This window comes from Burkholderia sp. 9779_493 (assembly GCF_015712215.1).
GTDB lineage: Bacteria > Pseudomonadota > Gammaproteobacteria > Burkholderiales > Burkholderiaceae > Burkholderia > Burkholderia cenocepacia.
Window position 1 is genome coordinate 1 of record NZ_JACCQA010000038.1, and the last position, 57,671, is coordinate 57,671.

The 57,671-nt window shown below is 68.8% G+C and carries 43 protein-coding genes and 2 pseudogenes (1 of these 45 running past the window's edge); 19 read left to right on the plus strand and 26 right to left on the minus strand.

Annotated features, from left to right (window positions below):
* Both H0X95_RS29280 and H0X95_RS29285 read right to left on the minus strand, forming a co-directional pair.
* On the minus strand, window positions 1-217 hold a 217-nt coding region (locus H0X95_RS29280; protein WP_196446307.1), incomplete at its 3' end, for a hypothetical protein.
* 296 nt (window positions 218-513) lie between these two features.
* The gene (locus H0X95_RS29285; RefSeq protein WP_196446308.1) at window positions 514-13,230 is read right to left on the minus strand and encodes an autotransporter-associated beta strand repeat-containing protein; all 12,717 of its coding nucleotides are present in this window, start codon (window positions 13,228-13,230) and stop codon (window positions 514-516) included.
* Window positions 13,231-13,967: 737 nt separating this feature from the next.
* Here H0X95_RS29285 and H0X95_RS29290 point away from each other — a divergent pair.
* Window positions 13,968-14,426 (plus strand): (2Fe-2S)-binding protein, encoded by a 459-nt coding sequence (locus H0X95_RS29290; protein WP_006498103.1) that lies wholly within the window; start codon window positions 13,968-13,970, stop codon window positions 14,424-14,426.
* Between the two features lie 21 nt (window positions 14,427-14,447).
* Window positions 14,448-16,940, plus strand: coding sequence for a xanthine dehydrogenase family protein molybdopterin-binding subunit (locus H0X95_RS29295; protein ID WP_059723819.1), 2,493 nt, complete (start codon window positions 14,448-14,450; stop codon window positions 16,938-16,940).
* A gap of 118 nt (window positions 16,941-17,058) precedes the next feature.
* Here the strand turns inward: H0X95_RS29295 and H0X95_RS29300 are convergent, their stop codons facing one another.
* Complete coding sequence (locus tag H0X95_RS29300) at window positions 17,059-18,084, minus strand: AraC family transcriptional regulator (protein ID WP_043205889.1); 1,026 nt, start codon at window positions 18,082-18,084, stop codon at window positions 17,059-17,061.
* A 350-nt stretch (window positions 18,085-18,434) separates the two neighbouring features.
* Here H0X95_RS29300 and H0X95_RS29305 point away from each other — a divergent pair, with 350 nt between their 5' ends.
* The 5 genes from H0X95_RS29305 (at window position 18,435) to H0X95_RS29325 (ending at window position 23,337) form a co-directional block, all read left to right on the plus strand.
* Window positions 18,435-19,682: a dienelactone hydrolase family protein gene (locus H0X95_RS29305; RefSeq protein WP_059723821.1), complete on the plus strand. Its 1,248-nt coding sequence runs from the start codon at window positions 18,435-18,437 to the stop codon at window positions 19,680-19,682.
* Window positions 19,683-19,722: 40 nt separating this feature from the next.
* Window positions 19,723-20,511, plus strand: a complete 789-nt coding sequence (locus tag H0X95_RS29310; RefSeq protein ID WP_006486288.1) for an SDR family oxidoreductase — start codon at window positions 19,723-19,725, stop codon at window positions 20,509-20,511.
* 67 nt (window positions 20,512-20,578) lie between these two features.
* Window positions 20,579-21,817, plus strand: coding sequence for a styrene monooxygenase/indole monooxygenase family protein (locus H0X95_RS29315; protein ID WP_059723823.1), 1,239 nt, complete (start codon window positions 20,579-20,581; stop codon window positions 21,815-21,817).
* A 5-nt stretch (window positions 21,818-21,822) separates the two neighbouring features.
* Window positions 21,823-22,350: a flavin reductase family protein gene (locus H0X95_RS29320; protein WP_006486282.1), complete on the plus strand. Its 528-nt coding sequence runs from the start codon at window positions 21,823-21,825 to the stop codon at window positions 22,348-22,350.
* A gap of 36 nt (window positions 22,351-22,386) precedes the next feature.
* Window positions 22,387-23,337, plus strand: a complete 951-nt coding sequence (locus H0X95_RS29325) for a SphA family protein (RefSeq protein WP_059723888.1) — start codon at window positions 22,387-22,389, stop codon at window positions 23,335-23,337.
* A 279-nt stretch (window positions 23,338-23,616) separates the two neighbouring features.
* On the opposite strand, the gene H0X95_RS29330 is transcribed toward H0X95_RS29325, so the two are convergent.
* From H0X95_RS29330 to H0X95_RS29400, 16 genes and pseudogenes are all read right to left on the minus strand, one after another.
* A complete protein-coding gene (locus tag H0X95_RS29330) occupies window positions 23,617-24,591 on the minus strand; it encodes a type II secretion system F family protein (RefSeq protein WP_006486292.1) in 975 nt (324 codons plus the stop codon).
* A gap of 36 nt (window positions 24,592-24,627) precedes the next feature.
* Window positions 24,628-25,215 (minus strand): annotated as a pseudogene (locus tag H0X95_RS36410) (type II secretion system F family protein); the annotation flags it as partial.
* A gap of 92 nt (window positions 25,216-25,307) precedes the next feature.
* A pseudogene (locus H0X95_RS36415) lies at window positions 25,308-25,605 on the minus strand (type II secretion system F family protein); the annotation flags it as partial.
* Between the two features lie 35 nt (window positions 25,606-25,640).
* A complete protein-coding gene (locus H0X95_RS29340) occupies window positions 25,641-27,008 on the minus strand; it encodes a CpaF family protein (RefSeq protein WP_006486287.1) in 1,368 nt (455 codons plus the stop codon).
* Between the two features lie 18 nt (window positions 27,009-27,026).
* Window positions 27,027-28,235, minus strand: a complete 1,209-nt coding sequence (locus H0X95_RS29345; protein WP_059723825.1) for an AAA family ATPase — start codon at window positions 28,233-28,235, stop codon at window positions 27,027-27,029.
* A 22-nt stretch (window positions 28,236-28,257) separates the two neighbouring features.
* Complete coding sequence (locus H0X95_RS29350; protein WP_006498094.1) at window positions 28,258-28,701, minus strand: TadE/TadG family type IV pilus assembly protein; 444 nt, start codon at window positions 28,699-28,701, stop codon at window positions 28,258-28,260.
* Window positions 28,698-29,234, minus strand: coding sequence for a TadE/TadG family type IV pilus assembly protein (locus H0X95_RS29355; RefSeq protein WP_034204008.1), 537 nt, complete (start codon window positions 29,232-29,234; stop codon window positions 28,698-28,700). Before H0X95_RS29355 ends, H0X95_RS29350 begins: the two co-directional genes overlap by 4 nt.
* Before the next feature lie 13 nt (window positions 29,235-29,247).
* Complete coding sequence (locus H0X95_RS29360; RefSeq protein WP_006498092.1) at window positions 29,248-30,519, minus strand: pilus assembly protein TadG-related protein; 1,272 nt, start codon at window positions 30,517-30,519, stop codon at window positions 29,248-29,250.
* 25 nt (window positions 30,520-30,544) lie between these two features.
* On the minus strand, window positions 30,545-30,841 hold the full coding sequence (locus H0X95_RS29365; RefSeq protein WP_006486293.1) for a hypothetical protein: 297 nt from the start codon (window positions 30,839-30,841) through the stop codon (window positions 30,545-30,547).
* Window positions 30,842-30,861: 20 nt separating this feature from the next.
* Window positions 30,862-32,796, minus strand: a complete 1,935-nt coding sequence (locus H0X95_RS29370) for a type II and III secretion system protein family protein (protein ID WP_059723827.1) — start codon at window positions 32,794-32,796, stop codon at window positions 30,862-30,864.
* Between the two features lie 104 nt (window positions 32,797-32,900).
* A complete protein-coding gene (cpaB, locus tag H0X95_RS29375) occupies window positions 32,901-33,740 on the minus strand; it encodes a Flp pilus assembly protein CpaB (RefSeq protein WP_034204006.1) in 840 nt (279 codons plus the stop codon).
* Window positions 33,741-33,775: 35 nt separating this feature from the next.
* Complete coding sequence (locus tag H0X95_RS29380) at window positions 33,776-35,176, minus strand: hypothetical protein (RefSeq protein ID WP_006498089.1); 1,401 nt, start codon at window positions 35,174-35,176, stop codon at window positions 33,776-33,778.
* 54 nt (window positions 35,177-35,230) lie between these two features.
* Window positions 35,231-35,770 carry an A24 family peptidase gene (locus H0X95_RS29385; RefSeq protein ID WP_059723828.1) on the minus strand — a complete coding sequence of 180 codons (540 nt, stop codon included), beginning with the start codon at window positions 35,768-35,770 and terminating at the stop codon, window positions 35,231-35,233.
* A gap of 28 nt (window positions 35,771-35,798) precedes the next feature.
* A complete protein-coding gene (locus H0X95_RS29390; RefSeq protein ID WP_006498088.1) occupies window positions 35,799-36,017 on the minus strand; it encodes a Flp family type IVb pilin in 219 nt (72 codons plus the stop codon).
* Between the two features lie 82 nt (window positions 36,018-36,099).
* On the minus strand, window positions 36,100-36,291 hold the full coding sequence (locus H0X95_RS29395; RefSeq protein ID WP_006483622.1) for a Flp family type IVb pilin: 192 nt from the start codon (window positions 36,289-36,291) through the stop codon (window positions 36,100-36,102).
* A gap of 140 nt (window positions 36,292-36,431) precedes the next feature.
* A complete protein-coding gene (locus tag H0X95_RS29400; RefSeq protein WP_006483618.1) occupies window positions 36,432-36,623 on the minus strand; it encodes a Flp family type IVb pilin in 192 nt (63 codons plus the stop codon).
* 1,052 nt (window positions 36,624-37,675) lie between these two features.
* On the opposite strand from H0X95_RS29400, the gene H0X95_RS29405 reads away from it, so the two are divergent.
* The 6 genes from H0X95_RS29405 (at window position 37,676) to H0X95_RS29430 (ending at window position 43,159) form a co-directional block, all read left to right on the plus strand.
* Window positions 37,676-38,914 (plus strand): glycosyltransferase family 87 protein, encoded by a 1,239-nt coding sequence (locus H0X95_RS29405; RefSeq protein WP_012493711.1) that lies wholly within the window; start codon window positions 37,676-37,678, stop codon window positions 38,912-38,914.
* Entirely contained in the window at window positions 38,911-40,290 is a 1,380-nt protein-coding gene (locus H0X95_RS29410; RefSeq protein WP_059723830.1) for a glycosyltransferase family 87 protein, read from the plus strand. Before H0X95_RS29405 ends, H0X95_RS29410 begins: the two co-directional genes overlap by 4 nt.
* Before the next feature lie 24 nt (window positions 40,291-40,314).
* Complete coding sequence (locus H0X95_RS29415; protein ID WP_006498084.1) at window positions 40,315-41,358, plus strand: glycosyltransferase family 2 protein; 1,044 nt, start codon at window positions 40,315-40,317, stop codon at window positions 41,356-41,358.
* 13 nt (window positions 41,359-41,371) lie between these two features.
* Complete coding sequence (locus H0X95_RS29420) at window positions 41,372-41,755, plus strand: GtrA family protein (protein ID WP_006498083.1); 384 nt, start codon at window positions 41,372-41,374, stop codon at window positions 41,753-41,755.
* A 295-nt stretch (window positions 41,756-42,050) separates the two neighbouring features.
* Window positions 42,051-42,554: an inclusion body family protein gene (locus tag H0X95_RS29425; RefSeq protein ID WP_006483191.1), complete on the plus strand. Its 504-nt coding sequence runs from the start codon at window positions 42,051-42,053 to the stop codon at window positions 42,552-42,554.
* A gap of 65 nt (window positions 42,555-42,619) precedes the next feature.
* Window positions 42,620-43,159: an AidA/PixA family protein gene (locus H0X95_RS29430; protein ID WP_058903896.1), complete on the plus strand. Its 540-nt coding sequence runs from the start codon at window positions 42,620-42,622 to the stop codon at window positions 43,157-43,159.
* A 72-nt stretch (window positions 43,160-43,231) separates the two neighbouring features.
* Here H0X95_RS29430 and H0X95_RS29435 read toward each other — a convergent pair whose 3' ends face one another.
* Both H0X95_RS29435 and H0X95_RS29440 read right to left on the minus strand, forming a co-directional pair.
* Window positions 43,232-44,173 (minus strand): ABC transporter substrate-binding protein, encoded by a 942-nt coding sequence (locus H0X95_RS29435; RefSeq protein WP_058903895.1) that lies wholly within the window; start codon window positions 44,171-44,173, stop codon window positions 43,232-43,234.
* Window positions 44,174-44,269: 96 nt separating this feature from the next.
* Window positions 44,270-45,391, minus strand: a complete 1,122-nt coding sequence (locus H0X95_RS29440) for a TauD/TfdA family dioxygenase (RefSeq protein WP_059723832.1) — start codon at window positions 45,389-45,391, stop codon at window positions 44,270-44,272.
* Between the two features lie 405 nt (window positions 45,392-45,796).
* On the opposite strand from H0X95_RS29440, the gene H0X95_RS29445 reads away from it, so the two are divergent.
* Both H0X95_RS29445 and H0X95_RS29450 read left to right on the plus strand, forming a co-directional pair.
* Window positions 45,797-47,239: an MFS transporter gene (locus H0X95_RS29445; RefSeq protein WP_059723833.1), complete on the plus strand. Its 1,443-nt coding sequence runs from the start codon at window positions 45,797-45,799 to the stop codon at window positions 47,237-47,239.
* 50 nt (window positions 47,240-47,289) lie between these two features.
* Window positions 47,290-48,558: an ATP-grasp domain-containing protein gene (locus H0X95_RS29450; RefSeq protein WP_048985972.1), complete on the plus strand. Its 1,269-nt coding sequence runs from the start codon at window positions 47,290-47,292 to the stop codon at window positions 48,556-48,558.
* 17 nt (window positions 48,559-48,575) lie between these two features.
* Here H0X95_RS29450 and H0X95_RS29455 read toward each other — a convergent pair whose 3' ends face one another.
* Window positions 48,576-49,451: a LysR family transcriptional regulator gene (locus tag H0X95_RS29455; protein WP_006491158.1), complete on the minus strand. Its 876-nt coding sequence runs from the start codon at window positions 49,449-49,451 to the stop codon at window positions 48,576-48,578.
* Window positions 49,452-49,617: 166 nt separating this feature from the next.
* On the opposite strand from H0X95_RS29455, the gene H0X95_RS29460 reads away from it, so the two are divergent.
* Window positions 49,618-50,562 carry a hypothetical protein gene (locus tag H0X95_RS29460; protein ID WP_059723835.1) on the plus strand — a complete coding sequence of 315 codons (945 nt, stop codon included), beginning with the start codon at window positions 49,618-49,620 and terminating at the stop codon, window positions 50,560-50,562.
* A 37-nt stretch (window positions 50,563-50,599) separates the two neighbouring features.
* Window positions 50,600-51,808, plus strand: a complete 1,209-nt coding sequence (locus H0X95_RS29465; protein ID WP_059723837.1) for an ATP-grasp domain-containing protein — start codon at window positions 50,600-50,602, stop codon at window positions 51,806-51,808.
* Here H0X95_RS29465 and H0X95_RS29470 read toward each other — a convergent pair.
* Window positions 51,792-52,988: an MFS transporter gene (locus H0X95_RS29470; protein ID WP_059723838.1), complete on the minus strand. Its 1,197-nt coding sequence runs from the start codon at window positions 52,986-52,988 to the stop codon at window positions 51,792-51,794. The two genes, H0X95_RS29465 and H0X95_RS29470, sit on opposite strands and share 17 nt — an antisense overlap.
* Window positions 52,989-53,083: 95 nt before the next feature.
* On the opposite strand from H0X95_RS29470, the gene H0X95_RS29475 reads away from it, so the two are divergent.
* Complete coding sequence (locus H0X95_RS29475; protein WP_059723840.1) at window positions 53,084-53,977, plus strand: LysR substrate-binding domain-containing protein; 894 nt, start codon at window positions 53,084-53,086, stop codon at window positions 53,975-53,977.
* Window positions 53,978-54,127: 150 nt separating this feature from the next.
* On the opposite strand, the gene H0X95_RS29480 is transcribed toward H0X95_RS29475, so the two are convergent.
* The 3 genes from H0X95_RS29480 to H0X95_RS29490 form a co-directional block, all read right to left on the minus strand.
* Window positions 54,128-54,361 carry a hypothetical protein gene (locus H0X95_RS29480; RefSeq protein ID WP_059723842.1) on the minus strand — a complete coding sequence of 78 codons (234 nt, stop codon included), beginning with the start codon at window positions 54,359-54,361 and terminating at the stop codon, window positions 54,128-54,130.
* 108 nt (window positions 54,362-54,469) lie between these two features.
* A complete protein-coding gene (locus H0X95_RS29485) occupies window positions 54,470-55,372 on the minus strand; it encodes an NAD(P)-dependent oxidoreductase (RefSeq protein WP_059723843.1) in 903 nt (300 codons plus the stop codon).
* 56 nt (window positions 55,373-55,428) lie between these two features.
* Complete coding sequence (locus H0X95_RS29490) at window positions 55,429-56,757, minus strand: MFS transporter (RefSeq protein ID WP_196446309.1); 1,329 nt, start codon at window positions 56,755-56,757, stop codon at window positions 55,429-55,431.
* Window positions 56,758-57,122: 365 nt separating this feature from the next.
* On the opposite strand from H0X95_RS29490, the gene H0X95_RS29495 reads away from it, so the two are divergent.
* Window positions 57,123-57,671 carry the 5' portion of a LysR family transcriptional regulator gene (locus H0X95_RS29495; RefSeq protein WP_006485547.1) on the plus strand. Its footprint extends 372 nt past the window's final position, so 549 of the gene's 921 nt are visible here — the first part of the coding sequence; it begins with the start codon at window positions 57,123-57,125; the stop codon falls past the right edge of the window.

Consider the following 57,671-nt stretch of genomic DNA (forward strand, 5'->3'; position numbering starts at 1 on the left):
CCGTCACCACCCCGTTCCCCCATCCCGCCACGGTGCCGACGAGTTCCCCGGGCGCGGGAGATCCGCCTGCGACGATCACGCCGTCGGATTTGCTGACACTTCCCAGCGGGGAAGCCAGCACCCCCGCCTGGGACACCGAGGCGGCCAGGCTGAACAAAGCCGCGACCGACAAGGCAATGCCTGTCAATTTCACGTTCGCTTTCGCTTTCGTTTTCATGAGAAACCTCATTTCGGTTGGACAACCGCGGAACAGCTCGAGCGATGACGCGTGGACCCTGCCGCCGCGAAGGGGGCGCGAATCGTTCGCGGATTGCCCGATATGGCAAAGCGTTGAAACAGGTCTAAACACGCCGATACAACGGGATACCGGACACCGCGTGACGCACTTCATGAGAATCGATCTGCATCACGAAACTTCTGCAAAACGAATCAACAATCTGACGATCATCGAACGATCGTCAAACGATCGGCCGCTCACGACGATTCCATCGCAAGCGGCCGCCGCCCCTCCCCTCAGAACTTCCACAACAGATTGCCGTACAGCGCGTGGTCGCTGATGCTGCCGCCGATCTGGCCGCTGTAAGACAGCCCGAGCGACAGGTTCTTCGTGATGGCCGCATCGACACCGACCTCGAGCACCGCGGCATCACGCGCGACCGGCACGCCGGTGACGCTGAACGGCGAGCCGCCGCTCGCGAACGACAGCCTCGACGCCGGCTGCGTATTGCCGAACGCGTGCCGCCAGCCGACGGTGCCGAACGCCGTGACCTTGCCCTTCGTCGTGACCGCGACGTCGGTCGAGGCCCGCACGCCGAGTGTCGAGAAGCCGAGGCCCGTCGTATCGGAATCGCCCTGCAGCGCCGCCGCGCCGCCGTTCTCCTTGAAGCCGTCGGTGTGCAGGCTGGCGTACGCGAGCCCGACGAACGGTTCGAGCGCGACGTTACGGAACGCCGTCGAGTAGCCGATCTCGGTGAACACCTGCGTCGCGTTCGCGTCGTAGCTGGCGGTATCGTGATCGGAGAAGCTGCCGAACGACGGATTGCGCTCGCTATGCACGCGGTACCACGACTGCGACACGCCACCGCGCACGTTCCACGCGTTGTACCGGCCGCTCGCGTACAGCGCGATCGTCTCGCCGTTGACCTTCGCCGACTCGTTCTGGTCAGTATTGAGCTGGCTGCGCGACGCACCGCCCGCAATACCGACGCGCCAGTGGCTGCTGACTTCCGCATCCGTGCCGACGACGAAGCCATACAGGTTGCGATCGATCGACGCGACGCCGTCGCCGTCGAACCGGCTATGCGAACCGTACAGCCGGCCCCACACCGCGGGCTTGTACGACTTGGCCGGCGTGCAGCCGTTCTCCGCGGCCATGCGCCGGTCGAGCGCCGCCGAATGATCGTCCGCCGACACCGGTGCCTCGCATCCGCACAGCGCCCCGCCCGGCTGCGAACCGAGCCGCGCACGATCGAGCACCGCATCACGCACGTAGCGGCTATCCGACAACAGCACGCTGCGCGTACTCGGATACAGATCGCCGGCCAGTTGCGTGAACGCGCGGTTCGCGGTCGGCGCATCCGACGTCAGCACCGTGTCGAACAGCGGGTTGCCGGCGCCGAGCGTGCCGACCGCACCCGCCACCGCTTGCCCGTCGGGTGTCGTCGCGACCGACGAGAACGGCGTACCGTTCGGCGTCAGCGACATCAGCACCTGCGCCGGGTTGTACGTGAGCGTCGGCGTGAGGAACGCATACGTCGAGTTCACCGCGCTGAACTGCCCTTGCACGCCCGCACCGGCATTCACGATGGTGTAGAGCTTGCCCGGCTGGTATTGCCCGGTGGCCGCGACGACCTGTACCGATCCACCGTTGAGCGTGGCGGAGCCGGTCACGTCGAGACCGCCGCTCTGTTGCGGCGTGGCGCCGACCTGCAGCGTCGAGCCCGGCTGGAAGGTCGCGTTGCCCGCGACCTTCAGCGGCTGCCCGAGCTGGAGGACCGATGCGGTGCCGCCGCCCGACACGACCAGGCCGCCGATCGTGCCCGTCCCGGTGACGGTCGCGCCGCTGCCGACGGTCACCGGCGAGCTGGCCAGCGAACCGGTGACCGCGAGCGTGCCGCCCGTCACGGTGGTCGGCCCGGACAGCGTGTTGGTCCCGCTCAGCACCTGTGCACCCGTGCCGGCCAGCGTCAGCGGGCCGGTACCCGACAGCGTGCCCGCGAACGAGCTGGTGCCGGCGGTATTGACGGTCAGCGGCGTCGCGCCGAGGTTCACGTTCGAACCCGTCGTGCCCGACAGCGTGCCGATCGACTGCGGTGCGGCCGAACCCGTGAGGTCCAGCGTCGCGCCGCTGCCCGCGAGAATCACCGGGCTCGTCGACGCGAGGCTGCCTGCGCCGGCAAGCGCGAGCATGCTGCCGCTGCCGATCGTCGTGCCGCCGGTGTACGTGTTGGCGCCCGTCAGCGTCTGCGTGCCGCCGCCCTGCACCGCGAAGCCGCCGGTGCCGGCGATCGTGCCGCCGAACGAACCGCCCGTCGGACCGGCCACGGTCAGCGTATTGCCGCCGAGATTCACGGTCGAACCGGCGGCGCCCGACAGCGCGCTCGCCGTCTGCGGTGTCGTGGCCGCGCTGACATCGAGCGTCGCGCCGTTGCCGGCCAACGTCAGCGCGCTGCCCGCCGACAGGCCGCCGCTGCCGGCGACCGCCAGCGTGCTGCCGTTGCCGATCGTCGTGCCGCCCGTGTACGCGTTCGCGCCGCTGAGGGTCGTCGTCGACGGGCCGCTCACCGCCAGGTTGCCGCCACCGGAGATCGGGCCGCTCAGGCCGAGGTTGTTGGCGCCGCCCACCGTCAGCGTCGAACCCGCGCCAAGATTCACCGCGTTGCCGAGCGTCGTGCCCGCGACGCTGGTGCCGAGCGTGCCGCCGTTGCCGCCGACGCTCAGCGTGCCGCTGCCGAGTGCGGTCGGCGTGCCGGCGACCAGCGTGCCGCCGCCGGTGACGTTCGTGCCACCGGTGTAGGTGTTGGCACCCGACAGCGTCGTCGTCGCCGGACCGTTGACCGCGAGCGTGCCGCCACCCGAGATCGCGCCGCCCAGGCCGAGGTTGTTCGCGCCGCCGACCGTCAGCGTCGATCCCGTACCGAGGTTCACCGTGTTGTTCAACGTCGTGCCCGGCGTGCCGGCAGCCAGCGTGCCGCCCGCACCGCTCGCATTCAGCACGCCGGTACCGAGCGCCGTGTTATTCCCCGCGACCAGCGTGCCGCCACCGGTGAGGTTCGTGCCGCCCGAATACGTGTTCGCGCCGGTCAGCGTTTCGGTGCCCGTGCCCGACAACGTGAGGCTGCCGCCCGTGCCGGCGATCGTGCCGCCGTACGTGCCGCTGCCCGACCCGCCGAGCGTCAGGGTGTTGCCGCCGAGGTTCACCGTCGAACCGGCGACACCCGACAACGCGGTCGTCGTTTGCGGCGTCGTCGCACCGCTGACGTCGAAGGTTGCGCCCGCACCGGCCAGGTTCAGCGGGCTGCTGCCGGACAGGCTGCCGCCCGCGCCGATCGCCAGCGTGCCGCTGTTGATCGTCGTCGCGCCGGTGTACGTGTTGGTGCCCGTCAGCGTCTGCGTGCCGCTGCCCGACAGCGTCAACCCGCCCGTGCCGGCGACGGTGCCGCCGTACGTGCCGTTACCGGCGCCGCCCAGCGTCAGCGTGTTGCTGCCCAGGTTCACGGTCGAACCCGACACGCCCGACACTACGCCCGTGGTCTGCGGCGTCGTCGCGGCGCTCAAGTCCAGCGTGGCGCCCGTACCCGACAGATCGACCGCGCTGCCCGCCGATAGGCTGCCGCCCGCGCCGACCGCCAGCGTGCTGCCGTTGCCGATCGTCGTGTTGCCGGTGTACGAGCTGGCGCCGGTCAGCGTCGTCGTCGACGGACCGTTCACCGCGAGATTGCCGCTGCCGACGATCGCGCCGCCCAGGCCCAGATTGTTCGCACCGCCCACCGTCAGCGTCGACCCCGCGCCGAGACCGATCGCGTTGGTCAGCGTCGTGCCGGCCACGCTCGTGCCGAGCGAACCGCCTGCGCCGGTCGTAGTCAGCGCGCCCGTGCCGAGCGCCGAACCGTTGCCCGCGAGCAGCGTGCCGCCGCCGCTCAGGGTCGTGCCGCCCGTGTACGTGTTCGTCCCGTTCAGCGTTTCGGTGCCCGTGCCCGACAGCGTCAGGCTGCCGCCCGTGCCGGCGATCGTGCCGCCGAACGTCCCGTTGGCGGAACCGCCGAGCGTCAGTGCATTGCCGCCGAGGTTCACCGTCGAGCCCGCTACGCCCGACAACGCGCCAGTCGACTGCGGCGTCGTGGCGGCGCTCAGATCGAGCGTCGCCCCTGCACCGGCCAGATCGACCGCACTGCCGCCCGACAGGCTGCCGCTCGCGCCAACCGCCAGCGTGCTGCCGTTGCCGATCGTCGTGTTGCCGGTGTACGAGCTGGCGCCGCTGAGGGTCGTCGTCGACGGGCCGCTCACCGCCAGGTTGCCGCCACCGGAGATCGGGCCGCTCAGGCCGAGGTTGTTGGCGCCGCCCACCGTCAGCGTCGAACCCGCGCCAAGATTCACCGCGTTGCCGAGCGTCGTGCCGGCCACGCTCGTGCCGAGCGTGCCGCCCGCGCCGCTCGTGTTCAGCGCGCCCGAGCCAAGCGCCGAACCGTTGCCCGCGATCAGCGTGCCGCCGCCCGTCAGGCTCGTGCCGCCCGTATACGTGTTCGTCCCGTTCAGCGTCTCGGTGCCCGTGCCGCCCAGTGTCAGGCTGCCGCCCGCACCCGCGATCGTGCCGTCGTAAGTACCACTACCCGAACCGCCGAGCGTCAGGTTGTTGCCGCCGAGGTTCACCGTCGAACCGGCGACACCCGACAGCGTGCCCGTCGTCTGCGGCGTGGTCGCGCCGCTCAGATCGAAGGTTGCGCCCGCACCCGTCAGGCTCACCGGCGTCGTCCCCGACAGGCTGCCGCCCGCGCCGATCGCCAGCGTGCCGCTGTTGATCGTGGTCGCGCCGGTGTACGTATTGCTGCCCGTCAGCGTTTCGGTGCCGGTACCCGACATCGTCACGCCACCGGTGCCGGCGATGTTGCCCGCGTAGGTGCCGCTGGCCGACCCGCCAAGCGTCAGGTTGTTGTTGCCCAGGTTCACCGTCGAGCCGGCCACGCCCGAGATCGCGCCGGTCGATTGCGGCGAGGCGGCGCCGCTCAGGTCGAGCGTCGCGCCGGCCGCCGTCAGGCTGACCGGGCTGCTCGACGACAGGCTGCCGTTGCCGCCGATCGCGAGCGTGCCGCTGTTGATCGTGGTCGCGCCGGTGTACGTGTTGTTGCCCGTCAGCGTTTCGGTGCCGGTGCCCGACAGCGTCAACCCGCCCGTGCCGCCGATCACGCCGCCATACGTGCCGCTGCCTGCGCCGCCGAGCGTCAACGTATTGCCGCCCAGGTTGACGTTCGTGCCCGTGCCGCCGGACAGCGCGCCGCTCGTCTGCGGCGACGTGGCCGCGCTCAGGTCGAGCGTGGCGCCGGTGCCGGACAGGTCGATCGCGCTGCCCGACGACAGGCTGCCGCCCGCGCCGACCGCCAGCGTGCTGCCGCCGCCGATCGTCGTGCTGCCGGTGTAGGTGTTCGCGCCCGACAGCGTCGTCGTCGACGGACCGTTCACCGCGAGGTTGCCGCCGCCCGAGATCGCGCCGCCGAGGCCGAGATCGTTCGCACCGCCGACCGTCAGCGTCGACCCCGCGCCGAGATTCACCGCGTTGCCGAGCGTCGTGCCCGGCGTGCTCGCGGCCAGCGTGCCGCCTGCACCGGTCGTGTTCAGCGCACCGGTGCCGAGCGCCGAGCCGCTGCCCGCGATCAACGTGCCGCCGCCGCTCAGCGTCGTGCCGCCCGTGTACGTGTTGTTGCCGGTCAACGTCTCGGTGCCGGTGCCCGACAACGTGAGGCTGCCGCCCGCGCCGGCGATCGTGCCGCCATACGTGCCGTTGCCCGTGCCGCCGAGCGTCAGGTTGTTGCCGCCGAGGTTCACCGTCGAACCGGCCACGCCCGACAGCGTGCCCGTGGTCTGCGGCGTGGTCGCGCCGCTGACGTCGAAGGTTGCGCCCGTACCGGTCAGGTTCACCGGGCTGCTCGCGGACAGGCTGCCGCCCGCGCCGATCGCGAGCGTGCCGCTGTTGATCGTCGTCGCGCCGGTGTACGTGTTGGTCCCCGTCAGCGTTTCGGTGCCGGTGCCGGACAGCGTCAACCCGCCCGTGCCGCCGACCGTTCCGCCGAACGTGCCGTTGCCCGACCCGCCGAGCGTCAGCGTGTTGCCGCCGAGGTTCACCGCCGAACCCGCCGCGCCCGACAGCGTGCCGGTCGTCTGCGGCGACGTGGCCGCGCTCACGTCCAGCGTCGAGCCCGCGCCGGCCAGATCGATCGCACTGCCCGATGACAGGCTGCCGCCCGCGCCGACCGCCAGTGTGCTGCCGCCGCCAATCGTCGTGTTGCCGGTGTACGAGCTGGCGCCGGTGAGCGTCGTCGTCGACGGGCCGTTCACCGCGAGATTGCCGCTGCCGCTGATCGCGCCGCCGAGGCCGAGATTGTTCGCACCGCCAACCGTCAGTGTCGACCCCGCGCCGAGATTCACCGCGTTGCCGAGCGTCGTGCCGGCCACGCTGGTGCCGAGCGTGCCGCCTGCGCCGCTCGTGTTCAGCGCGCCCGTGCCGAGCGCCGAACCGCTGCCCGCGATCAACGTGCCGCCGCCGTTCAGGGTCGTGCCGCCCGTGTACGTGTTGTTGCCCGTCAGCGTTTCGGTGCCGGTGCCCGACAGCGTCAGGCTGCCGCCCGCACCCGCGATCGTGCCGCCATACGTGCCGTTGCCCGCGCCGCCGAGCGTCAGGTTGTTGCCGCCGAGGTTCACCGTCGAACCCGCGACACCCGACAGCGTGCCCGTCGTCTGCGGCGTGGTCGCGCCGCTGACGTCGAAGGTTGCGCCCGCACCGGCCAGATTTACCGGGCTGCTCGCGGACAGGCCGCCGCCCGCGCCGATCGCGAGCGTGCCGCTGTTGATCGTCGTCGCGCCCGTGTACGTGTTGGTGCCGGTCAGCGTTTCCGTGCCGGTGCCTGCCATCGTCAACCCGCCAGTGCCGCCGATCGTGCCTGCATAGTTACCGTTGCCGGTACCGGCCAGCGTCAGCGTGTTGCCGCCGAGATTCACGTTCGTGCCCGCCACGCCGGACAGCATCCCGCTCGTTTGCGGCGTGGTCGCCGCGCTGATGTCGAGCGCCGCGCCCGTGCCCGCGAGATCGAGCGCGCTGCCTGCCGACAGGCTGCCGCCCGCGCCGACCGCCAGCGTGCTGCCGCCGCCGATCGTCGTGTTGCCGGTATAGGTGTTCACGCCGGTGAGCGTGGTCGTCGACGGGCCGCTGACCGACAGGCCGCCGCTGCCCGAGATCCCGCCGCCGAGCCCGAGATCGTTCGCCCCCCCAACGGTCAGCGTCGCCCCCGCGCCGAGATTCACCGCATTGCCAAGCGTCGTGCCGCCGACGCTCGTGCCGAGCGAGCCGCCCGCGCCCGTCACGTTCAGCGCGCCGGAACCGAGTGCGCTGCCGTTGCCTGCAATGAGCCCGCCGCCGCTCAGCGTCGTGCCGCCGCCGTACGTGTTCGTGCCGCCGAGCGTCGTGGTGCCCGCGCCGGTCTGCGCAAGCGCGCCGCCTCCGGAAATCGTGCCGCTCAGGCCGAGATCGTTCGCGCCGTTCAGCCCGAGCGTCGCGCCCGCGCCGAGCGTGACCGCGTTGCCGAGCGTCGTGCCGTTTACGCTCGCGCTCAGCGTGCCGTTGCCGGTCACGTTCAACGCGCCGGACCCGAGCGCCGTATTGCTGCCCACGCTCAGTCCGCCGCTGCTCAACGTCGTCCCGCCGCCGTAGGTGTTCGCGCCGCCGAGCGTGGTCGTGCCCGAGCCGGACTGCACGACGCCGCCTGCGCCGGAGATCGTGCCGCCCAGGCCGAAGTCGAACGCGCCACCGAGATTCAGCGTCGAACCGATGCCCAGATCGACGGCGTTCGCCAGCAGCAGGTTCGCCGTGCTTGCGCTGAGCGCGCCACCGCTGCCGGTGACGTTGAGCGAACCCGTGCCGAGCGCCGTGTTGTTGCCGACCGACAAGCCGCCGGCACCGAGCGTCGTGCCGCCCGTGTAGAGGTTCGCGCCGGTGAGCGTGGTCGTGCCGCTGCCGGTTTGCGCGAGGCTGCCGCCGCCGACGATGATGCCGCCGAGGCCCAGGTCGTTCGTGCCGCCGAGCGTCAGCGCCGAACCCGTGCCGAGATTGACGGCATTGTTCAGCGTCGTGCCGGCGACGCTCGCGGCCAGCGTGCCGCCTGCGCCGGCGAGGTTCAACGCGCCGGTACCGAGCGCCGCGCCGTTGCCGGCGACCAGCGTGCCGCCGCCCGTCAGGTTCGTGCCGCCCGTGTACGTGTTGATGCCGGTCAGCGTTTCGCTGCCCGTGCCCGACAGCGTCAGGCTGCCGCCTGCCCCCGCGATCGTGCCGCCGAACGTGCCGCTGCCGGCGCCGCCCAGCGTCAGGCCGTTGCCGCCGAGATTCACCGTCGAACCGGCTACGCCCGACAGCGCGCCGATCGCCTGCGGCAGCCCTGCGCCGCTCAGGTCGAAGGTTGCGCCGGCGCCGCCCAGATTCACTGCGCCGCCCGCGGCCAGGCTGCCGCCCGCGCCGATCGCGAGCGTGCCGCTGTTGATCGTCGTGCCGCCGCCGTACGTGTTCGCGCCGGTCAGCGTCTCCGTGCCGGTGCCGGCCATCGTCAGCCCGCCGGCACCGCCGATCGTGCCGCCGAACGTGCCGTTGCCGGAACCGCCGAGCGTCAGGGTGTTGCCGCCGAGATTCACCGCCGAGCCGGCCGCGCCGACCAGCCCGCCCGTCGTCTGCGGCGACGTGGCCGCGCTCAGGTCGAGCGTCGCGCCCGCGCCGGCCAGATCGAACACACTGCCGCCCGACAGCGCGCCGCCCGCGCCGACCGCGAGCGTGCTGCCGTTGCCGATCGTCGTGTTGCCGGTGTAGCTGCCCGCGCCCGTGAGCGTCGTGATCGACGGGCCGGTCACCGACAGATTGCCGCCGCCCGAAATCGCGCCGCCGAGGCCCAGATTGTTCGCACCGCCCACCGTCAGCGTCGCGCCCGCGCCCAGATTCACCGCGTTGCCGAGCACCGTGCCGCCGACGCTCGTGCCGAGCGAACCGCCCGCGCCCGTCACGTTCAGCGCGCCGGAACCGAGTGCGCTGCCGTTGCCGGCGATGAGCCCGCCGCCGCTCAGCGTCGTGCCGCCGGTGAACGTGTTCGCGCCGAGCAGCGTCGTCGTGCCGCTTCCGGTTTGCGCGAGCCCGCCGTCGCCGGCGATCACGCCGCCCAGGCTCAGGTCGGCCGCGCCGTTCAGGCCGAGCGTCGCGCCCGCGCCGAGATTCACCGCGTTGCCGAGCAAGGTACCGGCGACGTTCGTGGCGAGCGTGCCGCCCGTGCCCGCGACCGTCAGCGCGCCCGTGCCGAGCGCCGCGCCGTTGCCGGCGATCAGCCCGCCGCCGGTGAGCGTGGTGCCGCCCGAGAACGTGTTCGCGCCGAGCAGCGTCGTCGTGCCCGTGCCGGTTTGCGCGAGGCCGCCGTTCCCGGCGATCGTGCCGCTCAGGCCGAGATCGTTCGCGCCGTTCAGCCCCAGCGTGACGCCGGTGCCGAGGTTCACCGCGTTGCCGAGCGTCACGCCGGGCACGCTCGCGCCGAGCGAAGCCGAGCCGTTGACGTCGAGTGCGCCGAGACCGAGCGCAGTCCCGCTTCCGACCACCAGGCTGCCGCCCGTCAGCGCGGTGCCGCCCGCATACGTGTTGTTGCCGGTGAGCGCCTGCGAGCCGGTGCCGGCAAGCGTCAGCCCGCCCGCCCCGCCGATGTCGCCCGCGAAGACGCCGCTGCCGCTGCCGGCCAGCGTCAGGTTGTTCGCCCCGAGATCGATCGTCGAACCCGCGACACCCGACAGCGTGCCGATCGACTGCGGCGTGGTCGCGCCGCCGATGTTGAAGTGCGCACCGGCGCCCGTCAGGTTGACGGGGCTCGACGCGGCGAGGCTGCCGCCCGCGCCGATCGCGAGCGTGCCGCTGCCGATCGTGGTGCCGCCGGTGAACGTCTCGGCCGCGGTGAGCGTCGTCGTGCCCGGGCCGTTCACGGACAGGCCGCCGGCACCGGAGATGAGCCCGCTCAGGCCGAGATCGTTCGGGCCGCCAACCGTCAGCGCCGCGCCCGCGCCGAGCTGGATCGCGTTGCCGAGCACGGTGCCGCCGACGGTCGTGCCGAGCGAGCCGCCCGTGCCCGTCACGTTCAACGCCCCCGTGCCCAGTGCGGCGCCGTTGCCGGCGAGGAGTCCGCCGCCGCTCAGCGTCGTGCCGCCCGAGAACGTGTTCGCGCCGCTCAACGTCGTGATGCCCGAGCCGATTTGCGCGAGACCGCCACTCCCGGCGATCACGCCGTTCAGGCCCAGATCGTTCGCGCCGGTCAACGCGAGCGTCGCGCCTGCGCCGAGATTCACCGCGTTGCCCAGCGCGGTGCCGTTCACGCTCGCGCCGAGCGCACCGCCCGTACCGGCGACGTTCAGCGCGCCGCTGCCGAGCGCCGTATTGCTGCCGGCGAGCAGCGTGCCGGCGCTCAGCGTCGTGCCGCCGCCGAAGGTGTTCGCGCCGGACAGCGTCGTCGTCCCCGTGCCGCTCAGCACGAGACCGCCGGTGCCGCCGATCGCGCCGCTCAGGCCGAGGTCGTTCGCGCCGTTCAGCGTCAGCGATGCGCCGTTCAGGTTGATGCCGTTCGCGAGTGCCGCGCCGGCGGCCAGATCCGCGCTCAGCGAACCGCCGAGGCCGCTCACGTTCAACGCGCCGCCGATACCGAGCGCACTGCCGCCTTCGACGATCAGGCTGCCGCCGCCCGTCAGGCTCGCGCCGCCCGTGAACGTGTTCGCGCCGGACAGCGTCGTGGCGCCGGTGCCGCCGAGCGCCAGGCTGCCCGCGCCCGAGATCGCGCCGCTCAGGCCGAGATCGGCTGCGCCGTTCAGGCCGAGCGTCGCGCCCGCGCCCAGGTTGACCGCATTGCCGAGCACGGTGCCGCCGACGTTCGTCGCGAGCGTGCCGCCCGTGCCGGATACGTTCAGCGCGCCCGTGCCGAGCGCCGCGCCGTTGCCGGCGACGAGGCCGCCGCCGCTCAGCGTCGTGCCGCCCGTGAAGGTGTTCGTCCCGAGCAGCGTGGTCGTGCCGGCACCGGTTTGCGCCAGTTGGCCACTCCCGCCGATCACGCCGCCGAGGCTCAGGTCGACCGCGCCGTTCAGGCCGAGCGTCGCGCCCGCGCCAAGATTCACCGCATTGCCGAGCACGGTGCCGCCGACGTTCGTGGCGAGCGTGCCGCCCGTCCCGGATACGTTCAGCGCGCCTGTGCCGAGCGCCGCGCCATTGCCGGCGATCAACCCGCCACCGCTCAGCGCCGTGCCGCCCGAGAACGTGTTCGCGCCGAGCAGCGTCGTCGTGCCCGTGCCGCTTTGCGCAAGGCCGCCGTTACCGGCGATCGTGCCGCCGAGACTCAGGCCGTTCGCCCCGTTCAGGCCGAGCGTGGCGCCTGCATCGAGATTGACCGCATTGCCGAGCACCGTGCCGCCGACGTTCGTCGCGAGCGAGCCGCCCGTGCCGGTCACGTGCAGCGCGCCCGTGCCGAGCGCCGCGCCCGTGCCGGCGACGATCCCGCCGCCGCTCAGCGTCGTGCCGCCCGCGAACGTGTTCGGGCCGAGCAGCGTCGTGATGCCCGGGCCGGTTTGCGCCAGCCCGCCGTTGCCGGCGATCGCGCCGCTCAGCCCGAGACCGGCCGAGCCGTTCAGGCCCAGCGTGACGCCGGTATCGATATTGACCGCGTTGCCGAGCAGCGTGCCGCCGACGCTCGTGCCGAGCGTGCCGCCCGCGCCCGACACGTTCAGCGCGCCGCCGCCGAGCGCGTCGCTCGTGCCGACGAGCAGCCCGCCGCCGCCCGTCAGATTCGTTCCGCCGACGAATGTATTGACGCCGTTCAATGCCAGCGTGCCGGTGCCATGCGCGTTCAGCATGCCGACGCCGCCGATCGAGCCCGACAATGCAAGCCCGTTCGCACCGTCCACCGTCAGGCTGCCGTTCAGCGTCACGTTGTTGAGCAGATTCACGCCGGCCGCGCCGGCCTCGAGCGTGCCGCCGCCGGCGACGATCGTGCCGGTGCCCAGCGCACCCGCGCCGTGGACGATCGCGGTGCCGCCGGTCAGCGACGCGTTCCCCGCCGTCGATGCGCCGGTGATGTCCCACGTGCCGCCCTGCACGGCGAGGTTGTTGAAATTGCCGAACGTATCGATCGCGATGGCGCCGTTCGCCGCACCGCCGGCGGCCGGGTTCAGTTGCAGGTTCAGCGTGTTGTTGCCGCCCACGCCCGCATCGACGCCGAGCCCGACCGACGACCCGGTCTGCGCATTGAACGTGTTCGACGTGCCGAGCGCCGCGCCCAGCGACACGTTGCCCGTGACGGTGCCGGCGTTGGTGAACGTGTTCCCCGCGCCCGGTGTCCCGCTGGGTGCGAGCACCACCGAACCGTTGATCGCGCCGCCGCTCGCGTTGGTGAAGTTGACCTGTGCACCGCCCGACGTGGTCACGACCTGCGCGGTGGGCCCCGCGCTGAAGCCGAGCAGGCCGGTCGTTCCGATCGTGCCGGCGTTCGTGATGTTCGTCGTGCCGCCGATACCGTTGTAGACCGTCAGCGCGGGCCCGTTGAGCAGCGAGCTCGTCGAGCCCATCATCACGCCCGTGCTGGCGTTCGTGACGTTGACCGTGCTCGCCGACGCGATATTGCCGACGACCGTGCCGTTCGACACGAGGCTCAAGCCGGACAACGCGGGGTCGATCCTGCCGTTGTTGGTCAGCGTGACGCCGCTGCCCGTCAGCGACAGCGCGGTGCCGCCGATCAGCGGCACCACGGAGACGGTCGCGCCGGACCCGACGGTCAGGTTGAGATTGTTCGCGCCGTTCGAATAGGTGGTGGTGGCTCCGGTACAACTGACGGTCGTGGTTCCGACGCAGGCGGCCAGTGCATCGGCGGGAACGATCCCGGCGCCGACCAGCGCGACCAGCATGCCGGTCGGCACGAGGAGTTTCGGACGTGCTTCCGCGCGCTTTTTGTTCGAGCCCATGCGCATACGCATAATCACACCTTCCCATAAGAGAATCGACGACACCGGGCATTCCCTCGCCGCATTCAAAATGCCGGAGGTAAATACCGGAATACGCTATTCGATGTTTTTTGGAAAAACACCGTCCCGTCACCAGTCCGAAGCGGATGGCTGGATTAAAAACAAACGAGAATCAATCGGCGAGAATTATTGAATCGGCATATTTTACTTTTAAGCCCCCTTCGTCACCCGGTAAATTTTCCACTAATTAGAAACGATTGTTTTTCATCAAACCAGGGCATTGCCCCGGCGAGCGGCTTTCCTCGCACCTCTGTCTATACAGGCCAACGAGGCCTCCACGCCGAAATCCTGCAGTGACGGGGCCTCCCGCCCGACAATCAAACGCCGGCCCGGTGCCGTCGAACAACCGTGCGTCCCTTGCCCCGCCTGTCGTTTGGTCGGTGCCTGCCGTCCGATCCACGTGTCTCCCGGAGTGATCGCGAGTCAAATATAGGCTCGACTCGCAAACGTTTTCCATGGGGCCGACATTTTTTTGGCAAAACTCAACACTCTTTCATCTTCATTAACTACTTTGCATTCCGGATGAAAGAGATTCTTATTAAATTAATCACGCAAATTATTAAGAAAGGAAAAAAACTCAAATTCCCGGATGCCGACTTTTTACCGGATCTGCTTTAATTGATTCAGATCCGCCGCATTGTGTTTTTGGTCCGCGGGCGATAACGAGGTGTCCAAGGGAGAACTTCACGATGGTGACGTTGAATATCAACGACCGGCCGGCCGAGATCGACGCCGATCCGTCGACGCCGGTGCTCTGGGTGCTGCGCGACAACCTCGGGTTGACCGGCACCAAGTTCGGATGCGGCACCGGCGACTGCGGCGCCTGCACCGTGCATGTCGACGGCCGCCCGGCCCGAAGCTGCACGCTGGCGCTGTCGGCGGTCGGGAATGCGCGCATCACGACGTCCGAACATCTCGCCGACGATGCGGTCGGCAAGGCCGTCCTCGACGCGTGGCTCCGGCACGACGTCGCGCAATGCGGCTACTGCCAGAGCGGCCAGATGATGAGCGCGGCCGGCCTGCTACGCGGCAACAAGGCGCCGACCGACGCCGACATCGACCGCGCGATGGCCGGCAACCTGTGCCGTTGCGCGACTTACCAGCGCATCCGTGCCGCGATTCACGATGCGGCTCGCGCGCTTGCCTGAGCCTGCCGGGAGACTTTGACCATGCGTATCCGCACTTTCGGGCGTCCGGCAAGCGCCGACGCCCCCCACCGCGATGCATCCTCCGTCACCGGAGCCGATGCTCCGATGCCCGGCCGGCGCGGCTTCCTGAAGCTGACGATGGCGGCGAGCGGCTGCCTCGCGCTCGGCATCGCGCCGACGCGGGCGCGGGCCGAAGCCGGCAGAACCGTTCAGCCTTCGCCACCTCAAGCATTCCTGATCATTGCGCCGGACAACACCGTGACCGTCGCCGTCAACCGCACCGAGTCCGGCCAGGGCGTCAGCACCGCGCTGCCGATGGCGCTGGCCGACGAACTCGATGCCGACTGGCGCAACGTGCGCACCGTGCTCGCGCCGGCGGGCGAGCCGTACAAGGACCCGGTGACGGGTATCCAGATGACGGCCGGCTCGACGTCGGTCAATCACTCGTTCGCGCAGTACCGCGAACTCGGCGCCTCCGCTCGCGCGATGCTCGTCGCCGCGGCCGCGCAGCGCTGGAACGTCGATCCCGCCACCTGCCGGACGGCGAACGGTGTCGTGACGTCCGGCAACTACCGCGCGACCTACGGCGAACTCGCACCGGCCGCGATGGCGATGCCGGTACCGCAGCGGGTGTCGTTGAAGTCGCCGGACCAGTTCCGCATCATCGGCAAGCCGACGCCGCGCATCGACGCGCGCGGGATGCTCGACGGCACGCTCAAGTACGGGATGGATTGGCGTCTGCCGGACACGATGGTGGCCGTGGTCGCGCGCCCGCCGCGCTTCGGCGGCAAGGTCGCGAGCTACGATGCGGCCGCGGCCCGCGCCGTCAAGGGCGTGGTCGAGGTCGTCGAGATTCCGACCGATCGCGGCGGCACCGGCGTGGCCGTGATCGCGAACGGCTACTGGCCGGCCAAGCTCGGCCGCGATGCGCTGAAGATCACGTGGAAGGACGCCGGCTCGACCGTCACGTCATCCGAACAGATGCAGGCGTACAAGCAGCTCGCCGGCACGCCGGGCACCGTGGTGCGCACGGCCGACGCGGGCAGCGCGCCGCCGGCGGCCACGCGCATTCGGAAGGATTACGAATTTCCGTATCTCGCGCATGCGGCGATGGAGCCGCTCAGCTGCACGGTCGACGTCGGGCCGGCGAGCTGCGCGTGCGGGATCAAGATCTGGGGCGGCTCGTCGCTGCAGACGAGCGACCGCGCGGCGGTCGCGAAGGCGCTCGGCGTCGCGCCGGAGAAAGTCCAGATCTTCACGCTGACGTCGGGCGGCGACTATGGCCGGCGCTCGACGCCGACGTCGGACTACGTGGTCGAAGCCGCCCACGTGTCCGCCGCATACCTCGCGGCCGGCCATCTCGGCCCGGTCAAGACGATCTGGACGCGCGAGGATGATCTGCGCGGCGGCTATTACCGCCCGATGGTGCTGCATCGCGTCGACATCGGCGTGGACGGCAGCGGCGCGGTGCGCGACTGGCAGCATGTGGTCGTCGGCCAGTCGGTGCTGAAGGGCTCGCCGCTCGAGCGCACGACGATGCTCAAGCGCGGCACCGATCCCAACCTGACCGAAGGCGTCGCGAACAGCCCGTACGGCTTCCCGATGCAGGTATCGGTCCATCAGACCGACGCCGACGTGCCGGTCCAGACCTGGCGCTCGGGCGGCAACACGCATACGGCGTTCGTGATGGAAACGCTGGTCGACGAGCTCGCGCACTCGGCGCGGCAGGATCCGGTCGCGTACCGGATGGCGCGGCTGGCCGGCCCCGAGCACACCGCGCATCGCCAGGCGCTCGCGCTGGCCGTCGACAAGTCCGGCTACGGCATCCGCACGCTGCCGGCCGGGCGCGCGTGGGGGGTCGCGATGCACGAAACGGCCGGCTCGGTCGTCGCGTACGTGACGGAAGTGTCGATCGAAGCGCAACAACCGCGCGTGCATCGCGTGACGGCCGGCGTGTATGCGGGGCGCATCGTCAACCCGACCGGTGCGGAAGCGCAGATCCAGGGCGGCGCGCTGTTCGGTCTCGCGACGACGAAGCCGGGCTTCGCGATCGACGTCGACCATGGCGCGGTCCGCAACGCCGGGTTCGCCGACTATTCGCCGATACGCATGCAGGAAGCGCCGCCGGTGGATGTCTTCTTCGTTCCGTCGGACGCTCAGCCGACCGGGCTGAGCGACGCCGGCGTGCCGCCGATCGCGCCGGCGGTGGCCAACGGGGCGTTCGTGCTGACCGGCGAGCGGGTGCATGCGTTGCCGTTCGCGCCGATGCTGGTCGCGGCGGCCGCGCCCGCGATGCCGGCGGCCCCCGCGGCGGCGGCCGACGAGGATCCGTACGGCGACCTGCCGGCCGGCGGCTGCCGGTTGCCGCACAAGGTCAAGCCGGCCGCGTTGAAGCCCAAGGCCGATCAAAGCCACGCGGGCGTCGGCCAGGCGCCCGCGGTGCCGAAATTCCTGCGGCCGAAACGGCGCGCCGGAATTCCGTGCATCGAGGATCTGAAGAAAGGCACGGTGTGACGTAGACGTTCCGGCAAGCGGCCGCGCCCGGCGCCCCCGCCGGGCCGCCGGCCGCATTGCCCTTCGCCCTTCGCCCTTCGCCCTTCGCCACGGCGGGACAGCGCGCCCGCCGTCGCGTTCACCCCCGCACGCGCCGCATCCTGAGCGTCGCCGACGGCGATTCGCCGAACACCCGCTTGTACTCGATCGCGAAGCGCCCGAGGTGCGCGAAACCCCATTTCAGCGCGATATCGGTGACCGACGCGAGCCCCGGCGTGTCGTCGGCCAGCAGTTCCTCGCGGACATGTTGCAGCCGCAACTGCCGCACGAAGCCCATCGGCGTGATCCCGTGGCGATTGCGAAAGCCGGCGAACAGCGTGCTCGGGCTGACGCCGGCGAGATCGGCGAGCCGTTCGATCGTCAGCGGCTCGTCGAGATGCGCGCGAATGTATTCCTCGACGCGCCGCACATAGAACGGCGCGAGCGCAGTCGGCCGAGGCCGCGCACCGTCGCGTGCGCTGTTCGGGTGGCCGTGCAGCAGCAGGTTGAGCAGCGTCGATTCGAGCTGCTCGAACGCGAGCGGATGGCGCAACGGATGCGCGTCCGTCGCGATCGCGCCGGCGAGCACCGGCAGTAGTTGCGCGAGACAGGCGCCCTGCGGCGACGACAGGCTGAATTCCGGTTCGAATTCGACGCTCGCACGCCGGTCGTCGCCGAAATGCCGCTGCGCGTGACGCTCCATCACTTCGCGCTCGATGCGCAGGATTACCTGCGGGCACGCGTCGCCCCAGCGCATCTTCAACGGCAGCGTCGGCGAAAGCAGTGACGCGGTGCCCGGTGACGACACGAAGCGCGTCGCGCCGCATTCGATCTCGGCGTCGCCGCGCAGCGGAATCTGCAGCAGGAAGAAATGTTCGAGCGGCCCCGGCTCGATGCTGACGCCGCCACCGTAATCGAGCAGGTTCAACGACAGGTTGCCCCAGCGCGCATGGTGCATGCAGCTGTGCAGCGCGCGCGATTCGCCGGTCGGCGTAAGCCGGTGCGGCTTGAACACATCGGCCACGCGTGCGCGCACCTCGTCGACGTCGTTCGACTGCAGCAGCAGCGTGTCGTGATTGAAACAGGCGGCATCGGCCAGCCAGCCGGTTTCGAAAAATTGCGCCATCGAAGTTCTCCCGTCGTGCTCGATCGCACTCGCGCCGTGCATGCATTCCCGCTATCGGGGAATGCGTCGCACGATCCGGACAGCGCCCGGAGTATCCGGACAGTCCGTCCTACGAAACACGCAAGTCCCGCGCAAGCCACGCAAGAAGCGGACCGTTCGCGCATCGTAGAAAACTGTGCGGGCCTTCCGCATCCGCACATACCCGCACTCGGCCCCGGCCCGCCGGCCTGCGGCAGCCGCTGCCGCAGGTTTCCGGAATTCGCGGATACCGGCCGAAGAAAGCGGATAGAAACGCCCATTTCGGCCGCCAATACTGGGCCGTCACCGAAACCAACCGCATGGAGGGACCCATGAACGGACGTCACATCGAGATTCCATCGCCGGACGGCGGCGCGTTCCGCGCGTACCTGAGCACGCCGGCCGGCGGCACCGGGCCGGGCATCGTGCTCTGTCACGAGATCTTCGGCGCGAACGCGACGATGCGCGACGTGGCCGACTATTACGCCGAGGAAGGCTATACGGTGCTCGTGCCGGACCTGTTCTGGCGCCAGGCCCCGGGCATCGAGCTCGATGATACGGCGGCCGATTTCGAGCGCGCGATGGCCCTTTACCGCGAATACGACGAAAACAAGGGCGTCGAGGACATCGGCGCCGCGCTGGCCGTGCTCCGCCGCCGGCCGGAATGCACGGGTGAGGCCGGCGTGCTCGGCTACTGCCTCGGCGGCAAGCTCGCGTATCTCGCCGCGTGCCGGCTGCCGGACGTGGCCGCGGCGGTCAGCTACTACGGCGTGGGCATCGAGCACGCGCTGGACGAAGCCGCGCACCTGCACGGGCGGCTGGTGCTGCAGATCGCGGAGCTGGACCGCTTCTGCCCGCCCGACGCGCAGCAGCGCATCGCGGCTGCGCTGGCGGGCCGCGACGGCGTCGAAGTCTACGTCTACCCCGGCGTCGATCATGCATTCGCCCGCGCCGGCGGCGATCATTTCGACAAGGCCGCCGCGGTCATGGCCCACCAGCGCGCGATCGCCGCGTTCCGCGCCGCGCTCGGCCCGCGCTACGACCTGTCCGCGCTGTGGGAAACGCACCTGAAGCACGAGTTCGACACGCGCAACGTCGACACGACGATGGCCACGATGGTCGCCGAGCCGTACGTCAACCATATTCCGACGCTGACGGGCGGCGTCGGCCACGACGAGCTCAAGCGCTTCTACACGCATCACTTCGTGCATGCAAACCCGCCCGACACGACGATCACGCCGATCTCGCGCACGATCGGCGCGAGCCAGATCGTCGACGAGCTGCTGTTCCGCTTCACGCACACCACCGAGATCGACTGGATGCTGCCGGGTGTCGCGCCGACCGGCAAGCGCGTCGAGATTCCGCTCGTCGCGATCGTCAAGTTTCGCGGCGACAAGCTCTATCACGAGCACATCTACTGGGACCAGGCGAGCGTGCTCGTGCAGATCGGCCTGCTCGACCCGGCCGGCCTGCCGGTGGCGGGCGTCGACACGGCCCGCAAGCTGCTCGACGAAACCGTCCCGTCGAACGGCCTGATGCGCCGCTGGCACGACAGCACGCCATCGACGGATACGCACTGACGCGCCCTTTCCCTCCCCCCACGATTCCCGGAGACACTCCATGAATGCCCTTGCTGGCAAAGTCGCGCTCGTCACCGGCGGCGCCACGCTGATCGGCGCCGCGGTCGCGCAGGACCTGAGCCGCGCCGGCGCATGCGTCGCGATCCTCGATCTCGATGCGGACAACGGCGCACGCGTGGCCGCGTCGCTCGGCGAACGGGCGCTGTTCCTCGCGCTCGACATCACCGACGACCGTGCGATCGAGCGCGCGGTCGCGGCGATCGTCGAGCGGTTCGGCGCGATCGACGTGCTCGTCAACCTCGCGTGCAGCTATGTCGACAACGGCATCCACGCGACCCGCAACGACTGGCTTGCCGCGATGGACGTCAACGTCGTGTCGGCCGCGATGCTCGCGAAGGCCGTGCATCCGCACATGGCCCGGCGCGGCGGCGGTGCGATCGTGAACTTCAGCTCGATCTCCGCGCAGTGCGCGCAAACCGGCCGCTGGCTGTATCCGACCTCGAAGGCCGCGATCCGCCAGCTCACGCGCAGCATGGCGATGGATCTCGCGCCCGATCGCATCCGCGTCAACTCGGTATCGCCGGGCTGGACCTGGTCGCGCGTGATGGACGAGATGACGCGCGGCGACCGCGCGAAGACCGATCGCGTCGCCGCGCCGTTCCACCTGCTCGGGCGCGTCGGCGATCCGTCGGAAGTCGCGCAGGTCGTCACGTTCCTGTGCAGCGACGCGGCGAGCTTCGTGACGGGCGCCGACTACGCGGTGGACGGCGGCTATGCCGCGATGGGCCCCGAACAGGCGGTGCCGGCGATTCCGCGGCTCGCGGAGTGACCGTGCCGCGTCGCCGCTGCTTCCCGCAACCATTCCGGCCGTCACGCGGCCAACCGAGGACATTCCCATGAGACGCATCGCTATCGTCGGCGCCGGCCAGTCCGGCCTGCAACTCGCCTTCGCCCTGCTCGACCAGGGCTACCACGTCACGCTCGCGACCAACCGCGATGCGGAGCAGATTCGCACGGGCAAGGTCATGTCGAGCCAGTGCATGTTCCACACGTCGTTGCAGATCGAGCGCGATCTCGGCCTGAATACGTGGGAGGAAGCGTGCCCGGCCGTCGAAGGCATCGGCATCGCGGTGCCGCACCCGGACGGCCACGGCCGCAAGGCGATCGACTGGTCGTCGCGCCTCACCCGCTACGCGCAGTCGGTCGACCAGCGCGTGAAGATGGCCGACTGGCTCGACGGCGTGCGCCGCCGCGGCGCGGACGTGCGCATCGCCGACATCGGCGTGCCCGAACTCGAGGCACTCGCGCGCAGCCACGACCTCGTGCTGCTCGCGGCCGGCAAGGGCGACATCGTCGGCCTGCTCGGACGCGACGACGCACGCAGCCCGTTCGACCGCCCGCAGCGCGCGCTGGCCCTCACCTACGTGAAAGGGATGACGCCGAGCGAGCCGTATTCGCGCGTACGCTTCAACCTGCTGCCGGGCATCGGCGAGTACTTCGTGTTTCCCGCGCTGACCACCACGGGCCCGTGCGAAATCATGGTGTTCGAAGGCATCCCGGGCGGCCCGCTCGACTGCTGGGCCGACGTGAAGACGCCCGAGCAGCATCTGGACCGCAGCCTGTCGTTCCTGCAGCAGTACGTGCCGTGGGAATTCGAACGCTGCCGCGACGTCGAACTCACCGATCCGAACGGCACGTTGGCCGGACGTTTCGCGCCGACCGTGCGCAAGCCGTTCTTCCGCTTGCCGTCGGGCCGCACCGTGTTCGGGATGGCCGATGCGGTGGTGGTGAACGATCCGATCACCGGCCAGGGCTCGAACAACGCCGCGAAATGCGCAAACGCGTATTTCGACGCGATCGTCGCGCGCGGCGCCGCGCCGTTCGGCGAAGACTGGATGCAGCAGACCTTCGAAGGCTATTGGGCCTATGCGCAGCATGTCGTGCGCTGGACCAACTCGCTGCTCACCCCGCCGCCGCCGCACATTCTCGAACTGCTCGGCGCGGCCGGCCAGTCGCCGTCGCTCGCGAAAACGATCGTCGACGGCTTCGACGACCCGCGCCAGTTCGCGCCGTGGTGGTTCGAACCGTCGGCCTGCGCGGCGCTGATCCGCGAACACAGCGTGCGTGCGGAGTAACCGCCATGGAAACGACCGTTACCGACCGCGCGGCCCTCGACCCGATGCAGTTGCGCGCCGCATTCGGGCAGTTCCCGACCGGCGTCACCGTGATCACCACGTGCGCGGCCGACGGGCGCAAGGTGGGCCTCACCGCGAATTCGTTCTCGTCGCTGTCGCTCGATCCGCCGCTCGTGCTGTGGAGCCTGCGCAAGGTCGCGCCGAGCCGCCCGGATTTCGTCGCGGCCACGCACTTCGCGATCAACATCCTCGCGCACGACCAGATCGACCTGTCGCGGCGCTTCGCGACGCCCAGCGCCGACAAGTTCGACGGCGTGCCGCACGTCGCATCGGAGAGCGGCGGCGTGCCATGCCTCGCCGGCGCGAGCGCGCGCTTCGTGTGCCGCAACGTCGGCCACTACGCAGGCGGCGACCACCTGCTCTTCATCGGCGAGATCGAACGGTTCGACGCATTCGGCAAGGCGCCGCTCGTGTTCCATGCCGGCCAGTATCGCGCGATCACCGATCATCCCGATCTTTTACGTTCCTTTTAATTAGTCATACAAACGAATAACCAGAAGGTGGTGAACATGAAAATCGGCTCTCGCCTGCTCGTCGCCGCAGGCTTCGCGATCGCCGGCCTCGCCGGCCCCGCGCGGGCGGCCGACCTGCCCGCGGTCAACCTCGGCATGACCAGTTTCCTCGACGGGATGCCGCCGGCCGGCGCCGGCTGGTACGGCACGCAGTATCTGCAGTACTACACGGCCGGCCGCGTCAACGACAATGCGGGCAACAAGGTCGGGTTGCCGAAGCAGGACATCGACCTGTTCGCCGGATTGAGCCAGCTCGTCTATCAGTCGCCGCTGACGTTCGCGGGCATGCATCCGGGCCTCGACGTGATCCTGCCGTGGATTGCGTCCGCGCGCACCGACGACGGCATCGGCAACGTCGCGCTGAATGCGCGCGCCGGCTTCGGCGATCTGCTGATCGGCCCGTTCATCCAGTTCGACCCGGTGATGGGCGCGCAGGGCCCGCGCTTCGCACAGCGCGTCGAATTCCAGTTCATCGTGCCGACCGGCGCATACGATCCGTCGCGCGCGATCAATCCCGGCAGCCATTTCTGGTCGTTCGATCCGTACTGGGCGGCGACGCTGTGGCTCACGCCGAAATGGACCGTGTCGTGGCGGCTGCACTATCTGTGGAACGCGACCAACCATCAGCCGGCCACGGCACTCGGCCCGGACGTGACGTCGACGCAGGCCGGCCAGGCGCTCCACGTGAACTTCGCGACCGAGTACGAAGTGCGGCCCGGCCTGCGGCTGGGGCTCAACGGCTACTGGCTGCGCCAGACCACCGACATGAAGGCCAACGGGCAGGACGTGCCGGGCACGCGCGAAGCAGTATTCGCGATCGGGCCGGGGGCGATGGTCAGCTTCTCGCCGCACGATCACCTGCTGTTCAACGCGTACTTCGAGACCTATGCGCGCAACCGGCCGCAGGGCACGCGGATGGTGCTGCGCTACGTGCATCACTTCCAGTGACGCGCGGCGCGCCGGCTGCCCCGCTACGGGGCGCCGCCGCTTCAACGGGTTAGCAGTAGGGGGCAGCCGTGAAGGCGGTGGACTACGGCTTGTTCCATGGCCGACCATGGGTCCAGGATGCATTGACGCCGCTATGGTCGACCTGTCTCGCGGCGCCGCCTGGGGAGGGAGCCTCCATGAAGCCTGTTGCCGTGCCGGCCGCCGGATGGCCAGCGGGTGGCCCGGGGGCCGGCACATCCAGCCTTTATCGATGCGCGCGAAGCCGCATCCGCGCGCCGCTCACTGCGCGATGCCAACGAACGTCGGCAGCAGCACGCGATAGACGTGAATCATCGCCGGGCCGAGCAGCACCACCATCAGCGCGGGAAAGATGCAGAAGATCAGCGGGAACAGCAGCTTCAGCGCGATCTTCGCCGCCCGTTCCTCCGCGCGCATCCGGCGCCGCGTGCGCAGCATGTCGGACAGCACGCGCAGCGATTCGCTGATGCTCGTGCCGAACCGGTCGGCCTGGATCAGCATCGCGCAGAACGACTCGATGTCCTCCACGCCGGTGCGCAGCGCGAGATTGCGCAGCGCCGTCTCCTTCGTGAAGCCGGAGCGCATCTCGAGCAGCAGCAGGTCGAGTTCGCTCGCGACCACCTCGCTGCGAAACCGCAGCTCCTCGCTCACCTTCATCAGCGCCGCGTCGAGCCCGAGCCCCGCTTCGACGCACACCGTCAGCAGGTCGAGCGCGTCCGGGAAATCCTCGAAGATCTTCTGCTGGCGCACCTTGACCCGCTGCGACAGCACCACGTTCGGGATGTAGTAGCCGATCCCCGCGAGCGCCACGAGGATCACCGACAGCAGCGCGCGCTCGTCGCCGAGCGACGTCGTGATCAGCACCAGCAGCGCCGCGCACGGCAGGCCGAGCGCGAGCATCGTCTTCGCGGTGAAGTACAGCGCGGCCGCGCTCGGGTTGCGCCAGCCGGCATTCATCAGCCGGATGCGCAGCGGCGAATTCTCCCAGCCCTCCTTCGGCACCGACAGCTTCGAGATCGGGGTGGACAACTCGACCAGCTTCGCGACCCAGCGCGACGCCAGGTCGTCGCCGTCGCCCGGGCCGGCGATGGCGCCCGCCCCGGCGCCGCCCGCCTGCTCGATCCGGCGCTGGATGCTGCGCGGCGCGAACAGCAGCATCGCGACGAGCACGCCGCCGGCCACGAAGATGAACAAGCCGCCCAGCATCACGGCCTGGACCACGCTCAGGTTTTGCATGACAACCTCGCAACGGTTCGTTATTCGGCTCGCGCGTCAGACGCGAATGCGGACGATACGGCGGATCCAGAACAGGCCGAACAGCATCGACACCAGCATCGTGCCGACCATCCGGATCCCGGCCGGATCCTCCCAGAGCACCGACAGGAATTCGCGGTTCAGCAGCGCCATCACCGCCGCGGTACCGAACGGCAGCAGCCCGAGAATCCACGCGGACAGCCGTCCTTCCGCCGACAGCACGCGCACCTTGTCGAACAGCTTGAAGCGCTCGCGAATGAGTCCGGCGATGCTGTCGAGCAACTCGGCCAGGTTGCCGCCCGTCTCGCGCTGGATCAGCACCGCGATCACGAAGTAGCGCAGATCCTGCACCGGCACGCGCGTCGCGAGATTCATCAGCGCGTCGTGCAACGACACGCCGTAGTTGACCTCGTCGAACGTGACGCGGAATTCGCCGCCCATCGGCTCGGAAAACTCGTCGCCGACCATCCCGAGCGTGCTCGTGAACGAATGACCGGAACGCAGCGCGCGCGCGATCATGTCGCAGATGTCCGGCAATTGCCGCTCGAGCTTGCGCATCCGCCGGGCGCGGCAGCGCAGCACGTACAGCATCGGCAGCCAGCCGGCGAACAGCGCGAGCGGCACCGCGGCGAGCTGCGGCAACCGCATGAAACTCGCCACGAACCACGTGAGCGCCGCGAACGTCGCGCTGAGCGTGATCAGCTTCGGCAGCGTCCAGTCGAGGCCCGACTGCTGGATCACGAGATCGAGCGTATGCACGCGCGGCAGGCGCAGCAGCAGCCGGTCGAACGGCTTCGACTCGTCGAGCATCCGCTTCTTCAGGATCGACAGCCGCTCCTGCTGGACGTTGCCGCCGGCCGACATCGCGCGAATGCGCGATTCGATCCGGCGCGCGGCGGTGCCGTGCCGCGCGTTCCACCATTGATAGATGCCTTCGATCGACAGCACGACCGCGACGAAGGTGAGAATCACAAAACCGTAAAAGATCGCATTCATGAGGCCTCTCCCCGGCAGCACACGGCGCCCTGGCGTCAATCCGTCTCGTAACGCACGGACGGGTCGTACAGCGAATCCGGCAGGTTGATGCCGAACGCCTGCAGCCGCTCGACGAACTTCGGCCGCACGCCGGTCGCGCAGAAGTGGCCGCGCACCGAGCCGTCGCGGTCCACGCCGGTGCGCTTGAACGTGAAGATCTCCTGCATGTTGATGATGTCGCCTTCCATTCCGGTCAGTTCCTGGATGCTGATGATCTTGCGTTTGCCGTCGGTCAGCCGCGCCGCCTGCACGACCACCGAGATCGCCGACGCGATCTGCTGGCGCATCGTCTTCGGCGGCAGCGTGAGGCCGGAGACGCTGACCATGTTCTCGAGCCGCGTCAGCGCGTCGCGCGGCGTGTTCGCGTGAATCGTCGCGAGCGAGCCTTCGTGACCGGTGTTCATCGCGTTGAGCATGTCGAGCGCTTCGGCGCCGCGCACTTCGCCGAGGATGATCCGGTCCGGGCGCATCCGCAGCGCGTTGCGCACCAGCGTGCGCTGCGTGATCTCGCCCTTGCCCTCGATGTTCGGCGGGCGCGTTTCGAGCCGCAGCACGTGCGGCTGCTGCAGTTGCAGCTCGGCGGCGTCCTCGATCGTCACGATCCGCTCGTTGCGCGGAATGAAGCCGGACAGGATGTTGAGCAGCGTCGTCTTGCCGCTGCCGGTGCCGCCCGACACCAGCACGTTCACCTTCGCGCGCGACAGCGCGTCGAGCAGCTCGGCCATCGGCGGCGTCAGGCTGTGGAAGCGCACCAGGTCGTCCATCTTCAGCGGATTGACCGCGAAACGCCGGATCGACATCAGCGGCCCGTCGATCGCGGACGGCGGGATGATCGCGTTCACGCGCGAACCGTCCGGCAGCCGCGCGTCGACCATCGGGCTCGATTCGTCGATGCGGCGCCCGACGCGCGACACGATCTTCTCGATCACCTTCATCAGGTGCGCGTCGTCGTAGAACGTCACGTCGGTCAGTTCGAGCTGGCCGCAGCGCTCGACGTAGACCTGCCGGTAGGTGTTCACGAGGATGTCGGAAATGCCGGGGTCGCGCAGCAGCGCCTCGAGCGGGCCGAAGCCGAACATTTCGTCGTACACGTCGATCGCGAGCTGGCGCCGCTCGATGTCGTTCGCCGGCAGCCGCTCCTCGTCGAGGATGCGCGCGATCAGCGCGCCGATCTCCATGCGGACCTGATCCTGGTGCAGCCGCGACAGGCGCTCGAGCTCGACGCGCTCGAGCACGGCCAGGTGGATTTCGCGACGCAGCTTCTGGTATGCGTCGCGCACCGACGAATGCGCCGGGCCGGCCGGTTCGTTGCCTGCCGCCAGCGGCTGGGCCCGGTGCAAGGACATCTGTTCGCGCAATGACATGATGATTCCCCGAAAGAATTACATCGACTTGAGCTTCGGCGTGGCCTTGCGGCCGAACAGCCGGGACATCAACGGTTCGCTGTGCGTCGCGCTGCGTCCCGCGCGCACGTCGCCGTCGACGAGTTGCTTCGCGCAGCCCTGCAACGCACGCGCGACCGCCGAGCCGCGCGCGAGCCGCGACACCGGATGGCCCTGGTTGATCGCTTCGAGCACGGTCTCGGCGTCGTCGGGAATCGTGCAGGCCGCCTGCAGGCCGAGCACTTCCTCGAGCGCGGTGCGGGTCCGCTCGCTCGCGCGCGTCGCGCGGTTCACGATCAGCCGCAGCTGGTCGGTCGAGTAGCCGAGCGACACGAGGATCTCCAGCAGCCGGCGGCCGGCGCGCACGTGCGGCATCGCGGGCTGCAGCACGATCTGGATCTGGTCGCTGCGATCGAGCGCGACCATCGACAGCGGGTTGATGCCGACGCCGACGTCGAAGATCACGAAGTCGTAGCGCGGCGCGGCGACGCCGAGAATCCACTCGAGCGCGTCCTCGCGCATCTCGGCGGCCTTGACCGGGTCGCCGGCGCCCGCGAGCACGTGGAAGTTTTCCGTCACGTGCGCGACGCTCGCGTCGAGAAACGCGCTGTCGAGCCGCTCGATCTGCACGCACAGCTGCGGCAGCGTCGACGGCGGGGTTTCGTCGCTGACGAGGAACGCCGCGTCGGCGAACTGCTGGTTCACGTCGATCAGCAGCACGCGGCGCTTGAAGCCCTCGGCGATCTCGAACGCGACGTTGCCGGCCGCGAAGCTCGTGCCGGCCCCGCCCTTGCACGACATGAACGACACGATCCGCGTGTCGTCGGTATCGCGCCGCGTGCTTTGCGCGGCCGCCCGTCCGAGCGCGTGGCCGAGCGCCTGCGGGTCGAGCGGCCACTGCAGCACGTCGCGTGCGCCGGCGCGCATCGCGTCGAGCAGCACGTGCGGCGACGCGTCGGCCGTCACGAGGATGCAGGTCAGGCCCGCGTGCGCGCGGCAGATGCGCTCGATCGCCGGCAGCTCGGACGGCTCGAGCGACGTGCCGTCGACCAGCAGGATGTCGAACGCGTCGAGCCCGTCGGTGCGATGCTCGATCTGCGACGGGCGGCCGGTCGCACGGGTCGTGCGATAGCGTCCGCAGTCGGCCACGAGACGCGCGATCTGCGTGAGCCGCGCGGTATCGTCGGAAGCTACGAGGATGTTGATCATGTCGTGTGCCTCGTGTGTTCGATTAGTTGCAGGCGGAGCCGCCCGTCGCGGAGCTCAGGCTTTCGCGCGGCAGCGTCGTCGTGAACGGCGGCATCCTGACCGTGACGTTCACGAACGGGATCATGGTCTTGACGGTGACGTTCGTGACGCTCACCGTCACGAACGAGCACGTGTTGATGTCGCAACTCGTCGGCGTGTAGCTGACCGACACGTTCGCGTCCGACAGCAGCGGCAGCAGCGACCGCACGCGCTTCACGACGCCGGCGGCGTTCACGTCGCAGACCACCGCCGTGCGCGCGCCGAGACGCACGGCCTCGCTCGCGGTATTCCAGTAGAACAGCACGCGACCGAATTCGAAGATGCCGATCAGCAGCATGATCAGCACCGACGCGATGAGGGCGAACTCGACGATCGCGACGCCGCGCTGGGCGCGCCGGCGTGATGGCGGAAAGCGGCGTGCGTTCATGACACTTGCCTCATCACGGTGACGATGTTGCCGAAGGTGATCGACGGCAGTCCCGGGTACGCGGGAATCGGCTGGTACTTGTAGCCGCTGATCTTCACTTCGACGACGTTGATCGCGCCCGCCGCCGAGCCGCTCGACGAACTGTTGTTGTTCGCGTCGTAGGTCGGCAGGTTCGCGAACTGCGACGGGTCGGATGCGTCGCTGCAGCCGGTCGTGTGCTGTGCGTCGCAGATCGTGACCATCGACGTCTTGAGCCCGGGCACCAGCTCGCTGCCGGCCGAGCCGCACGTCGTGCTGCCGTACACGACCAGGCACTGCGCCTGCGCCACCGGATACGCGCTGTCGGTCGGCAGCCAGACCGACAGGTAGCGCGCCGCGTCGCGGGTCGCCTTGGTCAGCGTCTCGTACTGGTAGATCGCGCGGCCGAACTCGGCCACGCCGGTCGCCAGCATGATCATCGGCATCAGCACGAGCGCGAACTCGACGGCGACGGCGCCGCGGGTGCGCGAACGACGAATCGACGGCTTCTTCATGATCGTCTCTCCGCTATTGAACGAGCATCGGAACCTGGGTTCCGGACGCGCTGCCGCTGCCGGGCAAGCCGTGCGTCGCACACGGGTTGTTGCCGGAAACCGACGAGCCGAGGTATTCGAGGTGCGCCACCACGGGGCCGCTGCCGGCGCTGAACGGCAGCGGATCGAGCATCAGCACGCAATCCCATTGCGTGACGTGCACCTTGCCGCTGTTGCCCTTCAGCGTCGAACAGTCGCCTTCCGGCGCGAGCGCGAGGCGCCGATCGCTGCCGTAGGTCGTGTAGTTGCTCGCCGTCGCCGTGCCGTTGGTCGCGATGCCGCTGCCCGACGGCGGTGCGCCGTCGCCCTGGTAAGGCTTGAAGCTCGCGCGGTCGGCCACGAACTGCGTGTACGCGTCACCCTTGATGCCCGGCGTTCCCGGCGGCCCGTAGTTCGGCCCGACGTACGCGTAGCCGGTGAAGTCGGGCTGGCCGCTCGAGCCGTTCGCGCCGTTCGTATAGATCCCGAAGCGCGTGTTCCAGGCCCGCTGCGACGCCGACTTCAAGCCGGTGGTGCTCAGGTCCGGCGGGCTCGTGATGTTGCAGGTATTGCCCGACAGCTCGCTCGCGAGCGTCGTCTCGTTCGTCGAGCCGTCGAGCGCCGCCCAGCCGAAGTTGCCGGGCCCGTAGGTCGACGACGACCCGGACGGCGACGAGATCCAGTCGCCGACCTTGTAGGCCGGATCGGACGGACCGCGGCACACGAACACGGGAATCGCGCAGGTCGTCTGCCCGCCGCCGACGGTCGCGATCGCGCTCGCCGACACTTCCGCCGCATTCGCGAGCTTCGTGCCCGGCAGCACGTTCAGCACCTCGATGAACCAGTGCGCGATGTTGCTCAGCGTCGCGGTGCACTGCACGTACTTGATGCTCGCCGGCTTCGTGACCGCGCTCTTGGTCAGGAACGGGTTGGTCAGCGAATCGCTGAACGTGACGTTCGCGTTCGTCGACATCTGCACCGACGTCTTCTGGAAAAACACGAAATTCAGGTGACCGGCGGCGATGCCGTCGGCCTCGGCCACCGACAGGCTGATCGCCGAAGTCAGGTCGCGCGCGGCGGACAGCGCGCAGGCATCGGCGCTGTTCTGCAGTTCGCTGCGCGTGACGTACAGCTTGCCAAGATCCAGCGCGAGCCCGACGAATCCGATCATCACCGCCAGCGAAAGGCCGACGATGATCGCGACGGCACCGCGCTGGCGATGCAGGCCGCGACGCGTGACTTTCGGATGGCGGGCTGCGCTGTTCATGGCGTTCTCCCTGAGCGTGGTGTCGTTACTGGGTAGCCTTGCCGATGCCGATCACGAACGCATTGGCGGGCGGCACGGTCTGCTTGAACGACTTGTCGTAGTTGTCGAGCGCGGCCGCGGCGGCGCTGCCGTCGATCCCCGATGCCGACGCCGGATGCTCGCCGGCATGCGGATCGATGATCTGGGCCTGCATCACGGTGCGGACCGAGTCGCCGAAGCGGCTGTCCCACACCGGGGTCGACGACATGCAGCCGGCAAGCGCGAACGCGAGCGGAACGGCGAGCGCCGCGCGGCGCACGAATACGAGGTAGGCGGATTTCATGAGCTTCCCCTTGGATGGCTTCAACGATCGGTGGACTGGGGTTCCGCGCCGGCGCGCGCGATCTGCGCCTTGGGCGCCGCCGCGATCCGGTGCTTCGGGCGAGCCGCCGGCTGGGCCGACGGTTCGGCGCCCGCTGCCGCGAGGCGCGCGGCGGCGGCTTCGATGCGCGCGACACGCGCCGCGGTGGCCGGGTCGGGCTGCGGGGCGGCGGCCGCGACCGGCGCCGGCGCCTTCGGCGGCTCGGCCGGCACCGGCGGCTGCACGTCGGCGTCTCGCGGAGCACGCGGCGCGGGCAGCGCGGCCGGTGCGACCGGGGCTTCCGATTGCGGCGCCGGCGCGGGCGCCGGGGCCTGGGCCGGGGTCTGCGGGGCGGCGGCCGCGCCATTCGCGGGTTGCATCGGCTGCGCGCCTGCCTTGCGCACGCCGCCACGGCCTTCCATGTTGCCGGTCGCATACACGTCGACTTCGTTCGGCTTCGAGAAGCTGTCGGTCGGCAGCGCGACGTCCGCGGTCTGCAGCGGCTTCACCAGGTGCGGCGTGATCAGGAAGATCAGCTCGGTGCGATCCTGCTGGAACGACGTGCTGCGGAACAGCGCGCCGAGCACCGGCACTTCGCCGACACCCGGGATCGCCTTCAGCGCGCCGGTCGCGTTGTCCTTGATCAGCCCGCCGATCGCGAACGATTCGCCGTCGCTCATCTGCACCGTCGTCGATGCGCGCCGTGTCGTGATCAGCGGCAGGATCGACGTGCCGCCGATGTTGGTCGCGCTCAGCGTGACGCCCGTCTGCGACAGCTCCGACACTTCCGGCGCGACCTTCAGGCTGATCCGGCCGTTGGCCAGCACGGTCGGCGTGAACTTCAGCGCGACGCCGAATTCCTCTTCCTGCAGCGTGATCGACGACGTGCCGTTGCCGCTGCTCTGCGGGATCGGGATGAAGATCTTGCCGCCGGCGAGGAACGTCGCTTCCTGGCCGCTGATCGTCACGAGATTCGGCTCCGCGAGGATCTTGACGAGGTTGTCGGTGTTCTGCGCGTCGGCCGCGATGCTGAACGGCCGGTTGTTCGCCTTGTTGAACACCGCGCCGCTCGCGACGCCCGCGAGCAGGTTGCTGACCAGCGCACCGCTCCACGAACCGAAGCCGCCCTGGATGTTGAATGCGCTGCCCATCTGGTTGATCAGCGTCTTCGACACCTCGGCCACCTTCACCTCGAGCATCACCTGCTGCGGCGACGTGACGTTCAGCATGTTGAGCACGCCGCCGCCCTGCTTGCCGCCGCCCGCCGCATCGCCCGCGCTGTCGCCGTACGCATGGGCGATCTGCACGGCCTGCTGCGCGGCCTGCGAGCTCGACACGGTGCCGGCCAGCACGATCGTGCCGGCCGCGGTCGACACGTGGATGTCGCGCTCGTTCGGCATCAGCTGCAGCAGCGACGCCTGCAGGCCGCCGGCATCCGCGCCGACCGCGACGTCGATCACGCGGCACGCACCGCTCTTGCCCTGCACGATCATGTTGGTCGTGCCGACCGCAAGCCCGAGGATGTACAGCGTCTGCGGCGACACCATCGTCGCCTGCGCGACGGCCGGATTGCCGATCGTCCGGTTGCGCACCGGCTCCGGCATCGGCACCAGCAGCGACTTGCCGAGCGGCACGGCGACGCTGGTCGATTCGCGCACGGCGCCCACGCAGTTCGGCCCGCGCAGCGGCCCCGCCGATGCGGCGGGCGCGGCGGCCGGCACCGGCGCCATGCTGATCGTCATCTGCATCGGCCCCTTGCCGACCGCGGCCGGCGCGCTGGCGCCGCCCTTCGTCAGCACCGCCGATTCGATGCCTTCCTGCGCGAGCGCGCCATACACGGTCAGCCATCCCGAACAGAGGATCGCGGTCATCATCGTGCCCCGTGCGACGCGTGTGCGCAGTGGGCCGGTACCTGTGCGTTGCGGTTTGATCTTCATTTCGTCTGATCCCCCGAGAGACCGGCGCCGTGCCGGTTATCGACTTCCAAGGCCGCCGCGCGTTGCCGGCGGCCGGTTTGTTGGTCTGGCTGGTTCGATCTGCTTCAGAAACATTCGACGCTGCCCTTCACGCCGGTCAGCACGCCGACGCAGTCGCGCCGCACTTCCGGCGCCGCGTGCGAGGCGACGTGCACGCGGACCGGCCGTACGTGGACGGGCGCCGGCGGCGCTGCCGGTGCGGGCTCCTTGCCGAGCAGCGTGAGCTTGGTCGCACCGTCGGTGTTCAGCGTCTTCTGGTCGACCTGGTTGCGCAGCACGAGCGACAGCGTGCCGACGCTGCGCGCGAGGTCGAGCCGTTCGGCCTGGTCGGGCGTGACTTCCAGCGTCACCGCGTTGACCACCTTCGGCGCCGTGTCGTCGCGACTGACCTGCTGCGCGACGGCGAGCACGAGGATGTGCTCGAGCACGATCTTCGAGATGCTCTGCCCGTCGGTCTTGCCCTGCTGTTCCTGCGTGTTGACGATCACGTCGACGTAGTTGCCCGGCAGCGCGAAGCCCGCGACGCCGACCACGTCGTTCACGCGCACCGTGATCGCGCGGCTGCCGTCGGCGATCACCGCGGACAGCCCGCCCTTCGTGCCGACCGGCGCGAGCTTCGATTCGATCACCGGCTCGCCGCGCGACAGGCTGGTGCGCACGACCCGCCCTTCGAGCGCCTTCGTGTCGGTGAACGCGCCGGTCGGCACGCTGCCGGACGGCCAGCTCACCATGTGGATCTGGTTCGGCCCGAGCGGCTCGCCCAGGTTCAGGTCGGTGGTGGCCACCGCGACGGACGTGACCGAGCTCGTGGATGTCTGCATCAGCCAGTGGGAAGCGAATACGACCGCGGCAAGACCCGCGATCATCGCGACGACCAGCATCATGACCGCTCGACTGTTTTTCATGGCAATGCTCCTCGACGAATCGTGAAAGAAACCGCTCAACCGGTGACGAACGTCCGGCCTCCGCGCTCGACGGGCGGCGGATGGCCGCCGTCCCGTTCAGGCGCCGCGCCGAAGTAACTCGCCCACGCGTCGTACAGCGCGTCGTGCGTCACCTCGGGCGGATCGCCGCGGTAACGCGCGCCGGCGGCCACGAGGCGCAGCAGGTCCGCCGGAAAGCACGCGAGAAACGCCTTGCCGGTCGGCAGATGCAGCCGATGCAGCAGGAACTCGAACGCATCGCTCGCCGACACGAGCCCGAGCGCTGCGCAAGCGGCGTCGTACACCGCGCGGTAGTCGTCGATCGACATCGCGCCGACGTGCAGCTTCGAGCCGAGGCGGCGCATGAACGCGTCGTCGCAGAACTGCTCCGGCGCGAGGTTGCTCGAGAACACCGGCCACACGTCGAACGGCAGCACGAAGCGGTTGCCGGATTCGAGCGTCATGAAATCGACGCCGCGATCGAGCGGACGCAGCCAGCGATTGAGCAGGTCGCGCGGCTCGACGCGCTGGCGACCGAGATCGTCGACGACGTACATGCCCATGTTCGCCTTCATGTGCGGCGGCGCCTGATAGAAGCCGGCCGCTTCGTCGCGCCGCAGGTCGAGCTCGTCGAGCGTCAGCTCGCCGCCCGACATCACGACCGGCCGTTCGCACAGGCGCCACCGGCGATCGACCGACTGGCCGGCGCCCGCGGCTTCCGCGTCGACGTGCACGAGCGGGTCGTAGACCTGGATCACTTCGCCGGCCGCGCAGATCGCGTACGGCACCGGCACGCGGCCGTGCATCAGCGCGCCGAGCCGTTCGGCGAGAAAGGTCTTGCCGCTGCCGGCCGGGCCGTAGATCAGCAGCGGCCGGCCCGCGTTCAGCGCGGCGGCCGCCGCATCGAGCACCGCCGTGTCGATCACGACGCCTTCGAATGCGGCCCACACGTCGCTCTGGCCGATGTGCAGCTTGCGCACCGAATGCGCGGCCACGCTCGCGAGGTACGCATCCAGCGTCACCGGCGCGGGCCCGCTGTAGCCGCTGCGTTCCCGTTCCTCGAGCGCGAGCACGCGGCCTGCATCGGTCAGGCGGAACGTCACGTCGAGATCGGTCGCGCCGCGATGGGTCAACTCGACCAGATGCTCGCGCACCAGGAACGCGAAGACTTCGTCGAGCACCGCGAGCGGCAGGCAGTGCCGCTCGACCAGATCGCCGTACGACGGGCGGCCGAGCACCAGCGTCGACTTCAGCACGAGGCCGCCGACGAACGCCATGCTCAGCCCGGTTTCCGCGAGCGAGCGCGGCGCCGACGGCAGCTGCGCGCCCAGCTTCGTATGGACCTCCCGCGACGGCAGCGGATCGGGCAGGTGTGCCACCTGCGCGTCGCGTCTCGGTTCGGTGTGGTTCGTGTTCATGATCGTTGCGTCCTCGTTGCGTCCTCGTTGCGTCTTCGTGACGGAACCGCCGCGCTATGCGCACGACGCGAACAGCATGCCCAGCGTGCCGGCCGCGATCGCCACACCGTACGGCAGCGTGCCGACCGATGTGATCCCGGCGGGGCCGTCGTCGGCCTCGGCGCGCGCCGCCGGCGAGCGCCGCACGATCAGCGTGCGCACGTTCGCCCACATCTGGCGCATCCGCCCGCGCAGCAGCGCGTAGGCGATGGCGCCGATCCCGCCGGCCAGGAACGTGGCCAGCACGATGTAAAAGGTCATTTCCGCGCCGACCCACGCGCCGATCGCGAGCATCAGCTTCACGTCGCCCGCCGCCATTCCGCGCAACAGGTAGAACGGCAGCAGCAGGCCGAAGCCGGTTGCCGCCCCGGCAAGCCAGCCGAGCACGCCCGTCGGCACGCCGTGCAACAGGCACTGGGCGATCAATGCGCCGACCAGGCCGAGCAAGACGAGACGATTCGGAATGCGACGGGTCGCGATGTCCGTGCTGGCCGCGGCGACCGCGAGCAGCGTCACGCACAACGGAACCGGGTAAGGCGGCGCAACGGGAAACATGGCGAACCTCGCGAATCGAATCGGTGGATCAGGAAACCATGGACAGCGCGGTGGTCACGGCGGTGGTCACGGCAGCCGTCACGGCCGCGGCGATCATCTCGTACGCAGCGCCGAGCGAGCCCTTCAGCGTGACGACGCTACCCAGTACCGCGATGGCGAACATCGACGCGAGCAGCGCATATTCGATCGACGTCACGCCTCGTTCGTCGGCGATCCAGCAACGTGCGACACGCATGATGGCTTGCATGATGGTCTCCGGTTTCCGGTTGGTCGGATGGCCGGGGACGGCTCGAACGCTGCACCAGCCGAGCCGTCCGCGGCACGCTCCATCAGATGCCTGCCACCGCCGAATCGAGGTCGGCCGCGATCGTGCTGAACACGGTCTTGAGGTCCTTCCCGATGGTCGACAGCGCGAGGATGATGCCGACTGCGATCAGCGCGGCGATCAGGCCGTATTCGATGGCGGTCACGCCATCTTCATCGCGAACGAAACGGCTGGCTTGTTGAATGAGCTTGGACATGGTGATCTCCTTGCGTGGTGACTTTCAAAATCCTCGCGCACCGGCTGGTCGGATGACCGTGCTTCGATACGTCGAGGAATGTCGTTGATGCCGTGTGGCGCCGACGAACGATTCGAACGAGCCGTTCGTCGTACCGTCCATCAGATGCCTGCTACCGCCGAGTCCAGATCCGCGGCGATCGTGCTGAACACGGTCTTCAGATCCGTACCGACCGTCGCCAGCGCGGCGACGATGCCGATCGCGATCAGCGCGGCGATCAGGCCGTACTCGATGGCCGTCACGCCGTCCTGATCCTGGACGAACCACGCGATCTTTTCGATGATTCTTGACATGAGCATTCTCCTTTCGGACTGCTATGAAATACCCTTCGTCGGTCAGGACGTCGGGGGGTGGGCACCACCGGCACTACTCGAAAAATCGGAAGCCGACGATCAGTCGCGGCAACGGGGTGGACCAGCGTTGTCCGTGCGAACGGGTATCGGCGAGGCGGAGCATGAGAGACGCGTGTACGGTTCGACCGGCCGGATGAACCGGACGAGTCGATCGACCGGAACGGCGCGACGGCCGTTCGACGCATGGAATCCAGTTGAACGGGAGATGAATTCCCGGCAAAGTTGCAGTGTGTCTTTAACGCGGCTTGCGATCCGCGACGTGCTGTGGTCTTTCATTTTTATTCCCCATGTACTGCCATGCCGATTTCTTATTGCCCTGAATCCACCGGGTCTCTTGGGTCGTTCGACGACGGTTGCCGCGGTTGATCGGACTGGAGCTGCGTGTTCCCCGACGCGCTCCGGACTGTCTGTTCCGCAGGTGATTCGCGAGCCGGTTCCTCTGCTGCCTGCCGGAACCGCCCGGTCGTCACGTCGTCGACTGCCGTGCCAACGCTTACGCAAAGAGCGGACCATCCCGGTCGGAATCGAGACGCATCAAGGGTTTCAGCGATATATGCAAACCTCCGCCAAACGCCCGACCGCCGAAATGTTTCAACTTTGATATATACGGTTCGGGCGCATGCGGCCGGCACGAAAGCCCGTCGTGGCGCTGCACGAAGGACCTAAAAAATTTTCTCGGGATTTTCCCGAACGCGGCAGACCGCCCGCGCGCTGCGGGTTCGGCGGCACGCACAGCCGGTAAAAATCGCGGAATGTTTCAGGCCAGAAACACGAATCCCGGCGGCGGCGTTTTCTCATACCAGAAATGGCGGTTTTCACCCGAATCGCTGAACACATTAAATGCCGGCCGGCCGTGCGTGGTTTGCATCACGCGATTTTTTCTTCAACAATGAATTCACCGGACAACGCCATTTCAGAGCGATTCGATCCGCAGGCACCACAACATCAAACGGCCGCGACAGACCACGCGGCCACACGACAGACGGGGCATCATGTACACAGCCAATCGTGGAACGCGCGATCGCGCAATACGCTGTGCTCAATGGCTGACGGCCGACCGGATCATTCCGTACAGCTGCATCATGCTGATGCTCTTCGCTGCGCTGCTGATCGTCTGGGCGGTCGTGACCGACGGCTTCACGTCGAACGCCACCGCCCGCCCCGGCACCGACTTCTCGGTCTTCTGGACCGCATCGCATCTCGTGTTGCAAGGCCATGCCGCGGCGGCTTACGACACGTCCTCATTCCTGCAGGCCGAGTTCGCGCACTTCGGTGCGTATCTGCAAAACCGGCCGCTTCCCTGGCTCTATCCGCCGACGATGCTGCTGTTCATCGCGCCGGTTGCCCTCGTGCCTTTCCTGCCCGCTTACTTCCTCTTTTTCGCGGGCAGTCTTTTATGCTACGCGCTCGCCGTCTCGCGGTTGTCGGGGCTGCGCGCGCATCTTCCCGTGCCGCGCGCCGCGGCGCTCGTCGTCGTCGCGTATTCGGCGGTGTGCATGTCCGCGCTGTTCGGCCAGAACAGCATCCTGACCGCCGGCCTCGCCGCGCTCGCGCTGCATCTGCTCGGCAAGCGTCCGGTCCTGGCGGGCGTGCTGATCGGGCTGCTCGCGATCAAGCCGCAACTCGCCGTCGTGTTCCCGTTCGTGCTGATCGCGACGCGTGCGTGGCGCACCTTCGCGGCGGCGGCGATCAGCGCGACGCTGTTCGCGGCGGCCGGCGTGGCGCTGGCCGGCCCCGCCGCGCTGCACGGCTTGAGTCACGCACTGTCGACGGTACGCGCGCAGCACTTCATGCTCGCGTCGTACTGGCTCGCGTCGCCGACGCCGTTCGCCGCGTTGCGGCTCGCCGGCGCGCCGGTGGCGGCCGCGCTGGCCGCCCAGGCGGCGGTCGCGCTCGTCGCGCTCGCCGCGGCCGTCGACGTCTGGCGCCGCACGCGTGACATGCGGCTGCGCGGGGCGGTACTGGCGGTCGCCACCCTGCTGACGACGCCATATCTGTGGAACTACGAACTGACGTGGCTCGGCATCGCGATCTTCTGCCTGATCGCACACGGCCTCGACGAAGGCTGGCTGCCCGGCGACCAGGGCATTCTCGTGCTGGCGTGGCTGCTGCCGATCTTCGAAATGCTGAACCGGCTGATGAAGCTGCCGCAGATCGGGCCGGTCGTGCTGCTCGCGGTGCTGTTCGTCGTCGTGCGCCGCACGGCGCTCGCATCCCGGAGCGCACGATGAAAGCGCCGTCGTTCGCCCGCCACGCGCATTCGGCCGCCGACGTGCATCCGGAACTCCCGATCGCCGGCCCGCGCCGCCATCCGCACTGGCTCAACCGCGATCGCGTGCGCCTCTATGCGGCCGCCGTGCTGCTGACCGAGCTGCTGTTCATCGCGATCTACCTGACCCGCGTCCTCCTGTCGCGCCACGGCGCGCTGGAACCGCTGTCGCAGGACTTCTCGCCGGTCTGGAGCGCCGCGTGGCTCGCCGCGCACGGTCACGGCGCGGACGCGTGGCATTTCCCCGCGCTGTTTGCGGTCCAGAAGCTCGCGGTCCCGACGATGACGCTCGCGGACGGCACGCTGCCGTGGCTCTATCCGCCGACGATGCTGCTGTTCGTGCTGCCGCTCGGCTGGCTGCCGTACACGCTGGCGGTCGTGCTGTGGCTCGGCATCACGATCGCGCTGTTCGCGGCGACGATGCGCGCCACGGTGCAGCGCGACGCCGCGTGGCTGTGCGCGCTCGCGTTTCCCGGTGCGTTCCTCACGGTGATCGTCGGGCAGACGAGCCTCTTCACCGCGACGCTCGCCGCACTCGGCCTGCTCGCGTTGAACCGGCGGCCTGTCTGCGCCGGAATCTGCTTCGGGTTGCTGACGATGAAGCCGCAGCTCGCGGTGCTGTTCCCGCTCGCGCTGCTGTGCGCGGGCCAATGGCGCGCGCTGGCCGCGTGGGCCGCGACGATCGCCGTCAGCGTCGCGCTCGCGACGCTCGCGTTCGGGATCGGCCCGTGGCTCACGTTCATGCACGTGATCGGCAACGTCTACGCGATCGTCGATGCGGGCCACGCGAAGCTCGCCCGCATGCCGACCGTGTTCGCGCTCGCGACGATGGCCGGCTGGCCCGCGCTCGTCGCACGCGGCCTTCAGCTGCTGTCGGCCGCGGCCGCCGCGAGCGCCGTCGTCTACGCGTGGCGCGGCGCGTGTTCGTACGCGCTGCGCGCCGCGACCCTCGCGTGCGCGTGCCTGCTCGTCAGCCCGTATCTGTACGACTACGACCTCACGTGGTACGGCATCGTGATCGCGTGGTACGCGCGCTATGCATGGACGCACGGCTGGCGGCACTTCGATCGCGAATGGCTGATGCTGCTGTGGCCGATGCCGCTCGCGGGCCTCGCGATCGTGCCGCACCTGTCGTTCCAGTTCATGCCGCTCGTGACGCTCGCTTCGCTCGCGCTGCTCGTCAGCCGCATCGCCCGGGAAAGACGCGACGTGCCGTCGCTGCCCGACGCGCGCGACACCTCGACCGAGACCGGGTTCACCCACCCGCTCCGACCGCACCACCGCCCGGCGCACGGCATGCGCCGCACCGGCCGCCCGACGCTCGGCGCCGGCCGGTAAGGCGCCATCACAAGGGGAATCATCATGCGGGAACCCATCTACACGCCGCTCGTTTCGCTGGTCGTGCCGTTCTACAACGAAGGCGAAGCCGTCGAACGCTTCTTCGACGTCGTGATTCCGTTGCTGAGCGCGATCGACGCGATCCGCTTCGAGATCGTCTGCGTAAACGACGGCAGCCGCGACGACACGCTGGAACGCCTGGTCCGGATCGGCGCCGCCGAACGGCGCGTACGCGTCATCGACCTGACCCGCAACTTCGGCAAGGAAGCCGCGCTGACAGCCGGCCTCGACGAAGCCGCGGGCGATGCGGTGATCCCGCTCGACGCGGACCTGCAGGACCCGCCGAGCCTGATTCCGGTGATGATCGACCACTGGCGCGACGGCGCGGAGGTCGTCGCGGCCAAGCGCAGCAACCGCGCGTGCGATTCGTTCGCGAAGCGCACCGCCGCCGCGATCTACTACCGCGTGCACAACCTGCTGTCGGACGTGAAGCTGCCGGAGAACGTCGGCGATTTCCGGCTGATGGACCGCAAGGTCGTGAACGCGCTGCGCAACCTGCCCGAACGGCACCGCTTCATGAAGGGGCTGTTCGCGTGGGTCGGCTACAAGACCGTGATCGTCGAGTACCAACGCGATCCGCGCAGCGCCGGGCACTCGAAATTCTCCGGCTGGAAGCTGTGGAATTTCGCGCTGGAAGGCATCACCAGCTTCAGCACCGTGCCGCTGCGCAGCTGGACCTACATCGGCGTCGGCATCGCGGCGCTCGCGTTCGTGTACGGTTCGTTCATCATCCTGCGCACGCTGCTGTTCGGCAATCCGGTGCTCGGCTACGCGTCGCTGATCTCGGTCACGCTGTTCATCGGCGGCATCGAGCTGATCGGGATCGGCGTGGTCGGCGAATACGTCGGGCGGATCTACGACGAATCGAAGCAACGGCCCGTCTACCTGATCCGCCGCCGCTACCAGGCGCACGGCAAGGTGATCGAACTGCCGGTCGCGCGCGACGCCCGCCGCCAGCCGGCCCGCCGGCGCGTGCAGCCGGTCCGGGCGCGCATCGGCGCGCGCTGAACGCGCGCTCGCCATGATCGGGCTGCTGCAGGCCGAGCGCACGCGGCTCGTGCGCTTCGGCGTCTCCGGGCTCGGCTCGACCGCGCTCCACACGCTGGTCGCGACGGCGCTGTTCGCACTGCGCGACGCGACGCCGGTGACCGCGAATGCCATCGCGTTCCTCTGCGCGACCGCGTTCTCGTATCTCGCGAATACGCTGTGGAGCTTCTCGTCGACGGTGCGCCCCCGCAACGCGCTGCGCTTTCTCGCGGTCACGCTGGCCGGCTTCGTCGAGACGATGCTGCTCGCGCGTGCCGCCGAGGCGCTGGGTGCGTCGCGCGCGATGGGCGTCGTCGCGATCGCACTGCTGATCCCGCCGACGACGTTCGTGCTGCACCGGCTCTGGACCTACCGGTAAGCAGCCGCCTTCCCGCCCCCGCCGATAATCGGTCGATCGATTAACAGATTCAATGTCGCGATATTTATGTCACGCATCGACCCGATTGATTCCGATTTTAAAATTAACTCTAAAAATCATTTTCCCGACCTGTTTACTTTTACAGCTTCCATGATTAACCAAACGGACTAATCTGCATTAGCCGTCGCCTCCGCACGTGCCGATACCGGCGCAAACCCTTGCCTCACAAGGCGATGGCGGCTGCACGAAGCAATTCGCGCAACGATGATTCCCATTACTTCAAACGGGAGCTTCTATGTCACGCGTTACCGATGTGCTCGTTTCGTTCGATACCGAAACCATTCTCAAAAAATATCCGAATCCCAGCAAGAATCCGGCGGCGCCGACACTGATCGACTGGCGCTATGTCTATATGGTGACCAACCAGGACAACGTCATTTCCGGGCAGGCGGGCGGCGAGCTCGACCTGAAGGCGCAGGTCGGCGACCTGATCCGCTGGCGCGAAACGAGCCTGTCGCTGGGCTTCGAAAACCAGGTGGTGTTCTACAAGTTCATCGGCAACGTCGGCAACGACCTGATCTCGACGCCGACGCCGCGCGTCGCGGAAGCGTCGATCCCGGTGCCGAACACCAGCAAGCCCGAAGTGCCGACGTGCCAGAAGGTCGCGAACTACTACTGGTCGTCGGAATGCCTGAAGGTCGGCCGCGTGACCTACCACTTCCAGTTCCAGATCATCGATCGCAACTGCCAGAGCCAGGGCTGCTTCTCGTGGGATCCGTTCATCTCGATCCATAACTGATCGCGGCACGCGGGCGGCCGCACGACGGCCGCCCGTGCCGCTCCCTTGTTGCGGAGGACGTGCTCATGTCTGGTGTTCGTTGCGATGGTCTCGCGATCGTCGACGCCGTCACGCTGCTGTCGGCCTACCCCGATGCGAGCCGGGACGCCGACGCGCCGACCGTGATCGACGGCCGGCACATCTACGTGTTGCGCCCCGGCGACGCCGGGCAGGTCGGCCACAACGACAACCGGCTCTTTGCCGGCCTGTCGCCCGGCGACCAGCTGCATTTGCGCGAAACCGCGCTGGCGCTGCGTGCGGAAGTGACCGTGCTGTTCATCCGGTTCGCGCTGAAGGACGCCGGCATCGTCGCGCCGATCGAAGCGGAAATCCGCGACGCCGCCACCCCGGTGCCGGACGGCGACGACCTGCTGCATCCGTCGTGCCGGCCGATGAAAGACCATTTCTGGCGCAGCGAGGTGCTGGCCCCGGGCATCACCACGTGCACGGCCGATTTCGCCGTGCTCGATCGCGACGGCGCCGTATCGGGCTACTTCCGCTGGGAAACGGCGATCGAGATCGCGGGCAGCCGGCCGGACACGAAACAGGCCGGCGTCGAACCGTAGCCGGATCGCAACCGCCGTTTCACGGTGCAGCCGAACGGCGGCCGATCACGCAAGCGCCGCCGCGTGCCGTGTTCAGGTGCGCGGCAACCCCGGCGGATTGGTCTGCGACCGGTCGATCGCCTCGGCATCCAGCCGCCAGTGATCGAGCGCTTTCCGGTAGCTGCCGTTCGCGATCAGCGCATTGATCGCGAGCGTCAGCGGCTCGGCCAGGCCGCTGCCCTTGCGGGTCGTGATCGCGATGTCCGCGGTGCGCGGCCAGCCGCCGCTGACGGTGCCGATCAGCTTCGCATCGCCGCGCAGCGACGCCTGGTACGCGAGCATCGAGTTCACGCTGAAGATCGTGTCGACCCGGCCCGACTGCAGCGCGACCCACCGCTCGGCCGCATCCGCGTAATACTGGATCTCGACCGGCGCGAGGCCGCGCGCGACGTTCTGCCGGTTCCATTCGAGCAGGATCTTTTCCTGGTTCGTGCCCGAATCGGTCACGACGCGCAGCCCGGCGACATCCTTCGGCTCGCGGATCGCGGCCAGCCTGCTGCCGGTTTTCACGTAGAAGCCGAGCTGGTCCTTGCGGTAGGTCGAGAAGTCGAACTTCTCCTTGCGCTGCTCGGTGACCGTCACGTTCGAGATCACCGCGTCGACCTTGCCGGACTGCAGCGCGAGCGGCCAGTCGGCCCACGCGAGCGGCACGATCTTCAGCTTGCGGCCGAGGCTGTCCGCGATCAGTTGCGCGAGATCGGGATCGAAGCCGACCACCGTGCGCGCGTCGGTCGCATAGGTACTGAGCGGCGGCAGGTTCGGCGCGATGCCGATCGTCAGCGTATTCGCTTCGGCAAACCGGAAACCGGCCGGCAACGCCTGCTCGACCGCCGGGTTCACGGCGCCGCGCTGCCGGGCCGGCTGCTCGGGGCTCAGGTCGAACGACGCGGCCTGCGCGGCGAAGGCGCTGCCGGCGATCAGCGCGGCAGCCAGCAAGCGGGCAACGTGTGTCACGGGAAAAGCGCGGCTTCTCATGTCTGGTGGAATCCCTTTTTATTCGATGATGCGTGGCGCACGCGCGGGCGGCGGTTCGGTGACGTTCCGCGTACCTTGCCGCCCGGCCCGGCTCCTTTATGCAGGCGTCGCTTCGAGTTCGACCGCGGCCGCACGCCGCGGTGCCGGTTGCACGACGGGCGCCGGCTGCCTCGCCTGCGCCGACTCGCCCGCATACAGCGCCCTCGGGTCGAACACGCGCGCCTGCAGCGGCGTGAACGCACGGAAATTCCACAGGCTGCGCGCGACGAACACACGCTGCACCCAGCGGAACGCGCGATCGTTCTCGTCGTACTGCGGGTCGAAGCGGTCGCGCGAATGCAGCGTGAAGTGGTTGTTGATCAGCACCAGCTTGCCCGGCGACACCTGCACGCCGAACGACACCTCGCGCACCGCGCGATACAGGTTGGCCAGCGCTTCCTGCGCGCGCGGGTTGACCGCCAGCACCATGTCCGGATAGAACGCGACCGTCACGCGCGGCGCATCGAGCGGCCCCGACAGCACCGCGCTCAGGTCGGTGTTGTCGCGCGGCGTCGGCGCCGCGCCGCGCCACCGGTACGGCACGCGGATGATGTAGTGCTCGCCGTAGAGTTGCGCAATGTCGTCCGGCGACAGCAGTTGCAGCGCGCGACGCGCATCGGCGAGCCGCGTGTACGGGCCGCCGCCCGCCTCGCTGCGCACGCCGAGCAGCAGCAGCGCGAACGGCGACGTGTCGCCTTCCGGCATGTGCGCCTGCGCGGCGTTCTCGATATGGAAGTCGAGCTCGACCTCGGAACCGAGGCCCGTGTAGTCGCGCGCGGTCGCCTTGTGCGGCGTCAGGTTGTTCACCAGCTCGCGGCCTTCGTGCGCGATCGAGTACGGCTCGCCGGCCAGCGTGCTCAACGCGACCAGCACGTTCTCGCTCAACACGCCGGCCTTGAACGAGCGGCCGGTTTCCTCGAACCGCGGGCTGCCCGTCACGCCGTCGTCGATCGGCAGGTTGTCGATCTCGATCGAGCCGTGCGCGTCGGCGGTCGGCGCCTTCGCCCGATCGAATGCGTCGACGACCCGGTCAGGAAACGCGTTGTAGGCAAGCTTGCGGACCGCGCTGATATAACCGGCGCCGCCGGCCGGGTCGTAGTCGAGCGCGCCGAGCGTCGTGCGGATATGAGCGGATTCCACTGCCGTCAAAGCGATGCGTTCATCTGCGAGATAGGTCATAGGTCTCTCGTATAAAGATCTGGTTCGAAGAGCGGCGTGGCATCACCGCCGCGCTCCACCGTCCTCGGGGCGAAGCGCTCGACAAGACTAGGAGACCGTCATTGCATTGCGAAATGATATTAATTCGATTGCAAACGAAAATTATCGATATAAGTTCAGCAATCCGGGCGGAACCGGTTCACGTCGTTTGCACCTGCCCTTAACACGAATACTTGTTAAAAAATCGCTGCTTATTATTTGTATTCGCCAACGGGTCGATGCTAGTTTTCTGTCGGATTCGACGATGCGGCCGGCGCCCGACGGGCAGCCGGCTTCCTCTATCCGCCCTACGGGAACCCGCCAGATGAATCGATACCGCCTGCCGCACCCGACGTCGCACACGTCCCGCCCGCACCGGGAGCCGCGATGAACGATCGCGCCCCGGCGCTCGACCGCGTCGACCATCCACCTGCCGCCGCCGCGGCTGTGCCGCATACGTCGCTGCGCGCCATCTTCCCGACCGTCGCGGCCGCGAGCCTGGGCTTCGCGATCGTCCAGCTCGACGTGACCGTCGTCAACGTCGCGATTCCGAGCCTCGGTCAGGCGTTCGGATCGAGCGTTCATGGGCTGCAGTGGATCGTCGATGCGTACACGCTGTCGTTCGCCGCGCTGCTGCTGACGTCGGGCACGCTGGCCGACCGCTTCGGCAGCCGCCGGCTGTTCGCGTACGGTCTTGCGCTGTTCCTGCTCGCGTCGCTCGGCTGCGCGCTCGCGCCGTCGCTGGCGGCGCTGGTCGCCGCGCGGGTCGCGCAAGGCGTCGGCGCCGCGATGATCCTGCCCACGTCGCTCGCGCTCATCACGCATGCGTGCGCCAACGACGCCGCCGCGCGCGTGAAAGCCGTCGCGTGGTGGAGCGCGACGGGCGGCGCGATCAGCGCGGCCGGCCCGACGCTCGGTGGCCTGCTGATCGATTCGCTCGGCTGGCGCGCGATCTTCTTCATCAACCTGCCGATCTGCGCGCTCGGGCTGTGGCTCACGCTGCGCCACGTGCGGGATTCGGCCGCCGCGCGCACCCGGCTGTTCGATCCGGCCGGCCAGATCGTTGCGGTACTCGTGCTCGGGTTGCTGACGGGCGGGATCATCCGCGCCGGTGCGCACGGGATCAGCGACCCGTATGCGGCCGGTGCGCTGCTCGCGTCGGCCGCACTCGGTGCGCTGTTCGTCGCGATCGAACGGCGCGTGGCCGCGCCGATGCTGCAGCTCGCGTTCTTCCGGATCGCCCGCGTGCCGGGCGTGCTCGCGATCGGCGCGATCACGAATGCGGCGTTCTACGGGCTGATCTTCTCGCTCAGCCTCTATTTCCAGAACGCGCGCGGCTTCACGGCGACCGAATCGGGGCTCGCGCTCGCGCCGCTCACGGTCATCATGCTCGCCAATATCGCGAGCGCACGGCTCGCGGTCCGCTACGGGTTTCGCGCGACCGTGATCGTCGGGCTCGCCGTGTCGCTCGCCGGCTACGTGTGGCTGTGGCAAACGCTCGCCGCGCACACGCCGTATGCGCTGCTGGCGCCCGGGCTCGCGGCGATGGCGGTCGGCGGCGGCATCGCGATTCCCGCGCTGACGTCGACGCTGCTCGGCAGCGTCGAGGCCGGCCGCTCGGGCACCGCGTCCGCGATTCTCAATACCGCGCGCCAGGTCGGCGCCGCGATCGGCGTCGCGGCACTCGGCGCGCTGGTCGCCGGCCAGGGCGCGGCCATCGTGGCCGGCGCCGCGCATGCGTTCGCCGTCGCGGCCGCGCTCGTCGCGATCTGTGTCGTGCTGGCCGTGCGCTGGCCCCGCGACACTCCCGTTACCGGCACGCGGGCCTGAGCGCGCTGCCGCACGACGTCCTTCAACCGCCCCATCCGAGCGAGGAATCCATGCAGCATCGCTTCATCGATACCGTCCTGATCGTCGACGGCGCGTCGACCGCCGCCTATCTGGCCCCCGCGTTTCGCGCATACGGCATCCGTTGCGCGCATGTGATCAGCGACCCCGATCTGCCCGCAATCTACCGGAACCAGTTCGTGCCGTCCGACTACGTCCGCCAGGTCCAGCATCGCGGCGACATCGACGCGACGCTCGCGCAACTGGCCGACCTGCGGATCGGCGCGGTGCTGCACGGCCTCGACGCGGCGCTCGAGCTGGCCGACACGCTCGCCGAGCGGCTCGACGTGCCCTATCGCAACCCGCTCGCGACCTCCGCCGCACGACGCGACAAGTTCGCGATGAACGAGCGCATTCGCGCGGCCGGGTTGCGTGCGCCGGCGCACTTCCACAGCACGTCGGTCGACGAAGCGCTCGCTTGGGCGCGCGCGCAGGGCACGCTGCCGCTCGTCGTGAAGCCGGCGCGCAGCGCGGGCGTGACCGGCGTGAAGATCTGCCGGACGCTCGCGCAGGTCGAGGCCGCCGCGCGCGACGTGCTGGCGACCCGTTCGCTGTACAACCAGCCGAACGACGACATCGTGATCCAGAGCTATTCCGAAGGGCAGGAATACATCGTCGACTCGGTGTCGTTCGAGGGCCGCCATCGCGTGGTCAGCCTGTGGGAGGTGCATCGCGACCGCACGCACGCGCCGCGGCTCGACAAGATGCTGGTGCTGAACCATGCCGACCCGCGCTACGCACCGCTGCTCGACTACGCGGCCGACGTGCTCGACGCGCTGGACGTGCGCTTCGGGCCGACCCATCTGGAGCTGTTCGATACGGCCGACGGTCCGACGATCGTCGAGCTGAACGCGCGGCTGCACGGCAGTCTCGATCCACGGCTGACGAGCGCGGTCAGCGGCGAGAATCACGTGTCGGCCGCCGTCGAAGCGGTGCTGCATCCGGAACGGCTGTTCGGCGAGATCACCGCGCCGACGGATTTTCGCGGCTACTGCGGGCACGTGCTGCTGCTGTCGTCGCGCAACGGGGTGCTGCGGCAGGATTTCACGTGGCAGGCGATCCAGGCGCTGCCGTCGTTCGTCGGGCTCAAGCAGTGGATCAAGGTCGGCGACACGCTGCGCGTGACCACCGACCTGCAGACCGCCCTCGGCACGGTCGGCCTGTACAGCCCGACCTTCGAGCGGCTGCTCGAGGATTGCCGGCGGATTCGCGAAATCGAGGCCGACTTCTTCGCGGACGAACGCGCGGTCGCGCCGGCCTAGGGCCGGATCGTCTCGCGTCAGCGCGCGAGCAGCGCACCCGCCTGCCGGCCGAGCACCGCGCGCAACGCGTCGAGTTCGGGCAGCGCGGGCGCTTCGTCGGGCGTGACGAGATAGGTCGTCACGCTGTCGAGATCGTCGAACGCGTGCGTGCGCAGTTCCTTGCGCGCCACGTGCTCGGTCGTGATCCGTTTCGGCAGGATCGCGACGCCCATCCCGGCCGCCACGCAGCCGAGAATCGCGCCGAACGTGCCGAACGACGACACCGACTCGATCGCGACGCCGCGCGCCTTCAGCCAGTGTTCCGCGACCGCGCGATACGGACAGCCGTCGTGAAACGCGAGCAAGCGCACCGTGTTGTCGGCCAGTAACTGCCGGCGCGTGACGGTCGCCGCGCTCACCAGCACCATGTCTTCCGCGAATGCGGGCTCGTAACGCAGCCCGGGCCGGACAACCGCGCGAGCGGTCAACGCCGCGTCGATCCGGCCGCGCAACAGCGCCTCGGCCAGATCCGGCTCGCTGCCGATCTGCACCGCGAGGCCGAGCGCCGGGTCGCGCTCCTTCAGCGCGGCGGCCAGCGCCGGCAGCCGCGTGGCGGCGGTGCTCTCCATCGATCCCAGCCGGAAGCTGCGGGCGACCGGCGTTTCGCGCACCACCTGCGTCGCTTCGTCGACGAGGCGCAGGATGCGGTCGCAATACGGCATCAGCCGGCGCCCGGCGTCGTTCAGCACCAGCCGCTTGCCGTGCCGGTCGAACAGCGGCGCGTCGAGCGACTCTTCGAGCTGGCGCAGCCGCGCCGTGACGTTCGATTGCGTGCAGCCGAGCCGTTCGGCCGCGCGCAGCGCGCTGCCTTCCTGCACGACGGCCCGGAAAGTTTCGAGCAGAGGGATGTTCATATCGGTTTCTCTTGTTACCGATTCAGTTTATATCATTTTACTTCGCCAATCATCCGGATTAGCCTAGCGGGTATTCCCTGCCGGCCGGCCCTTTTCAAGGAATCCGCATGCCATTCGCTGCCTGCTTCGGCTTCACCCCCGTTCGCCGCCGGCTCGAGGTTCGTCCGTGCGCGCACTGATCGCCGCGCTGGTGCGGCGTGGCCCGACCGTGCTCGCGTGCGGCGTCGGCCTCGGGCTGCTGGTGCCGCCGCTCGCGGCGCTCGCGCGGCCGTTGATGCCCGTTACCGTGTTCCTGTTCGTGCTCGGCACGCTGCTGCGGGTCGAGCCGAGCGCGGTGCGCGCGGTCGCGCGGCGGCCGGCCGTGTCGCTGCTGCTGCCCGCCGTGACGATGATCGCGTGTCCGGTCGCGCTCGGCATCGCCGCGCGGCTCGCCGGCCTGCCGTACGACTGGGTTGTCGCGCTGGTGATCGCATACTGCGCGCCGCCGTCGAGCGGTACGTCGACGATCGCACGGATGCTGTCGCTCGACGCAAGCGTCGCGCTCGTCGCGACCCTCGCGTCGATGGTGTTCGTGCCGCTGACCGCACCGCTGCTGACCGCGTGGTTCAGCCACGACGCGGCCGTGTCGATCTCGCCGTCGAGCCTCGCGCTGCGGCTCGCGCTGCTGATCGGCAGCGCCGAGGGCGTCGCGCTGCTCGTGCGCCGCTTTGCCGGCGCGCGGCTCGCACGCCATGCGACGCCGATCGACGCAATCGTCGTCGTCGCGCTGCTGATATTCGCGCTCGGCACGATGGCCGGCATGCAGCAGTCGATCATCGACGCACCGCACCGCGCACTGGCCGCGATCGCCGTTGCGTTCGCCGTCAACGCGGGTTTCCAGATCGTCGCGTACGGGCTCACGCCCGGCGACGTCCGCACGCGCCTGAACGTCGCGCTGATCGTCGCCAACCGCAACGTCGGGCTGATGTGGGCCGCGCTCGGGCTGGCCGCCACGCCGACCATGGCGCTCGTGTTCGCGTGCGCGCAGTTGCCGATCTATACGCTGCCGCGCGTCGTCCAGCATCTGCTGCCGCGCCTCGAAGCCCAGCGCCTGCGCAGGCGCGCACGCTAGCCGGCTTTCCTCTTTCGCCCTCGATCAAGGATTCCTCATGAAGCGACTCATCGTGATCGGTGCACGCGCCACCGGCAGCAGCATCGCGCTGGTGCGCGGCGCCCTCGCACGCCAGGTGGCCGTGACCGTCGTCACCGCGCCCGGCCATCGTCTCGACGGCGTGTTTCCGGACGGCGTCGAGACGGTCAACCTCGCGCCCGACGCCGGCCAGCTCGCCGGCTGGCTGCGCGCGCGCTATCCGGACGAACTCGACACGCTGCGCGTGACGACCGCGCACGACACCTATGCGCGCACCGCCGCGTGGGTCGCCGATGCGCTCGGGCTGCCCGGCCCCGATGCACGGCACGTCGCGCACGCGGTGTCGAAGTCCAACCAGAAGGCGCTGCTCGCCGCGCACGGCATCCCGGCCGCGCAGTTCGTCGCGGGCACGCTGGCCGCGCCGGCGGCGCTCGCGGCCGCGGCCGCGCCGTTGCGCTTTCCGGTCGTCGTCAAGCCAGCGGAAGGCTCCGCGAGCGACGGCGTGCGCCGCTGCGAGGACATCGCCGCCGTGCGCGCGCAGCTCGACGCACTCGCTGCCGTGCGGGCCGATGCCCCGTCGCTTGCGACCGAACGCGTCGTCATCGAGGAGTTCCTGGACGGCAGCGAATACTGCGTCGAGTATTTCGACGGCCGCTATGTCGGCGCGCTGCGCAAGCTGAAGCGGCATGGCGCCGGCTTTCTCGAACGCGGCTATACGTCCGAACTCGATCTCGACGCCGACACGCTGCGCGCGCTGATCGACGTCGGCACGCGTGCGACGGCCGCCGCCGGGCTCACGTGGGGGCCCGTGCATCTCGACTGCATCGTGCATGATCGCGTGCCGCACGTGATCGAACTGAACCCGCGTATCGCGGGCAGCTTCATCTGCGACATCGTGCGCGACGGGTACGGCTTCAACGTGGTCGAAGCGTTGCTCGACAAGCTCGACGGCAGGACGGTGACGATTCCCGCGCTGTTCGAGCCGCACGCGTATGCGCGCGCCGAATTCCTGCTCGACAGCGATCCCGGCGCGTGGCGCTTCGCGCAGGCCGGGGAGATCGACGACGGAGCGGTCAGGATCAGCTACGGACCGCAAGTGCTGCCCGATCGGGAGCGGCGTGCGTTTCTTTATGTGCGGGTGGCGTTGCCGGCCGGGTATGATCCGGCGGACAGCGCGGGAGCGGCGGGTGCGCGCGGCGAGTTGAAATCGACTACCGAGTCGGCCTGACTTCAGGCGAGCGAGATTTGCTTGCGCCGGCAGGCGGCGTCCCGCCCCAGAAGAAAAACACGAGCGCGCCCGCGATCGCCTGTGCGCCGACGACGAACGCGACGCAGCCCGCCCAGCCCCAGCGATTCCATGCGGGAACAGGCAGGACCGAGCCGAGACTTCCGCCAAGGTAATAGAAGGAAAGGTAGATGCCGATCGCCGTCGATCGTGCCCCGCGTGCCACCCGCGAGATGAACGCATTGGCCGACGCCTGCTCGACGAACACCGCGGTTGAACTGAGCGCGAGACCGGTCAGGATCGCACTGACGCTGCTCGACAGCGTGAGCAATGCACCGACGATCGCGAGCCCGGTCGCCGCAAGCGCGAGATCGCGCGGGCCGCGTTGCGCCGCGACGCGGCCCGCGAGCGGTGTGACGACCACCGCGACGAGAAATACCGCATAGATCGCGCCGATCTCGACCGTATCGAAGCCAAATGGCGCACCGGCCAGCCGCAGTCCGACAAACGTGAACGTCGCGACCTGCGATGCGAGCACGCATGCGCCGACCAGAAACGACGCCAGCAGCGGGCCGCGTGTCAAGAGCTTCCGGCGCGGCGTCGCCACGCCATCGCCATCCGGACGCGCGACGTCGGACCTCGGCAAGCACGCGTGGATCGCGAGGCCCGTCGCGAGACACAGGAACGCGATGAAATCGAGCGCGTGACGCCAGCCGAACGCGGACGTCAGGATATTGGTCACGAAGCGCCCGGCGAATCCGCCGAGCGTCGTACCGGCGACGAACAGTGCGCTGACCTCCGTCGCCGCGTCGTGGCTGAAGATCTCGCCGATACAGGCGATCGAGATCGCGAAGATGAACGGCATCAGCATGCCTGCGGCAAAGCGGGCGGCGAGAAACGATGAAAAGTGCGCCGTGTGCCCCGACCACAGAACGGGAAGCGCACACGCCACGGCGGCGCACGAAATGACCGTCCGGCGATCGAAGCGGGCGGCCAGCGTACCGACGAACGGAGCGATAATGGCAACCGCCAAGGTAGTGGCGCTGATGCCCTGGCCGGCCTGTTCGGCGCTCACGTTGAAGGCCGCGGCGAGTTCGTGCAGGATGCCCTGCGTCGAATAAAGATTGATAAATGCCGCGAACCCGCACAGGAAAAATGCGAATCGGATGGTTCTGTTGCCCACGGGTGATGCCCTCTCTGATGTGGGTGATAGTCTGACGAGCGGGCGGTACGCGTGCCAATACTGTTTTCGTGGCCATTGATACCGAAACGACAAAAATGCTCGACCTACGCCGCCTCCGCTATTTCGTGACCGTCGCCGACGAATTGCACTTCGGACGCGCGGCGTTGCGTTTGCGTATCGCCCAGCCGCCTTTGACGCGCCATATCGCCGCGCTGGAAGCCGACCTCGGCATCCGGCTGTTCGAGCGGTCCACGCGCGCGGTGCAGCTCACGCCGGCCGGCGCGCTGTTTCTCGAACAGGCGAGAACCGTCGTTCATGCGGTCGACGAGGCGGAGGCGACCGCGCGCAAGATGGCGCAGGGTATGGTCGGCCGTGTCGTGATCGGCTATGCAAGCTCCATCCCGATGTCCGACGCGTTTTCGGACATCATCCGCAACGTGAGCCGCAGCATGCCGGAAGTCGAGTTGGCGTTTCGGGAGGTATCGACCGCCAGTCAGCGCCAGCAGATCGCCGACGGCACGCTGGACATCGGCTTCGGCTGGTCAACGGCGACGACGTCCGGCGAGCGCATCCGCTCCCTCGTCGTGTCGCGGGCACCGCTCGTCGCCGCGGTGCCGGCCCGGAGCCGATACGCAGGCAACGCGACGATCGCGTTCCGCGAACTCGCGATGGAGAACTTCGTCACGTTCCCTTCCGGGTACGGTTCCGCGCTGAACGCCGCGCTCGAGGATCTGTGCGCGCATGAAGGCGTGACGCCGCGGATAGGACCGACCGCGTCGCAGATCACGACACTGGTGTCGCTGGTGGCGGCGGAACGCGGCGTCGCCATCGTGCCCGGCTTCACGTCGACGTTGCACCGCCCGGGCGTCGCTTACGTGCCGCTGGCGAGGCCGCACGTGCTCGAGCTGGTCGTCACGTGGTCCGAACCGTTTTCGTCGACCTGCGTCGAGCAATTCGTCGAGTTCGCCCGGTCGGTCGCGCCGGACTAGGCTTCCCGCTCCTGCTGCACGTACCACGATATCCGAGACGCATACGTTGACGTCGTACGTATGTGCATACGCTACGAGACCCGACTAAGCGGTGCACCATACGCGCGGCCGGAGCATGCGTGCGCACGGACGATTTCCGGATCGACCGGGCTATGTCCCGAAACGATCAAAGGTGGCGTGCATGGCTTCCAGGGCCCGTTTCCTCGGAATAGCCTGCTTCACTTTCTCGGCGAAGCTGTCGTAGATCGCATCGAACTGCTTGCTGTTGAAGCGCTGAATCGCGATCTTTTCGGCATCGTCTGCAATGGCCTTGTCATGCGAGTAGTACCCGAGGTGCACCTTGGTCATGAGGAACAGGCCGACGCAGATCAGTACGGCTACCACGGCAGCAATCGATTTCGTTCTTTTTGTCATCGGTCGTCGCACCCGCTACAAACGGGTTCCCGGATTTTTTCCGGCGATCCTGCCCCGCACGCACGACCGCCCGCCTCCTCAAAGCGACGCGCCGTCGTCGCGCGTGGGCCCCGCCATCAGCACATCGGTCAGTTTCAGCACCGGACAATGCGCGCCGGCCCCGGCAACGGCATCGCGGTACGTATCCGTGACGGCCGCCGCGATCGCATGGGCTGCATCGACGCCTTCGGCCATCGCCGAGTAGTACGACAGATCCTTCAGCGCATTCGCCATATGGAACGGCAGCGCGGACGTGTCGCCGGACTCCAGGAACGGACGCAGCCGGTTCAGCGCGGCGCCGCCGCCACCGCCGTTGGCGAGCACGTCGGCGAGCACCGCGACGTCCACGCCCGCGCGCTTCGCGCACGCGACGGCTTCCGACAGCAGCGCGATGGTCCCGAGCGAAACATAGTTGTGCAAAAGCTTCATGCTGTGGCCGGCCCCGACATCGCCGACGCACGTGATGTTTTCGGCGAAGCACGCGAGCACCGGCCGGATCTCCGCGAACAACCCGGGCGTCGCGCCGACCAGCAGGTTCAGCCGGCCCTCGTGAGCCTCCCTGGCGCCGCGCGTCATCGGCGCATCGACGAAGCGCCCGCCTGCCGCTTCGACGAGCCGCGCCATCCGGACGGTCGACTCGGGAACCGCGGTCGAACAATCGACGACGATCGCGTTGTCCTTCAGGCTGGCCAACACGCCGTCCTCGCCGGTGAGCACCGCTTCCACTTCGGGGGAACCCGTCACGCAGAGGATGACGACGTCCGCTTGCGCGGCCAGTTCGCGCGCGGTCCGCACGGTCCGGACGCCGCCCTGCAGCAGTTCGTCGAGCGGCTGGTTGCCCGGATGCTCGACGACCGTGAGCGGATAACCGTGCTTCAGCACGTTGCGCGCAATACCATGCCCCATCAAACCCACGCCGATCAGGCCAATCTGCTGTTTCATGTCATTCCCGTCAAAAAAGGCGCCGCGGCGCTGCGCCGCGGCGAACCGGATTGTCGTTACCGCTCGACCAGCCGCGCCGGCAGCAGCATCGTGAGGACGAGGCCCAGCAACAGGCACCCGACCATCAGGAACAGCGGCACGGCGAGATTGCCGGACAGCTGCTTCAGGTAGCCGACCGCATAGGGGCCGAAGAAACCGCCGAGGTTGCCGAACGAGCTGATCACCGCGATGCCCATCGATACCGATGCGGCGCCGAGCGCCGCGGTCGGCATGCTCCAGAACAGCGGCGGAAACGAGATGAGCCCCGCGTTCGCAATGCAAAGCGCGAACATCCCGAGCCACAGCTGATCGTGCCAGACGACCGACAGCCCGAGCCCCGTCGCGCCCATCAGCAGAAGCGCGGCGACGTGCAGCCGCCGTCCGCCGCGCCGGTCCGCGCTGCGCCCGAACAGGACCATCACGACCACGGCCACCGCGTTCGGCAGCGCGGCGAGCAGGCCGATCACGAAATCGCTGCCGATGCCCATCTGCTTGATCATCGTCGGCGCCCAGAACGTATAGCCGTAAATCGCGAAGACGTCGAGAAAGTAGATCACGCAGAACGCCCACACGAGCCAGCTCGAGAACACGCCGCGGTGCGCGACGGACTCGGTCGTCGCGCGGTCTTCCGCCAGTACGCGTGCGAGGACGGCGCGCTCCGCGTGCGAGAAGCGCGCGCTGCGCGTGACGTCGTCGTCGAGGCCTTTCCATACGTACAGCGCGGCCAGGAATGCCGGCAGCGCCTCGAGAATGAAGATCCATTTCCAGCCCGGTATCTGCATCGCCCCGTCGAAATACTGCAGGATGAAGCCGGTCAACGGCGATCCGATCAGGCCGGCCAGCGCCAGCGCCGCATAGAACATCGACAGGATCCGCGCGCGCCGCCGCCCCGGGAACGAACGCGCCATGTACAGCACGATGGCCGGGATGAAGCCGGCCTCGGCGACGCCGAGCAGGAAGCGCATCACGTAGAACTGCATCGGCGTGGACACGAACGCGGTCAATCCCGACACGATGCCCCACGACACGACGATCCGCGTGATCCAGCGCCGCGGCCCGACCCGCACCAGCAGCATGTTGCTCGGCACCTCGAAGATCACGTAGCCCAGAAAGAATATTCCGGCGCCGAAGCCGAACACCGCATCCGAAAAGCCCAGGTGCTGGCTCATCTGCAGCTTGGCGAAGCTGACGTTCACGCGGTCGATGTACGAAGTGACGTACGCGAACATCAGGATGGGCAGGATCTGCACGGCCAGCCGACGAAAGATCCGGTCCTCCTGCGCGAGGTCGTGCGCCGATGCCGGGGCGGCGAGGTCGCCCGGATCGCAGGTCGCGTCGATTTCCACGTTTGTCTCCGAAAGTTCATGGATGGCCCCGCGTGCAGTCGCTGTCGAGATAAGTGTGTGCGACAGGGGACCGTTCGAATCTACCGGCTGCCCCGGCCGCCCGATATGCGAAATCCTTCAAGCGGCACTTCGAATATCTCGAACGCATGCCCGCGCCGGCCATCGTACGGTGCAATGCACAAGCCACCGGAAAAACGGATTCTAGCGCCGATCGCCCGCGCGACACGGGCAGCCGCGGGATGATCGCGGCGTCGCGGTGTGCGGCGCACCATTCGCGGCCGCTCAGGGTTAGCACCACTTCGCCCGGCACCATGGAGCGCATCGATGGATGACATACTGGCCGCAGTGTCAACCGGAGTCCGCGCTTGTTCGATCTCACGTCCCTCGCCCTGTTCGTCCGTGCATCCGAGCTGGGCAGCCTGTCGCGCGCCGCGCAGCAGTCGCACATGTCGCTTTCCACCGCGAGCCGCCGCATCGCGCTGCTCGAGCATCACTTTCGCGTGGTGCTGCTGAACCGCACGGTGGCGGGCGTCGAACTCACGCCGGCCGGCGAAGCGCTGTTGCGTCACGCGACCGACCTGCTGCTGCGCACCGATGCGATCTACAGCGAGTTGTCCGACTATACGAAAGGCGCGGTCGGCCGCGTCCGCGTCTTCGCGAACATCTCGGCGATCAGCCAGGATCTTCCCGATCAGTTGCGCGCGTTCTCGCAGCGCTATCGCGACATCAAGCTGCAGATCAGCGAACTGAGAAGCGCCGACATCCTGCAGGCGCTGCGCGAAGGCCGTGCGGACGTCGGGATCGTCACGTCGCGCACCGCGACCGAAGGGATCCATCTCGCGCCCTACTGCATGGACCGGGCCAGCGTGGTCGTGCCCGACGACTACCCGCTGACCGGCGAGTCGATCGATTTC

What these genes read in the sequence shown, in the direction of transcription:
- H0X95_RS29285 (WP_196446308.1), bottom strand. Translation starts at nt 13,230, where the DNA reads ATGCGTATGCGCATGGGCTCGAACAAAAAGCGCGCGGAAGCACGTCCG.
- H0X95_RS29290 (WP_006498103.1), top strand. Translation starts at nt 13,968, where the DNA reads ATGGTGACGTTGAATATCAACGACCGGCCGGCCGAGATCGACGCCGAT.
- H0X95_RS29295 (WP_059723819.1), top strand. Translation starts at nt 14,448, where the DNA reads ATGCGTATCCGCACTTTCGGGCGTCCGGCAAGCGCCGACGCCCCCCAC.
- H0X95_RS29300 (WP_043205889.1), bottom strand. Translation starts at nt 18,084, where the DNA reads ATGGCGCAATTTTTCGAAACCGGCTGGCTGGCCGATGCCGCCTGTTTC.
- H0X95_RS29305 (WP_059723821.1), top strand. Translation starts at nt 18,435, where the DNA reads ATGAACGGACGTCACATCGAGATTCCATCGCCGGACGGCGGCGCGTTC.
- H0X95_RS29310 (WP_006486288.1), top strand. Translation starts at nt 19,723, where the DNA reads ATGAATGCCCTTGCTGGCAAAGTCGCGCTCGTCACCGGCGGCGCCACG.
- H0X95_RS29315 (WP_059723823.1), top strand. Translation starts at nt 20,579, where the DNA reads ATGAGACGCATCGCTATCGTCGGCGCCGGCCAGTCCGGCCTGCAACTC.
- H0X95_RS29320 (WP_006486282.1), top strand. Translation starts at nt 21,823, where the DNA reads ATGGAAACGACCGTTACCGACCGCGCGGCCCTCGACCCGATGCAGTTG.
- H0X95_RS29325 (WP_059723888.1), top strand. Translation starts at nt 22,387, where the DNA reads ATGAAAATCGGCTCTCGCCTGCTCGTCGCCGCAGGCTTCGCGATCGCC.
- H0X95_RS29330 (WP_006486292.1), bottom strand. Translation starts at nt 24,591, where the DNA reads ATGCAAAACCTGAGCGTGGTCCAGGCCGTGATGCTGGGCGGCTTGTTC.
- H0X95_RS29340 (WP_006486287.1), bottom strand. Translation starts at nt 27,008, where the DNA reads ATGTCATTGCGCGAACAGATGTCCTTGCACCGGGCCCAGCCGCTGGCG.
- H0X95_RS29345 (WP_059723825.1), bottom strand. Translation starts at nt 28,235, where the DNA reads ATGATCAACATCCTCGTAGCTTCCGACGATACCGCGCGGCTCACGCAG.
- H0X95_RS29350 (WP_006498094.1), bottom strand. Translation starts at nt 28,701, where the DNA reads ATGAACGCACGCCGCTTTCCGCCATCACGCCGGCGCGCCCAGCGCGGC.
- H0X95_RS29355 (WP_034204008.1), bottom strand. Translation starts at nt 29,234, where the DNA reads ATGAAGAAGCCGTCGATTCGTCGTTCGCGCACCCGCGGCGCCGTCGCC.
- H0X95_RS29360 (WP_006498092.1), bottom strand. Translation starts at nt 30,519, where the DNA reads ATGAACAGCGCAGCCCGCCATCCGAAAGTCACGCGTCGCGGCCTGCAT.
- H0X95_RS29365 (WP_006486293.1), bottom strand. Translation starts at nt 30,841, where the DNA reads ATGAAATCCGCCTACCTCGTATTCGTGCGCCGCGCGGCGCTCGCCGTT.
- H0X95_RS29370 (WP_059723827.1), bottom strand. Translation starts at nt 32,796, where the DNA reads ATGAAGATCAAACCGCAACGCACAGGTACCGGCCCACTGCGCACACGC.
- cpaB (WP_034204006.1), bottom strand. Translation starts at nt 33,740, where the DNA reads ATGAAAAACAGTCGAGCGGTCATGATGCTGGTCGTCGCGATGATCGCG.
- H0X95_RS29380 (WP_006498089.1), bottom strand. Translation starts at nt 35,176, where the DNA reads ATGAACACGAACCACACCGAACCGAGACGCGACGCGCAGGTGGCACAC.
- H0X95_RS29385 (WP_059723828.1), bottom strand. Translation starts at nt 35,770, where the DNA reads ATGTTTCCCGTTGCGCCGCCTTACCCGGTTCCGTTGTGCGTGACGCTG.
- H0X95_RS29390 (WP_006498088.1), bottom strand. Translation starts at nt 36,017, where the DNA reads ATGCAAGCCATCATGCGTGTCGCACGTTGCTGGATCGCCGACGAACGA.
- H0X95_RS29395 (WP_006483622.1), bottom strand. Translation starts at nt 36,291, where the DNA reads ATGTCCAAGCTCATTCAACAAGCCAGCCGTTTCGTTCGCGATGAAGAT.
- H0X95_RS29400 (WP_006483618.1), bottom strand. Translation starts at nt 36,623, where the DNA reads ATGTCAAGAATCATCGAAAAGATCGCGTGGTTCGTCCAGGATCAGGAC.
- H0X95_RS29405 (WP_012493711.1), top strand. Translation starts at nt 37,676, where the DNA reads ATGTACACAGCCAATCGTGGAACGCGCGATCGCGCAATACGCTGTGCT.
- H0X95_RS29410 (WP_059723830.1), top strand. Translation starts at nt 38,911, where the DNA reads ATGAAAGCGCCGTCGTTCGCCCGCCACGCGCATTCGGCCGCCGACGTG.
- H0X95_RS29415 (WP_006498084.1), top strand. Translation starts at nt 40,315, where the DNA reads ATGCGGGAACCCATCTACACGCCGCTCGTTTCGCTGGTCGTGCCGTTC.
- H0X95_RS29420 (WP_006498083.1), top strand. Translation starts at nt 41,372, where the DNA reads ATGATCGGGCTGCTGCAGGCCGAGCGCACGCGGCTCGTGCGCTTCGGC.
- H0X95_RS29425 (WP_006483191.1), top strand. Translation starts at nt 42,051, where the DNA reads ATGTCACGCGTTACCGATGTGCTCGTTTCGTTCGATACCGAAACCATT.
- H0X95_RS29430 (WP_058903896.1), top strand. Translation starts at nt 42,620, where the DNA reads ATGTCTGGTGTTCGTTGCGATGGTCTCGCGATCGTCGACGCCGTCACG.
- H0X95_RS29435 (WP_058903895.1), bottom strand. Translation starts at nt 44,173, where the DNA reads ATGAGAAGCCGCGCTTTTCCCGTGACACACGTTGCCCGCTTGCTGGCT.
- H0X95_RS29440 (WP_059723832.1), bottom strand. Translation starts at nt 45,391, where the DNA reads ATGACCTATCTCGCAGATGAACGCATCGCTTTGACGGCAGTGGAATCC.
- H0X95_RS29445 (WP_059723833.1), top strand. Translation starts at nt 45,797, where the DNA reads ATGAACGATCGCGCCCCGGCGCTCGACCGCGTCGACCATCCACCTGCC.
- H0X95_RS29450 (WP_048985972.1), top strand. Translation starts at nt 47,290, where the DNA reads ATGCAGCATCGCTTCATCGATACCGTCCTGATCGTCGACGGCGCGTCG.
- H0X95_RS29455 (WP_006491158.1), bottom strand. Translation starts at nt 49,451, where the DNA reads ATGAACATCCCTCTGCTCGAAACTTTCCGGGCCGTCGTGCAGGAAGGC.
- H0X95_RS29465 (WP_059723837.1), top strand. Translation starts at nt 50,600, where the DNA reads ATGAAGCGACTCATCGTGATCGGTGCACGCGCCACCGGCAGCAGCATC.
- H0X95_RS29475 (WP_059723840.1), top strand. Translation starts at nt 53,084, where the DNA reads ATGCTCGACCTACGCCGCCTCCGCTATTTCGTGACCGTCGCCGACGAA.
- H0X95_RS29485 (WP_059723843.1), bottom strand. Translation starts at nt 55,372, where the DNA reads ATGAAACAGCAGATTGGCCTGATCGGCGTGGGTTTGATGGGGCATGGT.